The 57,671-nt window shown below is 54.9% G+C and carries 46 protein-coding genes and 10 pseudogenes (1 of these 56 running past the window's edge); 25 read left to right on the top strand and 31 right to left on the bottom strand.

What is annotated here, in order from left to right; genetic code table 11:
- The 3 genes in view from ACIQYF_RS13320 to ACIQYF_RS13310 are tightly spaced (at most 3 nt apart) and all read left to right on the top strand, a layout consistent with a single transcriptional unit that may run on beyond the window.
- Positions 1-165: the 3' portion of a sarcosine oxidase subunit delta gene (locus ACIQYF_RS13320; protein ID WP_402862104.1), read on the top strand. It extends 138 nt beyond the left edge of the window; 165 of the gene's 303 nt are visible here — the last part of the coding sequence; the start codon falls outside the window, past its left edge; its stop codon occupies positions 163-165.
- On the top strand, positions 162-3,059 hold the full coding sequence (locus tag ACIQYF_RS13315; protein WP_402862101.1) for a 2Fe-2S iron-sulfur cluster-binding protein: 2,898 nt from the start codon (positions 162-164) through the stop codon (positions 3,057-3,059). The genes ACIQYF_RS13320 and ACIQYF_RS13315 overlap by 4 nt, the downstream gene beginning before the upstream one ends.
- 3 nt (positions 3,060-3,062) lie before the next feature.
- Positions 3,063-3,611 carry a sarcosine oxidase gene (locus tag ACIQYF_RS13310; RefSeq protein WP_402862098.1) on the top strand — a complete coding sequence of 183 codons (549 nt, stop codon included), beginning with the start codon at positions 3,063-3,065 and terminating at the stop codon, positions 3,609-3,611.
- A 70-nt stretch (positions 3,612-3,681) separates the two neighbouring features.
- Here the strand turns inward: ACIQYF_RS13310 and ACIQYF_RS13305 are convergent, their stop codons facing one another.
- From ACIQYF_RS13305 to ACIQYF_RS13295, 3 genes and pseudogenes are all read right to left on the bottom strand, one after another.
- On the bottom strand, positions 3,682-5,472 hold the full coding sequence (locus ACIQYF_RS13305; protein WP_402862095.1) for a putative bifunctional diguanylate cyclase/phosphodiesterase: 1,791 nt from the start codon (positions 5,470-5,472) through the stop codon (positions 3,682-3,684).
- Between the two features lie 93 nt (positions 5,473-5,565).
- Positions 5,566-5,778, bottom strand: a pseudogene (locus ACIQYF_RS13300) (PAS domain-containing sensor histidine kinase); the annotation flags it as partial.
- A 328-nt stretch (positions 5,779-6,106) separates the two neighbouring features.
- Positions 6,107-7,069 (bottom strand): annotated as a pseudogene (locus ACIQYF_RS13295) (DUF4113 domain-containing protein); the annotation flags it as partial.
- Between the two features lie 1,180 nt (positions 7,070-8,249).
- Here ACIQYF_RS13295 and ACIQYF_RS13290 point away from each other — a divergent pair.
- The 6 genes and pseudogenes from ACIQYF_RS13290 to ACIQYF_RS13265 all read left to right on the top strand — a co-directional run.
- Positions 8,250-9,386, top strand: a complete 1,137-nt coding sequence (locus ACIQYF_RS13290; protein WP_402862092.1) for an acyl-CoA dehydrogenase family protein — start codon at positions 8,250-8,252, stop codon at positions 9,384-9,386.
- A 250-nt stretch (positions 9,387-9,636) separates the two neighbouring features.
- Positions 9,637-10,386 (top strand): electron transfer flavoprotein subunit beta/FixA family protein, encoded by a 750-nt coding sequence (locus ACIQYF_RS13285; protein ID WP_402862581.1) that lies wholly within the window; start codon positions 9,637-9,639, stop codon positions 10,384-10,386.
- Between the two features lie 22 nt (positions 10,387-10,408).
- Entirely contained in the window at positions 10,409-11,341 is a 933-nt protein-coding gene (locus ACIQYF_RS13280; protein WP_402862089.1) for an electron transfer flavoprotein subunit alpha/FixB family protein, read from the top strand.
- A gap of 483 nt (positions 11,342-11,824) precedes the next feature.
- Positions 11,825-13,174: an MFS transporter gene (locus tag ACIQYF_RS13275; RefSeq protein WP_402862086.1), complete on the top strand. Its 1,350-nt coding sequence runs from the start codon at positions 11,825-11,827 to the stop codon at positions 13,172-13,174.
- 401 nt (positions 13,175-13,575) lie between these two features.
- Positions 13,576-14,799 (top strand): multidrug effflux MFS transporter, encoded by a 1,224-nt coding sequence (locus tag ACIQYF_RS13270; protein ID WP_402862083.1) that lies wholly within the window; start codon positions 13,576-13,578, stop codon positions 14,797-14,799.
- Between the two features lie 244 nt (positions 14,800-15,043).
- A pseudogene (locus ACIQYF_RS13265) lies at positions 15,044-15,501 on the top strand (transposase); the annotation flags it as partial.
- A gap of 33 nt (positions 15,502-15,534) precedes the next feature.
- Here ACIQYF_RS13265 and ACIQYF_RS13260 read toward each other — a convergent pair.
- Positions 15,535-15,651 (bottom strand): annotated as a pseudogene (locus ACIQYF_RS13260) (IS3 family transposase); the annotation flags it as partial.
- Positions 15,652-15,862: 211 nt separating this feature from the next.
- On the opposite strand from ACIQYF_RS13260, the gene ACIQYF_RS13255 reads away from it, so the two are divergent.
- Both ACIQYF_RS13255 and ACIQYF_RS13250 read left to right on the top strand, forming a co-directional pair.
- On the top strand, positions 15,863-16,645 hold the full coding sequence (locus ACIQYF_RS13255) for an enoyl-CoA hydratase-related protein (protein WP_402862080.1): 783 nt from the start codon (positions 15,863-15,865) through the stop codon (positions 16,643-16,645).
- On the top strand, positions 16,642-17,823 hold the full coding sequence (locus ACIQYF_RS13250) for an acetyl-CoA C-acyltransferase family protein (RefSeq protein ID WP_402862077.1): 1,182 nt from the start codon (positions 16,642-16,644) through the stop codon (positions 17,821-17,823). The genes ACIQYF_RS13255 and ACIQYF_RS13250 overlap by 4 nt, the downstream gene beginning before the upstream one ends.
- A gap of 59 nt (positions 17,824-17,882) precedes the next feature.
- Here the strand turns inward: ACIQYF_RS13250 and ACIQYF_RS13245 are convergent, their stop codons facing one another.
- Entirely contained in the window at positions 17,883-18,485 is a 603-nt protein-coding gene (locus tag ACIQYF_RS13245) for a TetR/AcrR family transcriptional regulator (RefSeq protein WP_402862074.1), read from the bottom strand.
- Entirely contained in the window at positions 18,472-19,323 is an 852-nt protein-coding gene (locus tag ACIQYF_RS13240) for a 3-hydroxybutyryl-CoA dehydrogenase (RefSeq protein ID WP_402862071.1), read from the bottom strand. Before ACIQYF_RS13240 ends, ACIQYF_RS13245 begins: the two co-directional genes overlap by 14 nt.
- Positions 19,324-19,490: 167 nt before the next feature.
- Here ACIQYF_RS13240 and ACIQYF_RS13235 point away from each other — a divergent pair, with 167 nt between their 5' ends.
- Both ACIQYF_RS13235 and ACIQYF_RS13230 read left to right on the top strand, forming a co-directional pair.
- The gene (locus ACIQYF_RS13235; RefSeq protein ID WP_402862068.1) at positions 19,491-20,498 is read left to right on the top strand and encodes an AraC family transcriptional regulator ligand-binding domain-containing protein; all 1,008 of its coding nucleotides are present in this window, start codon (positions 19,491-19,493) and stop codon (positions 20,496-20,498) included.
- 164 nt (positions 20,499-20,662) lie between these two features.
- Positions 20,663-21,046, top strand: coding sequence for a hypothetical protein (locus ACIQYF_RS13230; protein ID WP_402862065.1), 384 nt, complete (start codon positions 20,663-20,665; stop codon positions 21,044-21,046).
- Positions 21,047-21,084: 38 nt separating this feature from the next.
- Here ACIQYF_RS13230 and ACIQYF_RS13225 read toward each other — a convergent pair whose 3' ends face one another.
- The 3 genes and pseudogenes from ACIQYF_RS13225 to ACIQYF_RS13215 all read right to left on the bottom strand — a co-directional run.
- Positions 21,085-21,696, bottom strand: coding sequence for a TetR/AcrR family transcriptional regulator (locus ACIQYF_RS13225; RefSeq protein ID WP_402862062.1), 612 nt, complete (start codon positions 21,694-21,696; stop codon positions 21,085-21,087).
- Positions 21,697-22,600: 904 nt separating this feature from the next.
- Positions 22,601-23,887 (bottom strand): OprD family porin, encoded by a 1,287-nt coding sequence (locus ACIQYF_RS13220; RefSeq protein ID WP_402862059.1) that lies wholly within the window; start codon positions 23,885-23,887, stop codon positions 22,601-22,603.
- A gap of 1,144 nt (positions 23,888-25,031) precedes the next feature.
- A pseudogene (locus tag ACIQYF_RS13215) lies at positions 25,032-25,109 on the bottom strand (MBL fold metallo-hydrolase); the annotation flags it as partial.
- 265 nt (positions 25,110-25,374) lie between these two features.
- Here ACIQYF_RS13215 and ACIQYF_RS13210 point away from each other — a divergent pair.
- Positions 25,375-26,478 (top strand): IS5 family transposase, encoded by a 1,104-nt coding sequence (locus ACIQYF_RS13210; protein ID WP_402862056.1) that lies wholly within the window; start codon positions 25,375-25,377, stop codon positions 26,476-26,478.
- 1,945 nt (positions 26,479-28,423) lie between these two features.
- On the opposite strand, the gene ACIQYF_RS13205 is transcribed toward ACIQYF_RS13210, so the two are convergent.
- The gene (locus ACIQYF_RS13205) at positions 28,424-28,633 is read right to left on the bottom strand and encodes a hypothetical protein (protein ID WP_402862053.1); all 210 of its coding nucleotides are present in this window, start codon (positions 28,631-28,633) and stop codon (positions 28,424-28,426) included.
- On the bottom strand, positions 28,623-28,925 hold the full coding sequence (locus ACIQYF_RS13200) for a hypothetical protein (protein ID WP_402862050.1): 303 nt from the start codon (positions 28,923-28,925) through the stop codon (positions 28,623-28,625). Before ACIQYF_RS13200 ends, ACIQYF_RS13205 begins: the two co-directional genes overlap by 11 nt.
- Before the next feature lie 229 nt (positions 28,926-29,154).
- On the opposite strand from ACIQYF_RS13200, the pseudogene ACIQYF_RS13195 reads away from it, so the two are divergent.
- The 5 genes and pseudogenes from ACIQYF_RS13195 to ACIQYF_RS13175 form a co-directional block, all read left to right on the top strand.
- Positions 29,155-29,340 (top strand): annotated as a pseudogene (locus ACIQYF_RS13195) (electron transfer flavoprotein subunit beta/FixA family protein); the annotation flags it as partial.
- A gap of 475 nt (positions 29,341-29,815) precedes the next feature.
- Entirely contained in the window at positions 29,816-30,919 is a 1,104-nt protein-coding gene (locus ACIQYF_RS13190) for an acyl-CoA dehydrogenase family protein (protein ID WP_402862047.1), read from the top strand.
- Between the two features lie 348 nt (positions 30,920-31,267).
- On the top strand, positions 31,268-31,462 hold the full coding sequence (locus ACIQYF_RS13185; RefSeq protein WP_402862044.1) for a TetR/AcrR family transcriptional regulator: 195 nt from the start codon (positions 31,268-31,270) through the stop codon (positions 31,460-31,462).
- 34 nt (positions 31,463-31,496) lie between these two features.
- Positions 31,497-31,826, top strand: a complete 330-nt coding sequence (locus ACIQYF_RS13180) for a hypothetical protein (protein WP_402862041.1) — start codon at positions 31,497-31,499, stop codon at positions 31,824-31,826.
- A gap of 284 nt (positions 31,827-32,110) precedes the next feature.
- A protein-coding gene (locus ACIQYF_RS13175) for an IS5 family transposase (RefSeq protein ID WP_402862038.1) occupies positions 32,111-32,862 on the top strand; the annotation gives its coding sequence in 2 pieces (ribosomal slippage) (positions 32,111-32,434 and positions 32,437-32,862; 750 coding nt in all).
- A 153-nt stretch (positions 32,863-33,015) separates the two neighbouring features.
- On the opposite strand, the gene ACIQYF_RS13170 is transcribed toward ACIQYF_RS13175, so the two are convergent.
- The 15 genes and pseudogenes from ACIQYF_RS13170 to ACIQYF_RS13100 form a co-directional block, all read right to left on the bottom strand.
- The gene (locus ACIQYF_RS13170) at positions 33,016-33,390 is read right to left on the bottom strand and encodes an MFS transporter (RefSeq protein WP_402862578.1); all 375 of its coding nucleotides are present in this window, start codon (positions 33,388-33,390) and stop codon (positions 33,016-33,018) included.
- A gap of 12 nt (positions 33,391-33,402) precedes the next feature.
- The gene (locus ACIQYF_RS13165; protein WP_402862035.1) at positions 33,403-33,630 is read right to left on the bottom strand and encodes a hypothetical protein; all 228 of its coding nucleotides are present in this window, start codon (positions 33,628-33,630) and stop codon (positions 33,403-33,405) included.
- A gap of 249 nt (positions 33,631-33,879) precedes the next feature.
- A pseudogene (locus ACIQYF_RS13160) lies at positions 33,880-34,626 on the bottom strand (OprD family outer membrane porin).
- Positions 34,627-34,690: 64 nt separating this feature from the next.
- Positions 34,691-35,611 carry an NAD(P)H-dependent flavin oxidoreductase gene (locus ACIQYF_RS13155; protein ID WP_402862032.1) on the bottom strand — a complete coding sequence of 307 codons (921 nt, stop codon included), beginning with the start codon at positions 35,609-35,611 and terminating at the stop codon, positions 34,691-34,693.
- A gap of 39 nt (positions 35,612-35,650) precedes the next feature.
- On the bottom strand, positions 35,651-36,484 hold the full coding sequence (locus ACIQYF_RS13150) for an enoyl-CoA hydratase/isomerase family protein (RefSeq protein WP_402862029.1): 834 nt from the start codon (positions 36,482-36,484) through the stop codon (positions 35,651-35,653).
- Positions 36,485-36,589: 105 nt separating this feature from the next.
- Positions 36,590-37,153, bottom strand: coding sequence for a DUF2889 domain-containing protein (locus tag ACIQYF_RS13145; protein ID WP_402862026.1), 564 nt, complete (start codon positions 37,151-37,153; stop codon positions 36,590-36,592).
- 113 nt (positions 37,154-37,266) lie between these two features.
- Complete coding sequence (locus ACIQYF_RS13140; RefSeq protein WP_402862023.1) at positions 37,267-37,992, bottom strand: nitroreductase; 726 nt, start codon at positions 37,990-37,992, stop codon at positions 37,267-37,269.
- A 27-nt stretch (positions 37,993-38,019) separates the two neighbouring features.
- Complete coding sequence (locus tag ACIQYF_RS13135; RefSeq protein WP_402862019.1) at positions 38,020-39,219, bottom strand: CaiB/BaiF CoA transferase family protein; 1,200 nt, start codon at positions 39,217-39,219, stop codon at positions 38,020-38,022.
- A 276-nt stretch (positions 39,220-39,495) separates the two neighbouring features.
- Positions 39,496-40,287, bottom strand: a complete 792-nt coding sequence (locus tag ACIQYF_RS13130) for an enoyl-CoA hydratase/isomerase family protein (RefSeq protein ID WP_402862016.1) — start codon at positions 40,285-40,287, stop codon at positions 39,496-39,498.
- A gap of 47 nt (positions 40,288-40,334) precedes the next feature.
- Positions 40,335-41,474: an acyl-CoA dehydrogenase family protein gene (locus ACIQYF_RS13125; RefSeq protein WP_402862013.1), complete on the bottom strand. Its 1,140-nt coding sequence runs from the start codon at positions 41,472-41,474 to the stop codon at positions 40,335-40,337.
- The gene (locus ACIQYF_RS13120; protein ID WP_402862010.1) at positions 41,471-42,532 is read right to left on the bottom strand and encodes an acyl-CoA dehydrogenase family protein; all 1,062 of its coding nucleotides are present in this window, start codon (positions 42,530-42,532) and stop codon (positions 41,471-41,473) included. The genes ACIQYF_RS13125 and ACIQYF_RS13120 overlap by 4 nt, the downstream gene beginning before the upstream one ends.
- A gap of 29 nt (positions 42,533-42,561) precedes the next feature.
- Positions 42,562-43,479 (bottom strand): SDR family NAD(P)-dependent oxidoreductase, encoded by a 918-nt coding sequence (locus ACIQYF_RS13115; protein ID WP_402862007.1) that lies wholly within the window; start codon positions 43,477-43,479, stop codon positions 42,562-42,564.
- Between the two features lie 11 nt (positions 43,480-43,490).
- On the bottom strand, positions 43,491-44,669 hold the full coding sequence (locus tag ACIQYF_RS13110; RefSeq protein ID WP_402862004.1) for a thiolase family protein: 1,179 nt from the start codon (positions 44,667-44,669) through the stop codon (positions 43,491-43,493).
- Positions 44,670-44,741: 72 nt separating this feature from the next.
- The gene (locus ACIQYF_RS13105) at positions 44,742-45,653 is read right to left on the bottom strand and encodes a citryl-CoA lyase (protein WP_402862001.1); all 912 of its coding nucleotides are present in this window, start codon (positions 45,651-45,653) and stop codon (positions 44,742-44,744) included.
- A 283-nt stretch (positions 45,654-45,936) separates the two neighbouring features.
- A complete protein-coding gene (locus tag ACIQYF_RS13100) occupies positions 45,937-46,737 on the bottom strand; it encodes an IclR family transcriptional regulator (protein ID WP_402861998.1) in 801 nt (266 codons plus the stop codon).
- A gap of 207 nt (positions 46,738-46,944) precedes the next feature.
- Here ACIQYF_RS13100 and paaG point away from each other — a divergent pair, with 207 nt between their 5' ends.
- Positions 46,945-47,736: a 2-(1,2-epoxy-1,2-dihydrophenyl)acetyl-CoA isomerase PaaG gene (gene paaG, locus ACIQYF_RS13095; protein ID WP_402861995.1), complete on the top strand. Its 792-nt coding sequence runs from the start codon at positions 46,945-46,947 to the stop codon at positions 47,734-47,736.
- A 481-nt stretch (positions 47,737-48,217) separates the two neighbouring features.
- On the opposite strand, the pseudogene ACIQYF_RS13090 reads toward paaG, so the two are convergent.
- Positions 48,218-48,665 (bottom strand): annotated as a pseudogene (locus ACIQYF_RS13090) (transposase); the annotation flags it as partial.
- Positions 48,666-48,820: 155 nt separating this feature from the next.
- Positions 48,821-49,372 (bottom strand): helix-turn-helix domain-containing protein, encoded by a 552-nt coding sequence (locus ACIQYF_RS13085; RefSeq protein WP_402861992.1) that lies wholly within the window; start codon positions 49,370-49,372, stop codon positions 48,821-48,823.
- 99 nt (positions 49,373-49,471) lie between these two features.
- On the opposite strand from ACIQYF_RS13085, the gene ACIQYF_RS13080 reads away from it, so the two are divergent.
- The 5 genes and pseudogenes from ACIQYF_RS13080 (at position 49,472) to ACIQYF_RS13060 (ending at position 54,107) form a co-directional block, all read left to right on the top strand.
- Complete coding sequence (locus ACIQYF_RS13080) at positions 49,472-49,906, top strand: hypothetical protein (protein WP_402861989.1); 435 nt, start codon at positions 49,472-49,474, stop codon at positions 49,904-49,906.
- Between the two features lie 473 nt (positions 49,907-50,379).
- On the top strand, positions 50,380-50,871 hold the full coding sequence (locus tag ACIQYF_RS13075) for a LysR substrate-binding domain-containing protein (protein WP_402862575.1): 492 nt from the start codon (positions 50,380-50,382) through the stop codon (positions 50,869-50,871).
- A 170-nt stretch (positions 50,872-51,041) separates the two neighbouring features.
- Positions 51,042-51,247 (top strand): annotated as a pseudogene (locus tag ACIQYF_RS13070) (transposase domain-containing protein); the annotation flags it as partial.
- A 991-nt stretch (positions 51,248-52,238) separates the two neighbouring features.
- Positions 52,239-52,595 carry an MmcQ/YjbR family DNA-binding protein gene (locus tag ACIQYF_RS13065; RefSeq protein WP_402861986.1) on the top strand — a complete coding sequence of 119 codons (357 nt, stop codon included), beginning with the start codon at positions 52,239-52,241 and terminating at the stop codon, positions 52,593-52,595.
- Between the two features lie 195 nt (positions 52,596-52,790).
- Positions 52,791-54,107 (top strand): annotated as a pseudogene (locus ACIQYF_RS13060) (transposase).
- A gap of 319 nt (positions 54,108-54,426) precedes the next feature.
- On the opposite strand, the gene ACIQYF_RS13055 reads toward ACIQYF_RS13060, so the two are convergent.
- Genes ACIQYF_RS13055 through ACIQYF_RS13045 form a run of 3 tightly spaced genes read right to left on the bottom strand, consistent with a single transcriptional unit; the run spans position 54,427 to position 57,324 of the window.
- Positions 54,427-55,113 (bottom strand): hypothetical protein, encoded by a 687-nt coding sequence (locus tag ACIQYF_RS13055; RefSeq protein WP_402861983.1) that lies wholly within the window; start codon positions 55,111-55,113, stop codon positions 54,427-54,429.
- Entirely contained in the window at positions 55,110-56,279 is a 1,170-nt protein-coding gene (locus ACIQYF_RS13050) for a hypothetical protein (protein WP_402861980.1), read from the bottom strand. Before ACIQYF_RS13050 ends, ACIQYF_RS13055 begins: the two co-directional genes overlap by 4 nt.
- A 1-nt stretch (position 56,280) precedes the next feature.
- Entirely contained in the window at positions 56,281-57,324 is a 1,044-nt protein-coding gene (locus ACIQYF_RS13045; RefSeq protein ID WP_402861977.1) for a hypothetical protein, read from the bottom strand.
- Positions 57,325-57,671: the final 347 nt, after the last annotated feature.

Below are 57,671 nucleotides of genomic sequence, written 5' to 3'. Positions count from 1 at the left end.
CTCGCCGGGGTGGTGCGCGAATGGTGGATGCACACCCCGTCCAGCTACTGGTTTGTGGTCGAGCGGCACACCGTCAGCGATGAAGTGCTGCGCACCTTCGACCCCAAAGAACTGTTTACCCGCCGTGTCGAATTCAGCACAGCCGCCAAGGAGATTGCAGGATGAACCGCCTCCCCGCCCCAATGGGTCTGCTGATCGACCGCAATCAGCCGCTGGATTTCAGCTTCGACGGCGAGCGCTATCAAGGCTTGCAAGGCGACAGCATCGCTAGCGCACTGTTGGCCAATGGTCGCTTCCTGATCTCTCGCTCGTTCAAATACCATCGCCCACGCGGCCCGCTGACCATGGCCGGGCAAGATGCCAACAGCCTGGTGCAACTGCCGCAAGAGCCCAACGTGCTGGCCGATGCGCAGCCTTTGACCTCGGGTTTGCAGGTCAGCGCGCAAAACGTCAGCGGTTCACTGGACAACGACCGCGATGCCTATCTGGGCAAATTTTCGAAGTTCATGCCGGTGGGTTTTTACTACCGCTCGTTCTACAAGCCCAAGGGCATGTGGAAGATCTGGGAGCCGCTGATTCGCAAAAAGGCCGGCCTCGGTGTGCTCGACCTGAGCTTCAAGCCCGAGTATTACGACAAGGCGTATCTGTTCACCGATCTGGCGGTGATCGGCGCCGGGCCTGCCGGTTTGCAAGCGGCCCTGACCGCCGCCAATGCCGGGGCAAAAGTGCTGCTGATCGAGCAACAGCCGGTGCTCGGAGGCTCGCTGACCTATGCCCGATTCGACGTCGCAGGCATTCAAGCCGACGCCATGCGCCATGCCTTGGTGACGGCGGTCGAGCAGCACGCCAACATTGAGGTGCTGACCAGCGCCACCTGCAATGCCTGGTTCACCGACAACTACCTGCCGGTGATTCAGGGTAAGCGTCTATACAAAGTACGCGCCCGTCAGTGCCTGGTGTGCAGCGGGTCTTTCGACCAGCCGGTGATCTTTCGCAACAACGACCTGCCGGGCGTGATGCTGACCAGCGCCGCGCAACGCTTGATGAAGCTGTACGCGGTCAAACCCGGCAAACGTGCGGTGGTGCTGACCGGTAATGACGACGGTTACCTGGCCGCCCTCGATTTGCATGACCAGGGGGTGCACGTCGCGGCACTGATCGACCTGCGTGCCGCGCCGGGTAAGCTGGCGCTGCGCGAAGCCGTGATGCAACGCCAGATCAAATGCCTGAACAACAGCACCGTATACGAAGCCCTGCACGAAAAAGGCATGCGCCATGTCACCGGGGTTGAGGTGCGCACCATCCTCGCCCAAGGTCGCGTTGCCGACACCGGCAAACGTTTGGACTGTGACGTGTTGTGCATGTCCGCAGGCTATATGCCGGTCTACCAGTTGTTGTGCCAGGCGGGCGGCAAACTGGCGTACGACGATAAACGCGCCGAATTCACCCTCAGCGGCCTGCCGCACAGCCTGCACGTCGCAGGTTCGGTCAACGGTCGTCATCAACTCGATAACGTACTGGCCGATGGCGCCAATGCCGGGGCCGCTGCGGCGCGAGCCCTTGGCTTGGAGGTCGAGGTGCAACCGACGCGCCTCAACGCCGAAACGACAGTCAACTTCAACTGGCCGATTTTTCCGCACCCCAAGGGCAAGGACTTCGTGGATTTCGACGAAGACCTGCAAGTGGCCGACATCGTCAACGCCACCCGCATCGGCTACCGCGACGTGCAACTGGTCAAGCGTTACTCGACCGTGGGCATGGGCCCGTCACAGGGCCGCCACTCGGCGCTGCCCACAGCCCGGCTGGTGGCGTGGGCCACCCAGCGCGCTATCAGTGAAACCGGGGTCACTACGGCGCGACCGCCGTTTGTCGCGGAAAAACTGGCACATGTTGCCGGGCGCGCCTTTGACCCGTATCGACAAACTCCCATGCACGCCCGTCACCTGCAAGCCGGGGCCAAAATGATGCCCGCCGGCATCTGGCAACGCCCGGCCTACTACGGCTCGGCCAAAGACCGCGAGCAGTGCATGCAGGCCGAAGCCGTGCACGTGCGCAACAAGGTTGGCATCATCGACGTATCGACCTTGGGCGGCCTCGATGTACGCGGCCCGGATGCGGCAGAACTGCTGAACCGGATGTACACCTTCGCCTTTCTCAAGCAGCCGGTCGGCCGCTCGCGCTATGCCTTGATGACCAACGAACACGGGGTGGTCATTGATGACGGCGTGTGCGCACGCTTTGCCGAGCAGCACTTCTACGTTACCGCCACTACCAGCGGCGTGGACCGCATCTACCAGCACATGCTCAAGTGGAACGCGCAATGGCGTCTGGACGTCGACATCACGAACGTCACCGCCGCGATTTGCGCGGTTAACGTGGCCGGACCCGACGCCCGCAAGGTGCTGGAACCGCTGTGCACCGACCTGGACTTAAGCGCCAGCGCATTTCCGTACCTGGGCGTACGCCAAGGCACCGTCGCCGGGATCAAGGCGCGCTTGCTGCGGGTCGGCTTTGTCGGCGAACTGGGCTATGAAATCCATGTCCCGGCCCGTCACGGCGTGGCCCTGTGGGATGCTTTGATCGAAGCCGGCAAAGCCTTCGACATCCGCCCGTTCGGTGTCGAAACCCAGCGTTTGCTGCGCCTGGAAAAAGGCCACGTGATCATCAGCCAGGACACCGACGGCATGACCCACCCGGCCGAAATCGATATGGGTTGGGCAGTCAGTCGCAACAAACCGTTCTTCGTCGGTCGGCGCTCGGTCGACATCCTCGACGCCCAGCCGCTCAAACGCAAACTGGTGGGTTTCAGCCTGCCCAAAGGCAGCGCGCAACCCCTTGAGGGGCATCTGGTGCTCAACGGAGCGGACATCAGCGGCAACGTTACCTCGTGCGAATACTCCACCAGCCTTGGCAAAATCATCGGCCTGGTGTACGCCAGCATCGACCAGAGCACGCCGGGGCAGCGCCTTCCAATCCGCGTTGAAGGCGGCGTGACCGTGCACGCCGACGTGGTATCCCTCCCCTTCTTTGACCCCGAAAACCAGCGCCAGGAGCTTTGACCCATGACCAGCCTGAGACAAGTGCCTTTGAGCGGTTGCAACCTGACCGACCTGACCGACCTGCCCCGGGTCGGTTTTCGCGGAGCCGACAGCGCCGACTACCTGCGCGGGCGCGACTTCGTTCTGCCCGACAGCCCCAACCGCGCGGTCATCCAACGCGACGGCAGCCTCGTGGCGCGGCTGTCGCAAACCGAATACCTGCTGCTCGGCGGCAACGACCTGGGCGAACGCATCGCCGACGAAGAAGCGCGCTGGGAAATGGACCATCAGGCCAACTACCTGCTGCCACGCCAGGACAGCCACGCTTGTTTTGAGCTCAGTGGCGAGCGCCTGAGCCAGGTCATGGCCAAACTGTGCGGGGTCGACCTCAGCGCCGAAGCCTTTGGAATCGGCGCCGTGGCCCAAACCTCGGCAGCGCGGATCAACGTCATCGTCATCAACTCGGGCAGCGCCGGGCACCCGAGTGTTCACATCCTGTTTGATCGTCCGTCCAAGGCGTACTTCCACGAAGCCGTGGTGGATGCCATGCAGGAGTTTGCGGGAGCGGCCTAAGTCTTTAATGCGCAACAGGGTCTGTGTAAGAGCGAGCTGTGGATGTCGAGGCTGGGAACGGCAGGGTTCCTCAGGTAAAACACCTTGGCTCGCGCAACAATCCTTCCAGTTCATGGGTCGGTAAAGGCCGGCAAAAAAGGTAGCCCTGAACCTGGTCACAGCCGTTGTCGGTCAAAAAGGCCAACTGTTCGCTGGTTTCTACGCCTTCTGCAATGACCTGCAAGTTGAGGCTGTGGGCCAATTCGATGATGGTCCGGGCGATAGCCGCGTCTTGAGGGTTCTGGGTTACTTCACGTATGAATGCGATGTCGATTTTCAATTTATCAATCGGAAACCGGCTTAGGTACGCAAGGCTCGAATAACCCGTACCGAAGTCGTCGATGGAGATCTTAAGACCGAGGTCGCGTAACGCCAGCAAGCGGGCGATGGTGTCGGGCGTGTTGACCATCAATGTGCTTTCAGTCAGTTCAAGCTCAAGCCATTGCGGCTCGACTTGATACTCATTGAGCGAGCGCTGGATGTCATACACCAGGTCACCTTCGGCTATCTGGTGCGCCGATACATTGATCGCAACCTGCACCGGCTCCAAGCCTGCTTGCCGCCAATGCGCAATTTGCTTGCACACGCGGGCAGTGACCCACTGCCCCACACGGGATATAAGGCCCAACCCCTCAAGGATCGGCACAAAGATCGCTGGAGACACGGCGGGCAAGCCCGGCCGGTGCCAGCGCAACAAGGCTTCAACCCCGCAGATTTTGCCATCGCCCAGGCCTATCTTGGGCTGGTAGTAGAGTTCGAATGCCTCCTTTTTAACCGCCTCGCGCAAGGCAATTTCCAGTTCTTGACGCGCCTGGACTTCGACGTTCATTTGCGCAGTGTAAAACCGGTAAGTGTCTCTGCCCGCTTGTTTGGCGCGGTTCATCGCGGTATTGGCCTGTTTGATCAGGTGATGCGCATCGGCACCATCATCGGGGTAAAGGGCAATGCCGATGCTGGCGCTCATCGTCACTTCATGGTCCTGAACCCTGAACGGTTCACGCAGTACTTCACGGATGCGCTCAACCATTTGCCGGGGCCCCGACTGGCCCTTGCGGATCATCAGGATCAAGGCCAGCTCATTACCATCCATGCGCCCCAAGGTGTCGCTGACATTGAGGCAATTGGACAGGCGCTGGCTGAACTCAGCCAGCACCTGATCGCCCATCAGATGCCCCCAGTTGTCGTTGATGCTCTTGAAGTCGTTGAGGTCAACCGTGCACACGGCCAGTTGCCAACCTCTGAGCGCAGCCTGGGTCAGGCCCATTTGTAAGGTGGTGTAGAACAGGTTGCGATTGGGCAAGCCGGTCAATGGGTCGTAGTTGGCCATTTTCATCAGGCGCTCATCAGAGCCCATGGCGGAACGAAACCTTTCGAAGTCGATATTGCGCTTTTGCAACTGCTGTTCGAGCATCAAGGTATGGACGATCTGATAATCACCAAAGGCCTTGAGCCGCAGCAGGTTGCGCACCCGCAGCCACAACTCGGCACTGACCACTGGCTTGCTGAGGAAGTCTTCGGCGCCCGCTTCAAGCCCCAGGATCCGCGCGCTTTGTTCACCCTGTGGCGATAGCATGATGATCGGGATGTTGGCGGTCGAAAGACTCGCTTTGAGTTGACGTGCGACCTGATAGCCGTCCATGCCCGGCATCATGACGTCAAGCAGGATCAAATCTGGCGGTTGTTTGGCGACCATTTCCAGAGCGGCCTCGCCTGAATTTGCGGTCACTGTCAGATAACCCTGGCTCTGTAACAAAACTTCCAGCAGTTTTCGGACACTGACATCGTCGTCGACAATTAACAGTGTGGCGGGCGTGGTAGACATGAAAAGCCCTCACATCAAGCGGCTATTGAATTATGAATGGACCAGCAACGCATCGATCACCCGGGAGCCCTTGCACACAGCGCTTCAAAACCTGGCGTGATCGCCGAAGATGCGTTCAGCGTGGACGCTGAAGACTTGAATCCCCCCTCTCTCATCGGTCGCGATGCTGGAAAAGCAAGCGCTATGAAAAATGGCGTCTGGCACTGCACCCGTTTTAAGCAAGGTCTTCTGTCGACGAAACCCAACAATCGTTTCAGCTTGCGATCGCGGTTCTGTGGGGGGACTCTCTACAGGCGAGCTGTCCATGGTTTTGAATCCCTATAACGGGCGAATGGGTACATTCGTGGATGGAGTAAAGCACCCTTATAGAGATTTCACCACGCGTCGGCTGTTTGCCGTCTCAGCCGTTAGACACAGCCTCTGTGCGCGGTAAGGCGCAGCGTTCTCAACTCATCGACAATGGGGTATCCATCGATTGGGGGGGCTTATACCGAAGCCTCCTGCGGCCATTGCTGATTTTTACCTAATGTTCCGGGCCGACCTCAACCGTAGTCGCTGCCGAAGGCTACGACCGGCGACCACGTCGTGGTCAATCGGCTCCCGCCATCATTCAGCTATACCCGGTTCGCAGGCACTATCCGCCCACCCGCCACAACTGGTCCAGGCGGGTGGTATAGCCCTGGCTCATCAACTCCCGGCGCATGCCCCACTCAGGATGCGCCGGCACGCTGGCCGCACGCAACGTGCCGCGGCCCCAACGCCCGTTAATCTGATCCAGCACGGCCATCACCCGCGACGCTTCAGCGGGCTGGTTGATGGCAAATAAATCATCGGTGAACTCGCCCGGCTGACGCAGATCCAGCAACATCACTTCAGCTTTGCTGTATCTAAAGCCCGGCTGAAACACCTGCTCCACCGCCTCAACCGCCACCTTGGTCAGTAGCCGCACGTCATCGGTCGGGTACGGCAACGTCACCACCACCCCCTTGGCATATTTGGCTTCGTCGGGGTTGAACATGCCGGTGCGAATGCTGACCCGCACCTTATGGCAATAAGACTTCTGCGCCCGCAGCTTTTCCGAAGCACGCATCATATAAGTAGCAACAGCTTCTTTAATGGGTGCGAGGGTGGTCAGCCGCTTGCCAAACATACGACTGCAACAGATCTCCTGCTTCGGCGGATCGGGCTCATCCAACTCCAGACACGACGTCCCGGCCAACTCCCGGGCGGTCTTCTCAATCACCACACTGAATTTTTTGCGCAACATCCACGGCTCTGCCCTGGCCAGGTCCATGGCGCTCAAAATGCCCATGCCTTGCAAATGCTGCGTCATCCGCCGCCCAACCCCCCAGACTTCAGACACCGCCGTATTGCGCAGCACCCAGTGCCGCTCATGCTCACCGCACAGGTTAACCACCCCGCCGGTTTGCGCCTGCAACCGCTTGGCCGTGTGATTCGCCAACTTGGCCAGGGTTTTGGTATGCGCAATACCCACCCCGACCGGAATACCTATGCGTTGCACAATCTGAGGACGCAACCGGCGCCCCATCTCGCCAGGGTCGGCAATACCGGTCAAATCCGCAAAACATTCATCTACGTAAAGGAAAGGTTTCAAGCTATGGACATGGTTCCGCACCATGTTGCGCGGTATCTTAGCTCTCTATTCAAATGTCCATAGCGATAAGGCATTTGCTGTCGATCCTACTTTGATATGTCCATAGCATGTAGCCCTAGAGTAGCAAGACTGCCGGACACTTAAGCGTTCACTAATCCTGTAACGGTGCCGAAGGGCAGCTCCTTTTAAGACTTGGATCCGTCTACGAAACTAGGGGCGATTCAGTATGAATCAAGCACATCTTCATCCGCGAACCAGCACTTCTCCACTCAGTCTGCATCCTGGGGCAGTCGTAGCATCAGGTCGTTCATCTGCTCGATTACATGCTCCCTTTGAGCCTTCGAGAGCATCATCAATTTTTCCTTCAACTGGGCCGTTTAGGATACTTCCGCCAGATACGCAGGATGAAAATGTCATCCGAGTGATTGCAGCCGAACTGCTTCATCGCATCAGACTCCTCCATACCGGATGCAATCAAGGCTTAAGCGACACAGATATTCTTGCTAAAGCGTCGGCTGGCATACGCTGAGATAGGGCTCGGAATTTGTAAATGGGCGGTATCACATGTCTTTAGCCGTGTGTTGGCGCTCGTACGATTTTGACCCTGGTTGCCGGACTTCTTTGATCCACCCAAATTCTAAGCGAACGATGTCTTTGCGCTGGATTTCAGAGGTCGCATACGGCCAGTGAAATTCAGTAGCCCGGTTCAAAATCGCATCAGCTCCACCACTTAAAAAATCCAGGATGCTTCCCGGCATTCTTCGGCCCCCGTAGCTGCAGGCGCGACTCCAAGAACTTACATAAGGTAACGGCAGTACACAGCGTATGCGAAATGCCCACAATGTGGACATAGGCCTACTTGGCCTCAAATCCCTAACGTAGAGTCTCGTGCGTCGGGATACATAACAGGAGACACACATGAACGATATCTGCCGCCGGACAAGTGCTGAAGGGCACCGCCTAATGGAATGCCCGTGGGGCCGCGAGATGATGGACGCGTCTAATCGGGCAAGGTATCGGGACGATTTTTCAAATGGGCCGGCCCATGACAACTCCCTCGCATCACGCGGTTGAAGTACGCAGGCTCTGATCCAGTCGCCTTCTCATCATTTTACTTGGCGTTCACACCAAAGCCATCCACGAGACACGCATAGGACTAAACATGGACTTTAAGATTTCGGACGACTCGCTCGCTTTGCAGGCGTCCACCCGGGAAGTGGTCGATGACCTTCTTAAGTATGAGTCCCAATTTCACATGACCAACGTAGTGCCGCAAGAGGTGGACGCGACACTCCGGCAGCTGGGGTACTACGGGCTGTCTATCCCTGAGGAATTCGGTGGCTCAAATGTCGACAAGATCAGTTCGGCGTTGATTCAAATGGAGCTCGCTCGAATGCCTCCTCAGTTCTGGCCGTCAATTCGTCAGGCCATGGGGCCCATCCCACAATTGCTGCTTCTGCACGGCACCCCGAAGCAAAAAGACGAGTGGTTGCCGAGGATCGTGGCCGGCGCGACGGTCTGCTTCGCACTCACCGAGCCCGACGCGGGATCGGACGTGGCAGCGATGAGGACGACTGCTGTGAAGAAAGGCGACCGATGGGTGCTGAACGGCTCAAAGACATATATCTCGAATGCCGAGCGCGGCAATGTGTTCCTGGTGTTTGCCAAGACCGATAAGAGCAAGGGGCGCGACGGCGTATCGGCCTTTCTCGTAGAGCCGCAAACTCCTGGGTTCAGCATGAGCGAACCCATTCGCACCATGGGCTTCATGACCAATGGCGTTTACGGGCTCACGTTCGACAACTGCGAAATCCCTGAGGAAAACTTGCTCGGCGAAGTGAACCGCGGCTTTTACTACGCAGTTTCGGGATTGAATGAAGCCCGCGTAAATGTCGGCTGCCAAGCCTTGGGGGGCAGCCAGATTGCCTACGAACACGCCCTGCAATATTCACAGGATCGCGTGACCTTTGGCCAGCCATTGTCGAGCCATCAAGTTCTACAGCACATGCTGGCGGATATGGCCATGGAGCAGCATGCGGCACGGATGCTGTTGTTGGAAGCCGCTTGGTGCCTGGAAAACGGTGTGGACGTGCGCTTGAAGTCCTCCTTTGCCAAGGTGTTCTGCACGGAGGTTGCCAATCGCATTGCGGACAAGGCCCTGCAAATCTTCGGGGGCGCAGGCTATATCAAGGGCATGGTGGTTGAGCGCGTGTACCGAGAGTTGAGGGTCATGCGGATCTTCGAAGGTGCAAACGAGATCCAACGCAACATGATTGCGAAGGAGTTGCTGAAGGTCTAGCTAGAGTGTCTCGAGCAGGGGGGCGCAACTCCGAGACTGTGCATAAATCCCACGACCAGATACAGCGCATGCGGAAAATCCACGTTGTGGACGGAGGTCTCCTTGACTTCAACCCCTTACAGTATCGCAAAGATTTTCGAATGGTTGGCTCATGACAACTCCATCGAATCACGCGGTTGAAGTGCTCATTATTATGCCTATCGGGGCGCACATTGAAGAGCCGTTGAATAATGTTGAGGACAGCTTAAATATGCGAATCATCGTGGCAGTCAAGAGAGTGGTGGATTACAACGTGAAGGTCCGAGTCAAGGCAGACGGCTCGGGCATCGACAACGCGAATGTGAAGATGTCGATAAATCCGTTCGACGAAATCGCGGTTGAGGAAGCAGTGCGTTTGCGCGAAGCGGGCGTAGCGACCGAGGTTATCGTCGTGTCAGCGGGCGTGGCACAATCGCAGGAAACACTCCGCACCGCGCTTGCCATCGGCGCCGATCGCGCGATTCTGATCGAGTCCAGTGAGGATCTGCAGCCGCTGGCTGTTGCCAAGCTGTTGAAGGCGTTGGTCGATAAGGAACAACCCCAGTTGGTGATCCTTGGCAAACAGGCCATCGACGACGATTCAAATCAGACTGGCCAGATGCTCGCCGCCTTGGCAAACCTGCCGCAGGCAACATTTGCGTCAAAGGTCGTTATTGCTGACGGTAAGGCAACCGTGTCGCGTGAAGTAGACGGCGGCGCCGAAACACTGGTGTTGACGTTACCAGCCGTGGTCACCACAGACCTGCGACTGAACGAACCGCGCTACGCCACAATGCCGAACATCATGAAGGCGAAGAAGAAGCCGCTGGAAGTTATCACGCCGGCAGACCTCGCCGTGGATGTCACGCCTCGCTTGAAGACGCTGAAATTTTCCGAGCCGCCGAAGCGCTCCTCCGGGGTGATGGTGCCGGATGTTAAGGCACTGGTCGAAATGTTGAAGGTTGAAGCCAAGGTGCTTTAAGTAGAACGCGGAGACGGATCAAATGACAAATCTGGTAATAGCAGAACATGACAACGGGTCGATCAAGGTCGCGACGCTGAGCACAATTGCAGCGGCGCAGAAGATCGGCGGTGACATTCACGTACTGGTAGCGGGTTACAACGTGCAAGCCGCTGCGGATGTCGCAACAAGGATCGTCGGCGTGTCGAAAGTGTTATTGGCCGACGCCCCACAGCTCGAAGCGGGCCTCGCGGAAAACGTCGAGACGACGGTGCTGAGCATCGCAGAAGACTACTCACACATCCTTACGGCCGCGACCGCTTATGGCAAGAATATCGCGCCACGCATCGCCGCGAAGCTCGACGTCGCACAGATCAGCGAGATCACATCAGTAGTTTCCGCCGACACTTTCGAGCGTCCGATCTACGCCGGTAGTGTGATTGCGACGGTGCAATCGCAGGATCCGGTCAAGGTCATCACGGTGCGCTCGACGGCCTTCGACGCGGTCGCGTCCGAAGGTGGAAGCGCGTCAGTAGAAAAGGTCGAAGCTGCTGTTGACTCGGGCATCTCGCAGTTCGTGAGCCGTGAAGTAACGAAGCTGGATCGCCCGGAACTCACATCGGCGAAGATAATAGTCTCGGGGGGCCGGGGTCTGGGCAATGGTGAAAACTACACGAAGATCCTTGAACCGTTGGCCGACAAGCTACATGCAGCACTGGGCGCATCCCGCGCCGCTGTCGATGCGGGCTTTGTGCCAAACGATTATCAGGTCGGCCAGACCGGCAAGATCGTCGCGCCGCAACTTTACATGGCCATCGGAATCTCGGGTGCGATCCAGCACTTGGCCGGTATGAAAGACTCGAAAATCATCGTCGCGATCAACAAGGACCCGGATGCACCGATTTTCAGCGTCGCCGATTATGGCATCGTCGGCGATCTGTTCACCGTGGTGCCCGAACTTGTGGAAGTAATTTGAGCAGCGTCGCCACCCGGGGGAAAGTAAGTACAAAGTGGGAGGAGATTGATGCATGGTCGGCAAAGAACGTTGCGTCGTGTCGTCGAATCGTGGATCGGCGCGCGAGTGCACGGGCAGATCTACGTGAGTCGCTCCAGTCGTACGCGAAGGAAACGGTGCGTTATGTGCTCGTGGAAGCTGTTAAAGCGAAGAGCATGTTGGCCACCATTTTCTCTCGACATGATGACAGCTCGTGGTGAGTCTTTCCGCCTGCACCACACCCAATTGTGCGCGCATCTATCGATGGCCCAGCTTTACCGGGGCGGACAGCGACACGACTAAACGTTCTTGTACGACGGCACCTGCGCTCGAATAGTGTTTGAGCCGCCGGGCCGTCGCACGCCAGTACTTCACCTGAAAGTGTACACAATGCTGGTTTCATGCTTCTAACTAAACATCTTATAGCCGCACTGAAAACAATAACAAAAGCCGTCGGAGGCAATTATGAGTTCGCAAGCAGAGTTTCCCCATGAGAGTGTCAGAAGTACCGCTCAGTCCATTGATGATGACATAACCTTCAAAAAGATCTCTCGCCGTCTGATTCCGTTGTTATTCATTATTTACTTGATGGCATGCATTGATCGGGTCAACGTCGGCATCGCGCAGATCCCGATAAAAGCAGAACTGGGATTCACCGATGCCATCTATGGGCTGGGAGCGGGCTTATTTTTCCTGGCATACGCATTGTTCGAATTGCCGAACAGCTACCTGATGTCGCGAATCGGTGCAGTAAAGACAATCATGTTATTGACAATTGGCTGGGGTTGCATTTCGTCTCTCACGATGTTTGTCCGCAACCCAACCGAGTTCTATGTGCTGCGCTTCATGCTGGGCGTGTTCGAAGCGGGTTTTTTTCCGATCGTCGTCTACTACTTGTCGTGCTGGTTTCCGCTGCAGCGCCGCGCCAAGGTGTTTGCGCTTTTCTCGTCGGGAATCGTGATATCCGGAATGCTGGCTTATCCATTATCCGGTGCCATCATTAAGTATATGCATGATGTAGGAGGGCTGAGCGGGTGGCAGTGGATGTTTCCGCTCGAAGGCTTGCCATGCGTCCTCCTCGCCCTACTGGTTCCTGTACTGCTCGATGAGTCTCCTGAACATGCTCGCTGGCTATCAACCAAAGAAAAGGCCATGGTCGCTGCGTCGCTTGAAGCCGCGTCACCGGCCAGCGAGGGACTGACGTTTGCACAGATTCTCCGTAAGCTTCGCTTATATGCGCTGATGGCCGTTTATTTTTCCTTCGTGGCCGCCCTCGCAGTGCTCCAATTCTGGACACCGACCATCATTCACTCGCTCGGTGTGACCGACATCGCCTTAATCGGTCTCTACTCCGCGATCCCTAGCATAGTCTCAATCGTGGCAATGATTGCGATCGGTGCACATACCGACCGCAAGCAGCGTTTGCGGGAAAGTATCATTGCGTTGGCACTTGTGGGCGCCACAGCACTGTTTCTTCTACCGCTCGCCTCTGCGTCGTTGGCGCTTTCACTTGTGATGTTGTCGGTAGCTATGGGAGCAATGTTCAGTTTCATTCCGCTGTTTTGGGCCAGCGTACCGGCTTGCCTGCCAGGCCCAGACGTGGCGAAGGTGACAGCTGCAATTGCAACTATCGGCATCATCGGTGGGCTTGTCAGCTCAGCGTCGATTGGATGGTTGAAAACTCATACGGGCAGCATGGGGACTGGGATGTATATATTCGGCGCACTATTCGCTGCCGGCGGCATGTTGTATGCCAGGACGACGCGCAATGTAGTGAGCCTGCGGCCGCGCAAAGTTAAAATTATCAATTCCTGACAGAAGTTTTTTACTGTGATGCCACCGCCAAGGTTCGACCAAAACGACCTCCCGATGGCGGCCATTCTCGTCATCGTCATCCGCTGCGGAGCGCGGCGATGACGCCGGCAAATAGGCGAAGTGTCCAGCTACGACAGGGCGCATGTGCAAGTACAATCTAGCTGACGCATTTAAGGCATGAAGGATGTATGCATGAATCGTTAACGTGTGAACCGTCCGGGCGGATAGTTGCTGTACCCGGAAGTGCCCTGCTCCCCATGTGCGAGGAAAAGAATCTCGAAGACTTGAGCTACCCGAACGGCCGGAATAAAAATTTCGCTGCACAACCTGAAATTACGATCTTCCTCCACAAGTTGGGATCGGTCTCAATTACCTTCATCCCCTTCTGCCTGGAGCACTGAATGACCAAAACGGCTGACCGCAAATTCAAGGCTAAATGCCCTGCACCGTCAAATCCGCTCAACCAAGCACCGTTGTGGCTGCTTGCACTCATCACATTTAGTGGCACGGTGGCGATGCACATGTTTGTGCCCGCCTTACCTGCTGCTGCACATGATTTTCAAGTGAGTCCAGGTCATGTTCAACTAACTCTGAGCGCTTACATCATTGGTTTGGCTCTAGGCCAATTATTTTATGGCCCAGTATCCGACCGCTTTGGTCGAAAAAAAGTCCTGCAGTGCGGTGTTATGCTGTTTATCTTAGGCAGTGTCGGTGCATGGATTGCGAGTTCAATTCAGATGCTTATCGCAGCTCGACTAGTACAAGCTTTAGGAGGTTGCTCGGGACTAGTGCTGGGGAAAGCGATCATCCTTGATAACTTCAAAGGGGCAAGAGCCACACAGCGCTTAGCCCTGCTGAGTCTCATTGTAATGATAGGTCCCGGCCTTGCACCGTTGATTGGTATGACCCTAGTAAAACTTGACGGATGGCGCTCAATCTTTGCATTCCTTTCATTATTCGGCATCTCCAGCCTCATTTTGATTTGGCGTATGCTACCCGAGAGCAGCATTAGTCAGAGGCAGTCGGCTCAAACCGTAATATTCAATTATGCGACGCTTCTCAAGTCACCACGGTTTTGGGGGTTTTCACTCGGTGGGAGTTTGGCAACCACCCCCCTGTATGCCTATATAGTCGCAGCGCCATTTATATTTATCCGTGACCTACACACCTCTGAAAGTGAGATGGCTCTCTTTCTAGCACTGAACATTTTCGGGGCATGGATCGGAAATATACTCGTGAGTCGGTGGATTTTTCGTGTAACGGCTAAGCGCTTGTTGCAATGGGGAATTGGTATCAGCTTTATAGCCGTCATAGCCTTGTGCGTGTATTCCCTCTTAGGAGGTTTGAGCAAATACACACTGGTAGGAATGATGATGATCTTCACACTTGGCGCAGGAATAGTTTCCCCAGTGGCTATGTCCGAAGCCCTGAGCGTCAACCCAAAGGTCGCTGGATCATCATCAGGGATATACGGTTTTCTTCAGATGAGTGTAGGCGCTCTTGCGAGCTATTCAGCCACATTGGGCGAAAAGCCTCTGGTAATGGTGGTCATTGTGTTACTTACCTGCTTGCTGCTCGCTCAACTGTGTCTTTGCATGGCGTACCGTACAAAGTCGAGTGCATAGAAGATCGTTTACTGCTCAACCCCCACGAAAAATATTATTCCTATCGGATGACCGATACTTAAGTCTAACTCGCCCGTAAGCTTGAGTCGTGTGTCGGCGTCAATGTCATGACACATCCCGAAAATTTGTAAGCGCTCCATGAACCCCACATTCACCGACGCCGCGTAATCCCGGATTCTGTGCTCCCGATTTCTTTCCGGAGCCAACACCTCATGATGCGTCCTGACGCAAAAGTCGAAATAGCATCGAATGCGACCTCAAGAGCTACGGTGACGCTAAACGTAAAGTTGGTCGTCACGAACACAGTTTGCCGATACTTGCCCAGTTGAAAAGCTGGATCGAAAGGGCGCAGCCACAGGTCACCGCTCAAAACGCCCTGGCAAAGCCATCAGTTATCTCGCAAGCAACTGGAGTAAATTGGGGCGATACGTCGAGGAAGGCTATTTACCACTCGACAACAACGCCTCTGAAAGCGCGATCCGCCCCTTCGTGATCAGAAGAAAGAACTGGCTGTTTAGCGTCACGCCTAAAGGCGCAACGGCCAGTGCTCAACTTTACAGCCTGGTCGAGACTGCCAAAGCCAACGGCCAAGAACCCTATACGTGGCTGCGCCACGCACTGGAACGCTTGCCGGTGGCTTCATCAGTTGATGATTACGAAGCCTTGTTGCCGTGGAACTGCTCCCCGCCGTCGCCTAGATAGGCGCGTTACCAATCTTGGAGTCGGAGGGGTTTATGGAGCGCTTACGTTGAAGCGAGGCATCAAAAAGTGGCTGATATCGCGCTGTGCGTCCTGCGCCGTTCGATAGCCCAACATCGGTGTCCATTCTGTTGAGTTCAGCGGAAAAACACGACATCGCTTGGTTATCTGCCCCCGACTGGGCGAGCCTTTTCGCCTGAATGTGTGTCCGGGTTTATTCGCGCACTTGCACCACGCACCTGATGCGGCAGCGGCGTGAGCGCGACATGGTAAAAAACAGCAGCCGGATTGACGGGTTTTGTCATAGCTCCAGCGCGGGTCGGGCGCTTAGAGTACCGCCTATACACATGCCCCAGGCTTTACCATGACCGAGCTGATCAAACAACACCTCGACGAAGGCGTATTGACACTCACGTTTGACCGCCCCGACAAACTGAACGCGTTAAACAACCGCATGTACACCCAGTTGGCCAACCTGTTGCTGGCCGCGGACGACAACGATGACGCCGGGGTGATTATCCTCAGTGGGGGTGCTTCTTGTTTCACGAGTGGTAACGATCTGTCGGACTTTCTGGCGTATCCGCCCACGCATTTATCCGCCCCTGCGTTTCACCTGATGCACGTGGTCATTCACCTTAAAAAGCCATTGATTGCTGCGGTTTGCGGGCCAGCCATCGGTATTGGCACCACGCTGCTGCTGCATTGCGATCAAGTGTTCGTCACGCAAAACGCCAAGCTGCGCATGCCCTTCGTGAACCTCGGTTTGTGTCCGGAGTTCGGCGCGAGCCTGTTACTGCCCAAGCTGCTCGGTCATGCCCGCGCTGCACGTTTGCTGCTGTGGGGCGACAGCCTCGAGGGGGCAGCGGCGGTCGCCTGTGGTTTGGCCAATGAAGTGTTTGACGACGGGGCAACATGCCTCGCGGCTGCGCGACACATGGCCCTGCGCCTGTTGGCCATGCCGCAGGACGCGCTTCGCCAGACTCGACAACTGCTTAAACAGCCGTTGATGGAAGAACTGCAAGCCACGATTCGCCAAGAAAACCTGTTGTTCATCAAACGTTTGAACAGCCCTGAAGCGCAAGCAGCGTTGAACGCCATCGTTAATCGCCGAGCGGACACTAGCTCACCCAGAGGAAAGCCGTCATGAACACCCCAGAAGTTTTCGTAGTCAGCGCCGCACGTACCGCCATCGGCACCTTTGGCGGTTCGCTCAAGGACGTACCCTTGGCTGACCTGGCGACCACGGCTGTCAAGGCTGCCATTGACCGTAGCGGCGTAGACCCGGCGCAAATCGGGCACCTAGTGATGGGCAACGTCATCCCGACCGAACCAAGTGATGCTTATATTTCCCGGGTGGCTGCGATGAATGCCGGTATGGCGAAAGAGGCTCCGGCCTTCAACGTCAATCGCCTGTGCGGCTCGGGCTTGCAAGCGATCATCAGCGCGGCCCAGACCTTGTGGTCAGGTGACGCGGACTTCGCCATCGGTGCGGGTGCCGAGTCCATGAGTCGTGGTCCGTACCTGATGCCCTCCGCTCGTTGGGGCTCACGCATGGGTAACGCCCAGGTGGTCGATTACACGCTCGGCATCCTGCACGACCCATTCCACGGCATCCACATGGGCATCACCGCCGAAAACGTAGCCGAGCAATACGGGATAACTCGCGCCATGCAGGATGCCCTCGCTTACGAAGATCAAAAGCGCGCGGCCTTTGCGATTGCCAATGGCTACTTCAGCGAGCAAATTGCCGCTGTCAAAGTGCGAGAGCGCCATGAAACCAAAATGTTCAGTGTGGACGAACACCCTCGTGTCACGTCGCTGGAAAAGCTCGCGCAGATGAAGCCGGCGTTCAAGAGGGACGGTTCGGTTACCGCGGGTAATGCTTCGGGCCTTAACGACGGTGCTGCGGCGTTGGCCATGGCCACCGGCAGCGCGGTTCAAAGCAGCAACCTGCGACCACTGGCGCGGCTGGTGAGCTACGCCCACGCCGGGGTCGAGCCTCAACTGATGGGGCTGGGGCCGGTACCGGCGACGCGCTTGGCACTTAAACGCGCAGGTTTGACCGTGAACGACCTGGACGTGATTGAAGCCAACATCGCTTTTGCTGCTCAGGCTTGCGCCGTCAGCCAGGCACTTGAGTTCGACCCGGCCAAGGTCAACCCTAACGGCTCGGGCATCTCCCTGGGCCATCCGGTCGGCGCAACCGGAGCAATTATTGCGACAAAAGCCATTCACGAACTGCACCGCACGGGCGGCCGTTATGCATTGGTGACGATGTGTATTGGGGGTGGGCAGGGGATTGCGGCGATTTTCGAGCGCGTTTGACGCCCTTGGCGTGATCGACAACGCCGGGTGCACTCATATGACTTGAGTTGCACCCGGCTTCAAGCCGCTGCTTTAGGCACAGGTGACCGAAGTAAACGTTCGATTGCGCCGCCCACCAGGTTGCTCAGCAACTCTTCACGCATACGGTCATCAAGCGAATGTTGCGCCAACCATCCGGGCGCACAGTTCAGCAAGTGGGCGATGGCGTGTCCGACGGCACGTCGCGTCGGGTCGCCGACACCCGCTTGCACGGCCAGTATCAGCAGCAATCGATTTTCATACTGTTCACGGAGCTGCCGTACGCGCTCCTGTTGCTGTGTATCCAGGCAACCGCTGTCACGCTCCACCAGGCGAAAATGCCAGGGCATTTCCTGGTGCAATTGTAGGTGCGCGTGAATCAGGGTGTCGAGCCTGTTGCGCTTCACCGAAGCCTTGCGCTCCACCCGATCCAATGCGCACAGCAATTCCTCGTAGAACTCTTCAATCAGGTCGAGCAGCAAATGCTGTTTGCTTGGGTAGTGGTGATACAGCGAGCCCGGCGAAAGCCCCAGGCACGTCGCCAGTTCGCGCATGCCGACCTGACCAAAACCTTTGCTGGCAAAAAGTTCCAGCACCGTGTTCCGGTACCCGACAAAACGGGCACACCGCTCACGCATAGGCATGGAAACCCCTTCCTGTTTTACGTCCAAGGTACCCGGCAGCGACCATTTCCTTGAGTAGCGGTGCAGGACGGTACTTGCTGTCGTTAAAGCCCTCGTAGAACGCTTCAAGGATCGCCAGCACGGTGTCTAGCCCGATCAGATCCGCCAGCGCCAGTGGGCCGATCGGCTGGTTGCAACCCAACTGCATGCCCGCATCAATATCTTCGGTACTGGCGAGCCCTTCCTGCAAGACCAGAATGGCCTCATTGATCATCGGCACCAGAATTCGGTTGACCACAAAGCCTGGACGGTTGCCAGCGGTGATTGCGGTCTTGCCAAGGACGGTCGCCATTTCCAGCGCCTGTGCGTGGGTCGCGTCACTAGTTTGCAGCCCACGTATTACTTCGATCAGGCCCATCACCGGCACCGGATTGAAAAAGTGCAGGCCAATGAAACGTTCGGGATGACTAACGCTGGCGGCGAGCTGGGTGATGGACAGCGACGATGTGTTGGAGGCGATGACGCAGTCGACATTGACCTGCTTGTCGATCTGTTGCAGCAGGCGCACTTTCAGGTCAAGGTTTTCAGTCGCAGCCTCGATCACCAGTTGCATTTTTTGCAGGCTGCTGTAGTCGGTGCTGGTGTGAATTCTGCCGAGGGCGGCCAGCTTGTTCTGCTCGGTCAGGGCCTGCTTGGCAATCTGTCTATCGAGATGTTTGCTGATCGTGCCGATGGCTTTGTTCAAGGCGGTTTCGGTGATGTCGAGCAGCGTCACGTTGAAACCGGCCAGTGCGCAGACTTGCGCAATGCCGTTGCCCATGGTGCCCGCGCCGATCACGCCGATGGAATGCAGGTTCATGTTCTCGTCCTCGTCCTTTCCATTGGTTGTGGTACCTTGGCTGCCGTAACAGCCGAGCACCTATCACTGCCGCGAGTCTAGAACCGGCAGAACGGTTGCCCTATGCCGGAACTGTTCAAAGGTGCTGGTATTTTTTGCCATTCGGGTGACAGGAGCGGCGCATTCACATGCGAGAAAAGGACTCAGTGGCCGCCTACTTCGTCCAGGCAATGGTTTACAAGATGGACAACGATCCGTCGCGCCAGCGCGCGATTCTGGAGCGGGCAGGAATCAATGCGGACGTGCTCGACCAACCCACGGTGCGGGTTCCGGCGAGTGCTTTTGCCGCACTCTGGCTGATCCAGATCCGCGAACTCAACGATGAGTTTTTCAGGCTGGATTCCCATGGTATGCCGCCCGGCAGTTTTGCCCTGATCTGCCGGGCCTTGATTCAGGAGCCGGACCTGCACAGAGCGATGCGCCAGTGCCTGGTTAACTTCGGGCTATTCCTGCGCGACTTTCAGGGTACGTTGACCCTGCGTGGCAAACGAGCCGTCATCTCACTGAAGACCAGCGCGCAAAACGATGTATGCGCCCGATTCGGCGAAGAAACATTTCTGATATTGATGATCAGTCTGCTGTGCTGGCTGGGCGGTCGACGTATCGTCATCGACCGTGCGGACTTTAGCCATGAGCGTCTCTCTCTCAGTGATGACCGGCTGCTGTGGGGGGCGAACCTGACCTTGGGTGCCGAACGTACCGAAATTGAATTTGCTAGCCACTATTTGCGCCTGCCGGTCGTCCAGGACCTGGCCTCGTTGAAAGTGTTTCTGCGTACCGCGCCGCAATGGCTGGTGATCCGCTTTCGCAACCAGTATGGCTTAGCGTCGCACGTTCATCAGCGCCTGCGCAAAAGCCACTATAGCCAATGGCCCACCTTGCAGGCTTTCGCTCTGGAGCAACATCTGAGCCCCAGTACTTTTCGCCGAAAACTGGAGCGCGAAGGCTGTTCGTATCAGGAAATCAAGGATGAAGTGCGGCGCGGGGTTGCGTTTGAGCAGCTACGCATGAGCAATGCCAGCATCGGCGAGATTGCCGAGCAACTGGGTTTTATGGAGCCGAGTGCCTTTCATCGGGCCTTTAAGAAGTGGACGGGGGAGAGCCCGGGGAAGTATCGGTCGCGGTTCCAGAGGTAATGGGCTAAATCAGCTGACTGATCAACGCGCTCAAGCATCAGCGGCCGAACATGTTCTTTCTATTGTTTGGCCCTAGGTCCTGTCGAATTCAGCCTGCAAAGTTTCCCGGAGCATGGCCAAAGGATTGGCAGCGCCTACTATCCGGTGCCAACGGTTGAACAAATATGGAACTGGAAAGCCAATATTTTAGCGGATTTAGCAATTATAAAGATAAAATTGCGGCTGCCAAAATACATGTGCTAGCAAAGGGGGAGCTTATACCGACTAGCCGTGAGGGTGCGAGGCTTTCAACCGCTGGAACGGCGGTGTCTACGAAACTAGGCGCGATTCATCATGAGGTGCTGGCTCCAGAAAGAGATCGGGAGCACAGTACCGGACATCAGTTCACGATTTTAAATGTGGGGTTTGTGGAGCGCTTACGAAAGTTTTCGCCATCTCAGCATTATTTCCAAGATTCAAGCTACATGTCGTTCGCAATTTGGATGATTGACCCATTCGGGCACGATCGCAGTGGATGGATGTCGCCGATTGCTGCAGGATCGGTGTAGTTGACTGTAGCTGTTAAAGAGCGCAATCCGCTTGGATTCTAATGCCTCCTATTGTGAAATTTTAGCAGCCTGCCAATGGCCCCGTTCAGCATGCAACTCAAGAGTTCGCGACGTGTCTTTACAGCTGTGAGTTCGTGGTTGATCCACTCAGGTGCGCTAATAAGCACTTGGATAATGGCAGAAGCGATGATATTTGACCCAGCCTGCTGCTCAGCATTTTTCAAGCCAAGAATTCCACAAACACTGTCGTAGTACTGAGCGCTCAAGCGCTGTAGGTCATCGCGATGCTCTTGTTCAAGCAACTGGGCGTCTCTTAATGCAATCTTGAAATGGAAAGGTCGCATGACATATAGGTCCAGATGAGCGCTCACAATAAAATCAATGGGGTCTGCAGGGATTGGCTCTGGTTGGGAAAGTCTACTAGTCAGGTCCTCGTAAAGCTCTTCAATAAAATCAAACAGTAAATGCTGCTTACTGGGGTAATGGTGATAAATCGCGCCTGGAGTTACGCGTAGATGTGAGGCAAGCTCTCGCATGCTAACCTGCCCAAAGCCCCTGGTGGCGTATAATTCCAAGATGCTTTGACGTTGTACTTCACGCTTAATATACTGATCGGCGTCAGGGGCACATGAATTGGAAGGTATTCTCATTGTACTCGTGCACTTCATAAGAGCGATCCTAGAATGACGTCACCGCGTAGTTAAGCGTTCACGATGAATTAATTCGACGAAATTTTAGAAATTGACCTGCAGCACATTATGATTAATTTCATGTATCGCTATCCATTGTGCTCAACGGGTCTGGTGATTCCTGCCACTCGCAGTTAAATGCCCTGAATTGGCCATTTCCGATTTTGACCCTATCAATTGGTTAAGCAACGAAGTCGCGATCCAAACTATGCATGCGGTCAGGTTCAAGTAGCTGGATCCAGACCAGTACAAAGGACTATGGCCCGGCCACCTACAATTATCATTACTGTCACCGCTAACACACGATTGCGACGATACGCTACGAGCATTTCCTCGGTGAACACAGAGGTCGCCCATCTCCCTCAAAGCCTTGTGCATACTTTCATCTACTTCGTTCGTTTCGTTATAGTGTGGGCCATACTTGTGCAAGTCGATAACAACTTTATGTGTCGACGCCGGCATAGCCAGCTAGTCATTAGAAAATTTAAAGTTCATGGATCTACTTTTTGAATACTTGGTGAATGGGTAGGTCCTACGAAAGCCGATGAAAGCATGCCGATCAGATCCAACGCGAAAGCTCTCCGCTGTCTCTCGCGTCGATCTATAGGTATTCACAGGCGCGCAAGAGTCAGCGATAGCGGCGCCAGTAACATCACTGGCGCTTTAGCTTGTCATCTCACACCTTACTTGTGATATGTACAATAGTGATCGCAATCTGGCTCAGTGGTTCGCGGGAAGTCCGCAGGATCAACGCCGCGATTCCAGGGTGGATCGAATGCTGGGGCGGTTGGCTATATATGCATAGGCTCCTTAAGCCGCCAGCCGTAAACTTAACCAGGGCCGTCCGCATCGATTCTCATATTAGCTAGAACTCGAAGGTGTAGCCCACGATAACTCGGTTTTGGTCCGACGGAGCAGTGAAGTTCGAGTGCATGGTTGAGTTACGCCAACGCAGTGATACATTCTTAAAAGTGCCTGCCTGGATAACGTAGCTGAGGTCCGTTGTCCGCTCCCATTCTTCACCCTTCCCGCCTGAAGCCCGCAAGGCTCCAGCCTTGGCACCGCTGATATTCGTGGGATCTATCTGGTCACCCGTCACATAACGCGCATTGAAGGTCAGTCCAGGAACGCCAAGAGCGGCGAAATTATAGTCATAACGCATCATCCACACTCGTTCATGTGCCAATGCGAACGAACTTTGTTGTTGCTCGCTGAACAAATAGGTATCAGTGCCGCCAACGTAGGTATAAGCCGTATCCCCGCTTACTTTCTGGTAGCCACCACTCAAGATGTGACCCTTGATCGAGTAACCAAAGTTTGTGCTCAGAGTCCGGTTGTCGACCTTGCCAAGCAAATTTCGGCCTTGCTCCTTGGCGGAAAAGTAACGCCACTCAGTGAACGCCTCACCCGGTCCCACTCCGATTTTATATTTGAACCCGGCAAAATCCCGTTGAAATAGATTCTCAAGCTGACTAGTGTGCAAGCTCAGCGTCAGATCTTTCAGCGGCTGATAGTCAACACCCACGTAGTACAACTGATCGCTGTTGACCGTTGTGGAGTAAGCGCCCTGCTGTGCCGTAGCCGTCAACTTTTCAGAATTGGTGGAGTCACGTAACTTAGTGGAGTTGACCTCCAGGACTGTAATGGTAAATTTATCCAAATCCTTGCTCACCACTTGAGCGCCGTTGAACCACTGCGGGAATAACCGACTGTAGTTGGACGCCAGCAACGGCAGCACAGGGCTAAGACCACCTACTCGAGCCTCCGTTTCCGATAGTTTGGCCTTCAATGTGACAACGGCTTTTGAATACTCATCAACAGCGCGCTTGTCCGCTCCGCGTGGCAACAGTCCGGTTCCGGAATGGTCCGGAGTAGAGTCCAGTTTGATGCCGAACATACCCACCGCATCCAGACCAAAACCTATAGGGCCTGGTGTAAAACCGGACTGTAACTTTAACATTAAACCTTGGGCCCACTCTTCACGCCGGGACTGAGTTGCAGTATCACCGTGAAAATCGTGATCAAAATAAAAGTTACGTAACTCTAGACCTCCCTTCCCGTCGGCCAAAAAACTGGCTTGAGCCGCCGATTGAAATACACAGCAGAGCACAGCGAGCATCAGCGATGCTCGCAGAGTATTAATTGTTGTCATGTTTCAGCCTTTATTATTCTCGTTATCAGGTATGAAGTTCGATTCAATTTTCGTTAGAATTTTGGATCTATGACGTAGCGCGCGAACAAGAAACAAGCGATAAAAATCAGCGGTGCAATGGATAAAAAGCCCTGCAGAAGTGATTATCATTGGACTACGTCAACCGGACTTACGTTTCATCATCGTCCCGAAAAATAGATAGAGACCAACTTAGTCTCGCCCAGATTTTTATTTTCTTAGACTTCTCGCCGGCGGAGGTTCGCCACATTGCGTGTTGCCTTGGCATACAGCAGGCCGCCTAAGGCAAACAGTCCGCCGAATATATATGCCGATGCTCATGCTGCCCATGTGCTTTGTCTGCATCGAGATGCTGAGCAGCGCTCGTAGCACTTTCTTCGGTATATTTTTCTATTGAAACCATAGTTGTATCCTTGTAATTGTTTTCGATGGTTTGTATAAGTCGCCTATCTAAAAGGGGCACGCATTTCGTGACTACAAGTCGAGGTAAGTCCGGTAGGACGCTCTTGGCTCTTTGATTTTTTCCGACCCAGAAACAAATAATTTCTGAAAATTAGCCGGCGAATGTACTTGCAGTGAATCGTGGAGCGGGTGCATCTAGCGCATGAGAAAATTTACCTTGTTCTCCTTTTTTACTTTCGCCTTTGCATGTTGACCAACGGCAAAAGCGAGAATTCCGGGACTAGATGAACCGTGCGGTGCGGTGAGCTAACCTAGGGATGCTGCTAGCTCTGACAGTCGCAAATTGATCATAGATCCAAAGAAATAAGATGAAAGATGGGCGTCCACTATGCGGACACCGGCAAGCCTTACGAAAGCTGCTGGTGCATAGAATTTTGCTTGCTTAGCTACGCTACGAATTGTTCGTACTGATCTGCATCATTCGGAGCGCGCTTGCAGACCAAGTAGCCAAGGCCTCTCATTCCGGGTGGAAGAGCCTAAGGTTAGCCGCGTAGCCCCTTACGTGACTTCTCTCATTGCCCTCGCACGCGACGCGCCCTAGCCGTGTGGCGATCTTTCCTTTCCGCTCGCGGCGAAGGCCTAACCAGCCTGAATACGGCACACCGGCCACCAACCTCTAGTTACCGGCTATAGGGTAAAGCCTATAGTCCCGGATGCTGTAGCGACCGGGGATGAGGTCGTTACACTGCAACGGGCCGACGGGGAAAGTTTCTCGTATTAGCGCGGGCTTTGCGGCTTCCATGGATGTTCCTGTAAAGTTAATGGCACATTTTTGGCACAGTACGAAAAGCGATGGTGACTTTTAGAAAGAAAGGCCCCAACAGACACGCGCATTCAATACCCAGCTAGAAGCAAAAACCTGGGCGACCATGATAGAACGGGAAATGGATGCCGGCGTCTTCGTCACCCGCGACGAAGCTGAAGTAACATCCTTCTCCAGCTCCCTAGAGGGTGTAGACAAAATAAACTAAACTCAGTGCTCCTTCTGCCTGGATGGCCATGAAGTCATGTCTCGAACCGGACGCCCTCTCGCGATTGCCGCTGAGCAGTACCCACTGCTGGTCAAGCTTGCACACGCTCACCCCTTCTCCAGCCAAGCTGAATTAGCCGATGCATTCCGCGCGGCAACGGGCATCACCGCTCATCCCGACACATTTGCAAAGGCTTTGAAACTCGCTGGAATTACACGCGTGAAGCAGCGTGCAAAAGGCAGCTTTGTTTCAGCCGAACCTCGCAAGTCCTATGGCTACAATGAAGCACACCGACGCCAGTTGCCGGAGCAGCGATATCCCAGCTGCCTGACTGATGCTGAATGGGCGTTAGTCGCCGATCTGTTTGAAGCCCAGGGCGGCCGGGGTGTACCACCCCGTCACTCTCGACGGACGCTGCTCGAAGCCTGCTGCTATGTTGTGCGTACAGGATGCTCCTGGCGCATGCTGCCGCACGAGTTTCCTCACTGGGATAATGTCTACAAGACCTTCCGCCGGTGGAGTCTCCAGGGCAAATTCGAGCAAATGCATGATCGCTTACGCGCGCAATGGAGAGGTAGAGTAGATCGCGATGACGCTCCGTCAGCGGCTATCTTGGATTCGCAATCAACCCGCAGCTCTCCACAGGGAGGGGACAGTGGCTACGACGCTGGCAAGAAGGTGAAGGGGCGCAAACGAAGTCTGATAGTGGATACGTTGGGGCTGCTGTTGGCGGTTAGTATCAGTGCAGCAAGTGTGCAGGATCGGGACGCAGCGGACGCCGCCGTGGCGTACTCGAAGGAAAAATACCCGTCATTGAATACGCTGTTCGTTGACAGTGCATACGCTGGAAAATGGGCTCAACGCATGCATCAGACGCACGCGGTCGAGGTTCAAGTGATTCGGGGGCCAAACAACCGACGAACAGGTAAATGGCATTCAGAGCAAGGCGATATGTTTGCGGTAGCGCCTGCTCCGACCGGTTTTGTAGTGATGCCCAGGCGCTGGGTGGTGGAGCGGACTCATGCTTGGAACGAGAGGGCTCGACGACTGATCATGCACCATGATCGTCTGTTTGCTGTGAGCGAAGCCTGGGTGTGGCTGGCCGAGGCACGGATACTCGCACGCCGGCTCACGACTTGATTTTTTCTACACCCTCCTAGTGCTTTACGCCAAAAAGATAACATGCAAAAACGCAGCAGTGCATCCGAGCTGTCCCGTATCTAGGCTAGGCAACGTCATCCAGTGGCCCTTCGCTCGCTTGCCAGCATGCGCGGCTCTGATATGGCGAGTTACCGTGATAGTCGCCTCGAAGCGGGGCTGGCCCCCGCCACGGTTCGCCGAGAACTCGCATTGATCTCTCATGAATTCACCATCGCCCGAAAAGAGTGGCGTATGGAGTAGCTGACCAATCCGGTCGAACTCATCCGCCAACCAAGCGTTGACGACTCACGCGAGCGACGGATTCTCAGCGCCGATTTATGGACGCAAAAAAGCGGGAAGCTGCTGTACGAGTACATAGACGAGCTCGAAATGATTTGCCGGTGCTCTCGCTCGACCCAGCTACCCAAGATCATGACTTTCTCAGTAGAAACAGCGATGTTCCGCAGTGAAATAACTGGTTTGCAAAGCGCTAACGTCAATATAGAAAAGCGAGTTGCTCTGCTGCCGATTACTAAGAACGGCTCTCCCGGGGCGTCCCTCTCTCCAGCAAGGCAGTGGACATATTGAGTAACCTTGCTGAGCGAGAGGATGGTCGCTGTTTTCGGAGCAGACCCGACTCAATCACCAAAGCATTTGCGAATGCTGTCGCCGATGCACGCAGCTCCTACACGGAAGGTCTGTCCCTTCACTTCAAACACAAGAAACTCTCACAGGACAAGATAGACAAGCGCATTAAGGCTGATCCGTTCTTAATAGATTTGCGCTTCCACGATCTACGCCATGAGGCAACCTCGCATCTAGCGGAAATATTCCCGCTGCACGAACTGACCAAGATCACTGGCCATCAGTGATACGCGCATGCTCATGCGTTATTACCATCCCAGAACAGAGGATTTAGCTAAGGAGCTCTCTTAGCATTCGACTTGCTGTTTATTGTGAATAGATTGTGCCAACCGCCTAAATACTGGGTGCGCTACGTTTTCCTGCCACTACATTTTGTGTTGCGCAATAGTGAACGTTTCACTCACACTAAGCGTTCTCTGTGGGATTGCAAAACCGGCCATTAATCAGGCTTGCAACAAAAACCGCTCTACTAAGTCGGTTTTTTTGCCTGGAATTTGCGCTGACTGGTCCCCGCGCGCGTTGCAAGGGTTGTCTTATGTAAACGAATGAGGCAGAAAGCGTCTATCCCGCTTATGCGTCCAGCTCAGCCTGGCGGCTTGGTATGCTCGATCAAACACCAGATACAACCCTTCAATATCACCCTGATTCGGCGCGCGCACAGTTTCAACGCCCAAGGCAAAGCCCTCGGCGCGGTCCGCCGCGCGCCGCGTGTCATCCAGGGTGGGCGCGCTGTTGATCGCGCGCAGCAACTTGCTGGCCTAGACGTGTATCCCGGACAGCGGGCCAAAGGGTCGGCCGCGCTCATCGCGACACCTTCAGGGCGGCTGGGTCCGGCGGCAGCTCGCGCAGCAGATCGGCCAGCTCAAGCAACGGGTACTGGATTGAGGCGGCCGGTGTCCGGCAGCCCGACTTATGCCCGGAAAAACCTCTCGCCGCACCCTGAAAGGTTTGAACCTGTCCGCATTCACGACAGGTCAGCCAATCCGGTTTAACTCCCAGTAGCGCGACCAGGCTTTCAGGCGAGAGGCGACGCGATAGTTCAAGTCGTTACTGTCACGCTCGCTCGCGGTGTCGCCCAGGATGATCGTCATCAAGTGCTGTTCCTTTATACAGTGTGCAAGACAAAAGTCTTTTCGGACTGGATGTATTCACGCTTTATTGAGCAGCTGGACTAAGAACGGGAATTCTTTACAGCAGACCTCGTCAATTTGCTTGCGAACCCGATCATGAGTAGTGCGGGGTCATGGGTTGCGACTGTCAGGTAGTAATTCTGACCTTCTTGCTTGACAAAAACGATCCATTAACCGCTTAAGGCCTGCCTTTTGGCTAGCCGTCGTCGATTACCACTGATGACATAGTCAACAAGCGCGGGTACGTCTTCAGGGGTTAGATAACGTAACTCGCCGGCATCCTTTGCTTCTTGAATTTTCTTTTCAAAAAATGGAATGTCGCACTGGTTGAGACCTTTCTCCACGTTCATTGCCAAAGACGCTGCGTGCTCATAGCTCATCTTCAGCCTTGGCTATCAAAGCGTCATCGGCGAGAGGCTCAAGCAAGGCCTCGGCGATCTCGCCAAGCTTGCCCAGCGGATGGTCGCTATTTCCCAGCAGTTCGGCTGTAGCGGTCTTGTCGGCCTGCCCACGCTCGGCGGTAATGATCAGCCAACCCAGCGCTGAGGTATGCACCTCGCTAGTGGCAAGTCGGTTATTGACGTACTCATCAACTGCCAAGGCGAATTCCTCGGCGGTAACGCTTTGCTGAGGGCGCATGCGGCGCTGGAACGACACGCTATTGCCGCGCAACAGTTCTTCATGAGACTCGGTCAGGTTGGATACAGCGCATGCGGAATGACCACACTGTGGACGTAGGTCTACTCAGCCTTAATACCCCAGCGTAGAGTGGTGAGCGTCGCCATTCGAATGGGCTGGCTCATGACGACTCCCCCAGGATCGCGCGGTTGAAGTGCGCATTTCTATTTATATTGGGGCGTACATTGAAGAGCCGTGGAGTAATGTTACGGACAGCTTAAATATGCGAATCATTGTGGCAGTCAAGCGAGTGATAGATTACAACGTGAAGGTCCGAGTCAAGGCAGACGGCTCGGGCATCGGCATTGCGAATGTGAAAATGTCGATGAATCAGTTCGACTAAATCGCGGTTGAAGAAGCAGTGCGCTTGCGCGAAGCGGGCGTGGCGAAGGTGACAGCTGCAATTGCAACTATCGGCATTCTCGGTGGGCTTATCAGCTCAACCTCAATCGGATGGTTGAAAACTCATACGGGCAGCTTGAGCATCGGGATGTATATATTAGGCGTAATGTTCGCCTTAGGCGGCCTATTGTATGCCAGAACGACGCGCCATGTGGTGAACCTGCGGCCGAGCAAAGTCTAAGTAAGTAACTTAGTGACAGGCGTTTGTTATTAGGCATCCATAAGTTTGAAGTCTCAATCACTTTTATCCGGTCTCTATAGAGCAATGAATGACCACAATGGCTAGCTAGCAATATCAGCGCACCTCCACCTCAGACTCGCGCGCGCCTACGAATATCTATCGACCGCCGCAAAAGTCGGCGGAGAGGCTTTTTCGCAATATCTGATCGGTGAGCTTTCATCGATTTTTTACGATCAACCCATTCATCAAGTAAGCACGAGGTAGAACCATGGACTTTAGACTTTCTGACGACGCGCAGGTCATGCAGGCGTTGACGCATAAAGTGGTTAACGACTTGCTCAAGTATGAGCCGCACTTCCACGAGACTAACGAAGTGCACGAAGATGTGCACAAGACCTTGCGCGAGATGGGCTATTACGGGCTGTCTATCCCAGAGGAATTCGGTGGAACTCCTGTCGACAAAATAACGTTGGCACTGGTCCAGCTCGAGCTTGCGCGCCTACCGCCCCAGTTCTGGCCTTCAGTCCGTCAGGCCGTGGGCCCGGTTCCGGACCTGCTGCGTCTGTACGGCACACCGGAGCAACAGGACAAATGGCTGCCGCGAATCGCGGCAGGCGCTGCGGTCTGCTTGGCGCTGACCGAGCCGGACGCAGGATCGGACCTAGGAGCAATGCGGGCAACCGCTGTAAAAAAAGGTGATCGATGGGTGCTCAATGGCGCCAAAACATATATTTCAAACGCCGAACGTGGCGACGCGTTTCTGGTGTTTGCCAAAACGGACACGAGCAAAGGGCGCGATGGTGTGTCGGCTTTTTTCGTAGATCCAAAAACCTCCGGATTCAGCATTAGCAAGCCCATTCGCACAATGGGCTTCATGACTAACGGTGTTTACGGGCTGAGCTTCGACAACTGCGAGATCCCGTTGGAGAACATGCTTGGCGAGGAGAACAAGGGCTTTTATTACGCCGTCGCCGGGTTGAATGAAGCCCGCATCAATGTCGGCTGTGTTGCCCTGGGAGGCAGTCAGATTGCCCTCGAACATGCGCTTCAGTACTCCAAAGACCGTGTGACCTTCGGCCAGCCGCTGGCAAGCCATCAAGTGTTACAGCACATGCTGGCCGATATGGCGATGGAGCAGCATGCGGCTCGAACGCTGCTGCTGGACGCGGCATGGAGCTTGCAGAACGGCATTGATGTGCGCTTAAAGTGCTCGTACGCCAAGGTGTTCTGCTCTGAAGTTGCCAATCGCATCGCGGACAAGGCATTGCAAATTTTCGGAGGCGCCGGTTATATCAAGGGCATGGTGGTTGAACGCGTATACCGCGAGTCGAGGGTCACTCGGATTTTCGAGGGCGCGAATGAGATACAGCGCAACATGATCGCTAAGCAATTATTGAAAATTTAATTTCGCGTTCATTCGCGCGCGGCCGAAGTTGGCGACGAAGGCCCCTGTGACAGTGGGCACCAGGAATAAACCCGCTGCGGCTAAGGCTAAAGCGGTTTTTTTTCATTATGGAGTGATGCCGAAATCGCCACACCATATGAGCACAATAGATAACGAGACATAAAATTAATCGGAATATGCTGCAGGTCATTTTTCTCAAATTTCGTCAACTTAATTCATGGTTAAAGCTGCACGACGCGGTGACGTTATCTTGGGAACGTTCTTGCTCGACCGCGATGAAAATACCTAACCACTTATCTACCCCACGCCAATCAGTTCGTTAGGCGCGAAGTACAACGCAAACGTTTCTTGGAGTTATACGCCACCAGAGGTTTTGCTCAGGTCAGCATACGCGAGCTTGCCTCTCATCTACGTGTAACTTCAGGCGCAATTTATCAACACTACCCCAGCAAGCAGCATTTACTGTTCGATTACATTGAAGAACTTTATGAGGACCTGACCACTAGACTTTCCCAGCCAGAGCCTTTCTGCAGATCCCATTGATTTTATAGTCAGCGCCCATCTGGACCTGTAGATTATGCAACCCTACCACTTCAAAATCGCATTAAGAGACGCACAACTGCTCAAACCAAAGCATCGCGATGATGTACAGCGCTGGAGCGCTCAGTACCACGGCAGTGTTTATGGAATACTTGATTTGACGAATGCTGCGCTACAGGCCGAGTCAAATGTCATCGCCTCTGCCGTTATCCAGATGCTGCTCAGCGCACCCGAGTGGATCAACCCCGAACTTATAGCTGTGCAGACCCGTCACGAGCTTTTAAGCTGCATGCTAAAAGGGGCCATTTACAGGCAGCTAAAAATTTCATGGCAGAAGGGATTAGATCAAGCGTACTGCGCTATTTAGCAGCTACAGCCAATGACACCAATCCTTCAGAAATCGACGAGATCATTCCCACCTGATACGAAGAATCAGTTTATCGTGAGGAATGAAAACAAGACGATCTCCTATTTACTTGGCTCTGCGCGGTACGCCACGCGCAGACACAGTGGCGCCAGCAGCAAACAGGTCAGTAGGACGAACACCACCATCGCGAGAGGTTTTTCGCTCAATGTGGCTGAATAGCTACAGGGCGTTCTCATTTGAGGTGATTTGAGTCGTTCGATATCCTTAAGCCATTTTGGGACGGCATGAGGCTCTACTGGCTGCGTGATGATCAATGGGAGCGGATCAAGGTTCTACTGCCGGGAAAATCCAGCGACCGAGGTGTCACTGCCCGCGATAACCGCCTATTTGTTGAAGCCGTATTGTGGGTAGCCCGAACCGGATCCCCTTGGCGTGATCTTCCAGATAGCTATGATCACTGGCACCGTGTCTATGTCCGCTATGACCGATGGTCACGTAAAGGCGTTTGGCTGAAACTGATGGCCTCGCTCGCCGGGGAGGCAGATCTGGAACACCTGATGGTGGATGGCAGCATTGTTCGCGTTCATCAGCATGGTGCCGCAAAAAAACAGCACAGGCTGCCGAGGCCATGGGTAAGTCCCGAGGCGGTTTGAGCACCAAGATTCACGCAACCGTTGATGCCCTCGGTAACCCGCTGCGCCTGCTGTTAGCGCATGGGCAAGCGTCGGAATATGAGCAAGCTGCAGCCCTGATTGACGGTTTTGCGTGCGAAGCCGTATTGGCAAACAAGGGCTATGACTGCACCGCCTTCGTCGATGCGATCCAATGTGTGGGTGCTGAGGCCGTGATCCCCTCCAAAAGGAATCGTCTACACCCTCGCACACTGGATCGGCATCTCTACAAGACCCGCAACCTGGTGGAGCGTTTTTTCCTGAAGTTGAAGCAGTTCCGCCGGATAGCGACCCGCTATGAGCGACTGGCCAGGAACTATCAGGCGATGTTGAGTCTCGTGTCAGTCGTAATTTGGCTGGCCTGATTGAGAACGCCCTGTAGCAAGAGCGCCCACACTCATCTGAAAAAACCATATATCCCCGATGCTGACTCAGCGATCTTCGAGTTGACGCTCAGAGCCTCGGTCATTGCCACTGGCGATACTATTCCTGCGCCAAGCGTAAAGACCATCACTACCCTAACTGGGACTGCTCTCGGGTAGCATACGCCATATCAAGATGAAGCTGGAGACGCCAAATAATGAAAGGAATGCGATGATTGAGCGCCATCCGGCTAGTTTCACCAGTGCCATACCAATCAACGGTGCGAGGCCGGGACCTATCATTACAATAAGGCTCAGCAGAGCCAAACGTTGAGTGGCTTTCGCCGCTTTGAAGGTATCAAGGATGATCACTTTCCCCAGTATTAATCCCGAGCAAACTCCTAACGCTTGTGCTAACCGAGCCGCGATAAGCATCTGAACTGAACTCGCTGCCCATGTGCCGACACTACCAAGGCTAAACAGTACAACGCCACACAGCAGCACTTTTTTGCGCCCATAGCGGTCAGATATCGGGCCATAGAACTACTGGCCTATGGCCAAACCAATGATGTAGGCGCTTAGGGTTAGTTCCACATGACTTGAACTCACTTGAAAATCAGGCACAGCATCAGGCAACGCGAGCACAAACATGTGCATGGCCACCGTGCCGCTAAAGGTAATGAGCGCCAGAAGCCACAACGGCGCCTGGTTGATGGGCGGTAATGGTGCAGGTGATTTAGCCTTTAACTTGTTGACGTTTAAGCTTGTCATCTCGCACCTTGCTTGTGATTTGCACGACAGTGTTCGTATCTGAGCCATTGCTGCGGGGAGTTCGCAGCCCCCACCCACCCCCCGCGATTCGAGAAAGGATCGAATACGGGGACGGTTAGTAATGCAGCGGCTCCGCAAGGTGCTAACCGAAAACTTCACCAGGGCCATACGCATCGGTTTCTATATTCGCTAAAACGCGAAGGTGTAGCCCACGATTACTCGGTTTTGGCCCGCCGGAGCAATGAAGTTCTAGTGCATGGTTGAGTTACGCCAGCGCAGCGACACGTTCTTGAAAGTCCCCGACTGGATGACATAGCTGATGTCAGTTGACCGCTCCCATTAGTCACCCTCCCCGCCTTCAGCACATAAGGCTCCAGCCTTGGCGCCGCTGATATGTGCAGGATCTACCTCATCACCCTTCCCATAACGCACATTCAAGGTAAGCCCAGGAACGCCAAGAGCGGCGAAATTATAGTCATAACGCATCATCCACACCCGTTCATGTGCCAATGCGGACGAACTTTGTTGTTGCTCGCTGAACAAATAGGTATCAGTGTCGCCAACGTAGGTATAAGCCGTATCTCCGCTTACTTTCTGGTAGCCACCACTCAAGATGTGACCCTTGATCGAGTAACCAAAGTTTGTGCTCAGAGTCCGGTTGTCGACCTTGCCAAGCAAATTTCGGCCTTGCTCCTTGGCGGAAAAGTAACGCCACTCAGTGAACGCCTCACCCGGTCCCACTCCGATTTTATATTTGAACCCGGCAAAATCCCGTTGAAACAGCTTCTCAAGCTGACTAGTGTGCAAGCTCAGCGTCAGATCTTTCAGCGGCTGATAGTCAACACCCACGTAGTACAACTGATCGCTGTTGACCGTTGTGGAGTAAGCGCCCTGCTGTGCCGTAGCCGTCAACTTTTCAGAATCGGTGGAGTCACGTAACTTAGTGGAGTTGACCTCCAGGACTGTAATGGTAAATTTATCCAAATCCTTGCTCACCACTTAAGCGCCCCCGGATGCTGCGGCGGCAGAGGGTGACCTCGTTTAACTGCGTGATGCCCACTTAGTCCTTGCATGCAGTTTGGTATTCGCCGACTAGGCGCGCGACCAGTGTGGCGACGTCAGGGATGTCGTCGATAAGATCGATGCCTTGCCCGCCGCTCCAGATGTCCCGCCACGGCCGGATGTCGGCCGGTAGATGATCGAAGCGCCCGGCTCTGGGCACGGCGAGCGTCTCGATCTCAATCCCGCACCGCCGCAGCGACGGCTTCAACCAATTCGCCGACACGCCAGTAATGTTGGGCGTATAGACCAGGTCTTCCGACGTCGAGTCGACGAGCATCTGCTTGTAATCGGCAGGCGCATCCGCTTCTTTGGTGGCGATAAAGCGCGTCCCCATGTACGCATAGTCGGCGCCCAAAACCTCTGCGGCCCGCACGCCGGCCCCCGTCGAAATTCCGCCCGCCATGACCAAGGGCCCCTTGAATCTCGTGCGGATTTTTTCAATCAATGTCAGATGGGACAGACGCCCAGAATGGCCGCCACCTCCCAGACCAATAGCGATGAGGCCGTCGACTCCTTGGCCGATCGCCTTTTCCGCGAACTCTAGACTGATAACATCGTGAAGCACGCCCATGCCCTTCCCATGCGCAACGCGCACGACCTCGCGCGGGCCGCCGCCCACACTGATGACAGTCTCCACACCGTAGCGGGCTGCAAGTGCCAAAGTCTCTTCTATCTCAGCGGTAGGCAGCTTTGCAGAAACGTTGACCACGAGCGGGCCAATCGTTGATGAGTGTGCTACTTTGCGCGCGGCCTGAATCGTATCCAGCCATTCCTCGAACTGCCCGAGGGTTCTGGCGTTGTGGCGCGGCAAAACGCCGACTAAGCCTGCAAGGCAAGCCTCCCGCACCAGCTTGGGTCCGGTGACAAGAAACATGGGGGCACAGATAACGGGAAGTGAAAGGCTCGAGCGGTTGAACATAGCTAAGGGGCTCTTGTAGGAAAAAAGAAATGGCAGCGGCTAGATCGGCTGAGTCGGCTTACGCCAGTTTCGCTCGCTGAAGCCTGTGAACAACAATGGCGACTTTCCGACAAAACGCTCAACGGCATCAGCGTGGTAGTCGGTGCCAATGGCGATGGACTGAGCAAGCGCTTCGGCCTGCGCCATCGCCGTCTGGCTGGACTCGAATGTCTGATTGAGCAGCTGCTTGGCGAGTCCCACAGCGGCAACGGACGCCAGCTTCATCTTGCGTGCGAGCTCAGTGGCCGCTTCGATGGCTTCGCCTTCGGGCACCAGGTCATACACGATACCCATCGTCTTGGCTTCCTCGGCACCCAGCACACGTGTCGAGAAGATTAATTCCTTGGTGCGCTGCAACCCCACGATGCGAGGAAGCATGAAGAGGATGGACGTGTCCGGCACCAGTCCCATGCGGCCGAACGCTGCACAAAAGCTCGACTTGGGTGTCGCGATTATGAAGTCGGCCGCAAGCGCGATACTGAATCCAGCCCCGAATGCGGGCCCGTCGACAACCGCGATGACGGGCATCGCAAGCTTGATGAGGTCGCGAAACCAGTCCTGGATGTCAGTCATGCGGGTGTGCATCATCAAGCCGGTCTTTTTTCTGGCCATGCCCTTCACGTCGCCGCCGCCGCAGAATGCGCCGCCGCGACCGCCAATCACCAGAGCCCTGACATCAAGCTCTTTGTGGTCGATTCCCTTTGTCAAACGTCTGATAACATCAGCAATTTCCCCGCGCATGACATCATCAAGCGCGTTCTTAACATCTGGCCGATTCAAATAAAGAAACGCAATACCGTCTTCAATGTTGAAATCGATCGTTTCATAGGTCATGCACCTACCTCCAAAATACTGACGTAACCCATCATCCTCACCCGCGTGGCTCGACCAAGCTCCGAATGTCCATGTGGCCGCTGCGACTTAATGCAACGAGTCCAGTCAAGGCGGCTCCGGTTTGGTGTTTTGGGGCAGCAGCAACAGGCGAGTCACGACCTCCCGTTCGGCTGCGAACGCGTAGCAGCTATCTACCCGAAACCGGCGTTGCACGTCGTTTCCCGGTTCGTCGTTAGAAACGATTAGGAAGGGGCGGAAACCTTGCAATACAGTTGTGGCCATGGGCCCCAAAAGCTCCACGATGTGCGTGCAGGACGCTACCCCCCCGAGCAGTTCGCGAACGCGTTTGTTCCAACCCGGCCCGATGCGCAGACCAACAAGGGAATGCAAAGCACCTGCCGCGCCCGGGCAAATCTTGAAAGGCGTCGCGCGCATCTCGGCATTCGCTGCGTGAATTTTGAGTTCCGAGTCAAGTACGAGACGAACTGTGATGTCGTGAAGACGTTGCCCCGGCGGCGCATCTTGGTGGGCGAGCAGACGACGAAAGGCGTGGGTTTTAGTGTCGATCACGCAGCCTTCAACTTCGAATAGTCCATCGCTACGACGGAAGAAGCGCATGTCTATGTTGCGATGGTGCAACTCTTCACGGCTCACTGGATTTTCACTCATGAAAGTCTTAGCCCTTTTAGTGACGATGACACATTCGATTCATCTGTAGAGTTTCACTGACCCGAACAGAACTGCGCTATCCAGGCGTCCACTATGTGAACTAAAAGAACCTGTCATACCCAGCGTGCGAAACTCTCGACAGGTTCCCGTGGCGGCTGATAGGTATTCACCGGCGCGGACTCGTCTGCATAGCCCAACGCCATGCCGCACACCAACATTTCGTTGGAACCTGCACCAATGAACGGCATGACGATCTTCGCGTAATTGTTCCACGCCGCTTGGGGACAGGTGTGCAAACCGAGTGAGCGCGCCGCAAGCATCAGGGTTTGCAGGAACATGCCATAGTCGATCAGGGAACCACGGCCCATTACGCGGTCGATGGTGAACATAAGCCCCATCGGTGCGTCAAAAAAATGGTAATTCCTGTGTGTTTGCGCGTGCATTTTGTCCTTCTCGCCTTTGCCGATTCCGAGAGCACGGTACAGGCCCCAGCCATTCTGGCGTCGTCGATCGATGTAAGGCGGGACCCACTCAGCAGGATAGTAGCCGTCCACCTCTCCATATTCGCGGGCCCGCGAGGGATCGGCCTGTGTCGCGTCGTGCGCAGCACACACTTTCGCGACAAGTACATCACGTCGATCTCCCTGCAGCACATACACCTTCCAAGGTTGCGTATTGGTGCTGGAGGCCGCGCAACTCGCAATTCGCAGAATCTCATCGACTTGCTGGCGCGCGACCGTTTTGCCGGCCAGGAACGCACGGCACGAAAATCGGCTCTCAATGGCCGAGACCACGCTCGCCGAATCCCGGACGACGGTTTTGACTTTGGACATGGTCATTGAAGTACCGCCATTGAGTTCAGCACATTACACCGTGCCCGCTTGGCGCAGTTCAGCGATCTGCCCAGCTGAAAGCCCAAGAAGTTCGCGCAGGATCTCGTCGGTATGAGCGCCCAGAGCGGGTGCTGGCTTGATCTGCGGCGACGGTGTCCCGCTGAAGCGGGGCTGCACAGCTGGCATCTTCAGTTCGCCGATCCGCGGGTGCTCTACGGTGGCGATGGTGCCCCGGGCCTGGTAGTGCGGGTCTGCAACAATGTCCTGGATCGAGTAGATCAAGGAATAAGCGAGGCCCTGCTCCTCGAGAATCCCGCACACATCCAGAACCGGCAGCGACTTTATCCAATCAGCCACAACCTGGTTGACCTCCTCGACGCACGCGGTGCGTTTCGCGTGGCTGGAAAAGCGCTCGTTACCGACAAGGGCCGGAATGGCTTCGCACAGTCGGCCATACATGCGGTCGTTGGACACGGTCAGGACAATGTAGCGACCGTCGCACGTTTCGAAATGGTCCCCTGGGGCGGCTGCAAAGTGAAGGTTGCCGGTCCGCTCGCGTAGCAGTCCCGTCTTCTCGTATGCCGTGACCATCACGTCGGTGAAGCGAAACACTGTTTCGTACAACGAGAGATCGATTTGCTGACCTGTACCGTCGCGCGCATCACGGTTGTAGAGCGCCACCATGATTCCAAAAGCACCGAGCACCGCTGTCGAGTAGTCGGCCATCGCCGTGCCCAGTTTTACGGGGGCGCGATCAGGATAACCCGTTGCGTTAAGCGTTCCGCCCATAGCAAGGGCAATGCGGTCGTATCCTGCACGATTTGCGTAGGGACCGGTCTGGCCATAGCCGGAAACACTGAGCATCACCAGTCTTGGGTTCACTGGCTGTAGGTGCTCCCACGACAGGTTCCATTTGGCCAAGATGCCGGGGCGGAAATTTTCCACAAGCACATCGGCTTGCTGCAGCATCTCCTTCAAAATGCGCTGACCCTCAGGCTGGCGTAGATCAAGCGTCACGGACTTCTTGTTGCGCCCTTCGACATTCCACCAAAGGCTTTCGCCTTCCACCATGGGCCCGATATGGCGCAGTGCGTCGCCACCCCGAGGCTGCTCGATTTTGATCACGTCAGCGCCTAAGTCTGCAAGCAGCGTCGCGGCAACCGGACCCGCAACCATCGTGCCGATGTCAATTACACGGATGCCGGCTAACGGCCCTTTCTCATTCGGTTTCATTTTTTATCCCTTTAATTATTGTTATCAGTCGAGCCTACTTAGATCGGGCGATCTACTTACACTGCGATGACTCAGTCGACCCTTCTGCCCAACAACAGAAACAACATGAGCCCACTTTGCATGACTAGACATCCGCGGTTTGTGCGCTCGCTCTGATCAGGATGAAAGACGTCGCGCGCAGAGCCAGCATTTTCAGTACCCAAAACGCTGCCGGGTGGCGCTCAGGCGACTGTTCACGGATGTTTCCTATCTATTAATGTCGAGCGGCGAGAAGGACTAGTTCCCCGTGTACTTCGGAGTGCGCTTTTCCTTGAAGGCTGTCAGCCCTTCGACACGATCGGCCGAGAAGTGATGCAAGTTGCTTAAGGCGCGCTCATAGCGAATTGCAATGGCTAGGGGCTGGTCCAGCGCGTCATTCAAAGCCTGCTTCATGCGAGCCAGTATCAGCGGGCTCTTTGTCGCGAGTTTCTTGGCAAGATCCGCTACGGCGTCGATGAAGACGTCATCCGCAACTACCGAGTTAACAAGGCCAAGCGCCTTCCATTCGATAGCTGGAAGGAGGTCCCCCGTAAACATGAGCAGCTTCGCATTGTTCAAACCCACCTTCCTCGGCAAACGCACGGTGGCGCCCGCTCCTGGGAACAGCGCGTAGTTCGAATGAGCATCGCCAATCCGGGCAGACTCGGCGGCAATGACAAGGTCACAGGCAAGCACAAGTTCCAACCCGCCAGCAACCGCGATCCCATTGACCGCGGCGATTACCGGTTTGGTGGACATCTCGATCAGCTCGGTCAGAGCGCCGATGGCCTTGACGAATTCGGCGCCACTCTCGGGACGACTCCGAGCGGGGTCCTTCAAGTCTGCGCCAGCGCAGAAGGCCCGGCCCTCACCTGTAAGAACGATGACGCGTACATCAGGGTTGTTCTGAGCGTCGTCAATCGACTTAGTCAATGCGTTTACGAGGGACAGTGTCAGCGAGTTCAACGCCTGTGGTCGATTCAGTTTCAACCACAGTACGCTGTCGCCCTGTTGTTGATGAAGTTCTTCAGTGCTGGATCTAATTTCCACTTTTTGACTACCTATGCGAGTTCATTTAGGGGCGGCTGACGAGCTTGTTATCGGAGGCCGAGAGACTTCGCAATAATGCCGCGAAGCACTTCCTTGGTCCCGCCGCGAATAGAGCAGGAAGGGGCATGCAGGATCACGTTGGCCAGGGCGGCGCTATAAGCCAGCGAGGCGTCCGGCTCCGGCTCGGTCTGCAGCACCAATCGAAGGGTCTCTGGAATCTCCTGTTCGAAGCAGTTACCCAGGTCCTTGACCAATGCCGCATGCAACCCGGCTTCCTGCTCTTCGGTGATCATCGTGGCGATCGAGCGGGACATCCGTCTCAGCGTAGAGAGATGAGCGACCAGGCGCCCTACCGTCCGAGCGCCCTCACTCGAGGGCTGTTGCTTGAGCACGGCGACGAATTCCTCGACCGCGCCCATATGGGACATGAACCGGTCCGGCCCGCTTCGTTCGAACGTCAGCTCGCTCGTGACCTGCTGCCAGCCTTCTCCTGCGACGCCGATGAGGGCATCATCCGGGAGGAATACGTCCTGGAAGTGGACTTCGTTGAAATCGGCATCCCCGGCGATGTTAACGATCTGCCGACAGGTAATGCCCGGCGTACTCATGTCGACCAGGAACTGGCTCAAGCCAGCCTGGCGCACTTCACTCGCGGGCGCTGTACGGCACAGCAAAATCATGTAGTGAGTACGGTGTGCGCTCGAGGTCCAGATCTTGGCACCATTGACAAGCCAACCACCATCCACCTTAGTGGCCCGCGTACGGACTGAAGCGAGATCAGACCCTGAATTCGGCTCGCTCAGCCCGATGCAGAAATAACACTTGCCACTGGCAATTTGAGGGACGATCTCCTCACGCTGCCGTTCGTTGCCGAATCGTAGAAGCAACGGTCCACTCTGCCGCTCGGCCACTGCATGCGCAAACATGGGTGCGCGAGCGGCAAGCAGTTCCTCCAGAACGACGAATCGTTCCATAAGCCCATAGCCGCCGCCGCCATAACGCTTGGGAAAGCCCATCCCGATCCAGCCGCGCTGGCCAAGGGCTTCGCTGAACTCAGGATCAAATCCGCCAAAGGTTGCGGCTGCATGCCTATCGCCGTGCCAGTCGTCGAGAAACTCACGCACTTCAACTCGAAGCCGCTCGCCAATCTCGGAGTGCAGCGGGCGCGGAAAGGAAAGATTGTTCATCGTGCTGCTCCGCTTGCTGTCGGTACCACCGTGTGCCAAAGGGACTGCCCGGTGCCGCCGGATAGAATCAATTCGCCAAGAGCCTGAGACCAGAACGCCTCGTTGCCATACTCATCTCGCCAAGACCAAAGCCGCTTGGTGAAATGGTGCAATTCATGCTCCTCCGTGAAACCGATGGCGCCAAACACCTGGTGCGTAATCGCGCAAGCCTGCCCTGCAGCTTCGCCGGTTCGAATTTTGGCGCTGGCGGCAGCTATGTTTTGCGTGAGGGGCTCACCCATTGCAGCCAGCGATTCATCGATGGCTTCGCTGCCAGCTTCCGATGCAGCGCGCGCCGCTGCCGCCTGCGTTGCCAGCACAGCGATGCTCTGCTGCACGGCCTGAAACTTCCCAATCGGGCGGCCGAACTGCACGCGAAGATTGGCGTACTCGACAGCAAGCACGAGGCACCGCTCGATCGCTCCAGCCATGAGCGCGCTACGCAAGATGGCAGCAAGGCAAAGTAGATCACGCGCGCCAAAAGGCGCAGGCACTATAGCCACAGGCACTGCGCCGTCGAGCACCAGCGTATCGCGTGGTTCGCCGGCTAGATTGCGCCCTGGAGTGACACAGATGCCTGCTGCATCCCGTGCCAAGACGATCAGTTGAGAGGCTGTGCCAGACCCTGCAATGAAAGCGACATGCGTGCATGCGTCACCCCATGGCACACGGTGAAGCGTGCCATCTACGCGCTGGCCGTCGCCCGAAGCACTCACTTGGATATGCTCGTTGAGCACCGATGGCGCAATAGTCGGCAAGGTGGCGCCCTCAATGCCGGCATGGTCCATAAGCCAGTGTCCAGCCATGGCCTCAGCCAGCGGAGCGTTCGCAGCATGCTCACCGGCAAGTGTCAGAAGTGCGCATGCATCCGCCCAGCTAACGCCCGCGCCGCCTTTGCTCTCAGGCAGCATGGCCTTGTCGAATCCAGACTCTTGCAGAACACCCCACACGTCTTCGGGCTTGTCCGCAAGTATTCGGCGGGCCGCCTCACACAGCATGTCACGCGTCTCATCACTCATCGCTTACTCCTTATTATTGTTATGTCACTTCAGATGGGATCCCAACTGAAAATGTCGCGCGACTTGTCCAGCGGATAGAACGACGGTTTCAACATAGGCAGCGCCGCGTTAAGGCAGGTTTCGACAGTCCAGCCTTCGCTGCGGTGGGCGGTACGGATCGGCCGCGGCTGCGAGAACAGGTAAATCTCGTTGCTGCGAACGCCGAAGATTTGACCTGTCACACTTTGAGCTTCGTCGGTAAGCAGCGCACAGGTGAACGGCGCAATCTTGGCAACCTCCATGCGCTGGTTAACCTGCGTGCGGGCTAGCCCTTCTGGGGTGTCAGTTGGAATCGAACTCACCATACGAGTGAATGCGAATGGAGCAATACAATTGGACCGCACTCCGAAGCGTTCCATGTCGAGTGCGATCGACTTAGACAGACCGACGATGCCCATTTTTGCTGCGGAGTAATTGGCCTGCGCAACGTTGCCGATCAACCCCGAGGTGGAAGCCATATGCACGATGGCGCCCGACTCCTGGGCCTTGAAATGCGGCGCCACGGCGCGGGCCATGTTGAAGCAGCCCTTCAGGTGCACCTTCACCACCGCGTCGAAGTCATCTTCCGTCATCTTGTGGAAGATTCCGTCTCGCAGATTGCCAGCGTTGTTAACCAGCCCGTCGATGCGGCCGTATGTGTCCAGCGCCTGCTGAATAATGCGATGCGCCGACTCCCACTCAGCCACACTGTCGGTGTTAGCGCTGGCTTCGCCACCGGCTTCGCGAATTTGATCGACCGTCTGCTGGGCCGGTCCGGCGCTAGCGGCGCCGTCGCCGCCCATGCTCACGCCTAGGTCGTTGACAATGACCTTCGCCCCTTGGCGCGCGGCCTCGAGTGCAATTTCTTTGCCCACACCGGCACCTGCGCCGGTGACCACGATCACTTTGCCTTGCAGTAGTTGTGTCATTGCTGCTTCCTTCATACTGTGAGAATGGAGACAACCGCTACCGCGGATTCGTGACCAACCTGGCCGCCCGAGTTCTGCGCCAGGGCGACCTTCGCGCCTGGACGCTGCCGCGGCCCTGCTTCGCCACGCAGCTGCTGAACCAGCTCGGCGATCTGAGCCGCACCCGTGGCGCCGATCGGATGCCCCCTGCTGAGCAGGCCACCACTCGGATTGACTGAGATCCGGCCACCGATGTCCGTAGCACCACTACGCAGCAACTCAACGGCCTCCCCTTCAGGACAGAACTGGACGACCTCGTAGTTGATGAGTTCACCGGGAGCCGATGCGTCGTGGACCTCGGCGACGTGAACCTCGTCCGGCCCGATCGATGCTTCCTTGTAAGCAGCTATTGCTGCGCTGACCGAAGCACTTGGCTTGGTCGGGTCCGCCATCCCGGACAAAAGCACAGAGCTTGCTACCCACACAGGCCTGCAGCCCGTCAATTGGGCCGCGACTCGGCTCGACACAAGGACGATTGCAGCCGCGCCGTCACCAATCGATGAGCACATTGGAAGTGTGAGCGGCTCACTGATCATGCGAGCAGCTAAGACTTCTTCGACCGTGGTTTCTTTGCGAAACTGGGCGTATGGGTTCATCGCGCCAGCACGGCGGCTCTTGACTGTAATTCGAGCGAAGTCCGCTGGTGTCGTGCCGGTCGCCGCCATGTAGCGCCGTGTGCGTTCGGCATAGATGTCCATGAATATGGACCCGCTGCCGGAACCAATATGCGCCGGCATGACGTCCTCCTTGTCCACCGCCCCTGCGAATGCACTGAATGATACTGCTTTGTCCGGGTGGCTCAGTTTCTCCGCGCCTATCGCCATCGCCACATCAGACTGACCGCTGGCTACCGAATACCAAGCCAGGTGGAAAGCTGTGCTACCGGTTGCGCAGGCGTTCTCGACGCTAACCATGGGCTTGCCCAGGAGGCCGGTGTACCTAAGTGCCGCTTGAGCGCGCACCATCTCCTGGCCAGTGATGAGCCCGGCTGCAGCGTTGCCAAAAAAGACACGGTCAACGCGTTCGGCTCCGATGCCTGCATCGGCCAGCGCGTTTCGTACAGCCTCTTCAGCAGAAGTTCTGACCGAACGATCAATAAATTTCCCGAACGATGTCATGCCGATGCCGGCAATTGCGACGCGAGTGGTCATAGTCTTTCCAATCCAATTCATGAGATGTCAAAGCAAGGTGCCGACGAATGCGGCAGTCTCAAAAAAGCGCAATCAGCTCACGCTGGGGCTTTCGTTCTTACGGCGCGCTGGGCCATCGTATTCAACTTGGTCAAGAGTGATCTGGCGCCAGCCAGGCTCGCGCACCGACTCCTCGAATGCGTGGGCGAAAAGACCTGCAGTGCGGGGAATGACAATGAAGGCGCGAGCCAGCCGCCAGTCGATCCCCATATCCGAAATGATTGCGCCGACCGCGGCATCGATGTTCGCCAGTAACGGTCTATTTTTCTTCTTGATCAGCGCCTTCTCCAGCTCGCGAGTCATCCGGACGTGATCGCCTGCAATCCCATATTCCTCGGCGAGAGCGAACAGCACCTTCCCGCGAGGATCGCCCTCGGGATGCTGCGGATGCCCGAAGCCATCCAGCCGCTTTTGGTTGGCAACGTACTCAGACGCCACATCCTCATAGCTGCGTCCGCTAGAGGCTGCCTCGGACACCAACTCCTGGACGTAACGTGCAAATTCCTCGCCGGCACCGCCATGGACGTCGCCGAACATCATGGCACCTGCAGCGACTGAGCACTGGATCGGCACGCCCGCAGCCTGAACGAACCGGGTAACCGTCGAAGAAGGTGAGATACCGTGGTCGGCCACGGAAATGAACATCGCATTGATGATCTTCGACTCATTACCTTTGGGAAGCTCGCCCTTGAAAAGCAGGTAAATCATTGCCCCAAAGTCGATTTTACCGACGAGATCAGTGAGGACGTCATAGCCTCTGACTACAGTACCTTCGTGAGGAGAAGGATCTGCGATAGCGGTGCGCCAGTATTTTCGATCAGCTGTATTGGTCTTGTTAGTCATGCTGTTCTCGATGTCAGTGAGAGGATTTGCAGGCGATAGCTCTCGAACCTGTTGGATCAAAGCGTACTGACTGACATCTAGATGTAAAAACCCATCATCCACAATATGGACGTTTTTCCTGAGGTTTACCGTGAGACGCTCAGCAGGAATCAGCTCACGGCCTTACTAAGCCATGAAATACTCGTAGTCTTGAGATGTAGCGATTCCAGCGGGACGCAGTGAACTGCAGTGGAAACCTAGGAAGATCCAAGGTTGTGGCGGGGGGGGGGGCTTTCATTATTGAAATAGGGGGGAGGCAAGAACAAAAGCTGCTATTTGAACGGCCATTAGCAGGCCGGGCAATCGGAAAAAGCTGAAAATTGAGGCGGAACCATCTACTAAATTTTCACAGTAAATCTAAGCGCTCTTGAATGGACGATATATGCCTGTTGACGGTTTGCATCGCTTTATCCTGTATGTCCTTCGTCATCCGACTATCTAAAGAACCCGTGGTGATCGCTCCGAGCACTTTTCCTGCGCTGTTCTTCAATGTGACCCCGATGCCTATCACGCCCGGAACGCTGTAATGCCCAATTACCGCATAGCCGCGGTTTTGGGTGGCGGCGATCATCGCGCGCAATGTAGAAACATTCAGCGAACCGTAAGCGGAAAGTCGCTTAGCGTTAGTGCGCAAGCATTCGTCCTGCTCCGCGCGGGGCAGAGTACCCAGAATTGCCAGCCCCCCAGCGCCAACTCCTAGGGGTTGCCGGTGACCAACCTTGACCGACACAATCTGGATTGGATAGCCACCAATGGCCCGGGCAACGCACATAGAGTCCAGATTCATGCGAATAATCAAGAATGAACTGTTCCCTGTTTCTTCTGAAATAGCTTTCAAAACCGGATCGCAAATGGCGCGTAAATCCAGCCGATCAGCAAATTGAGCCCCAAGTTCCCGGCAGTACTCGCCCAGCACATACCGGCTCGAGCCAGCTGGCCGAGAAAGAAATCCGTGCTTCATGAGCGACTGCACCATGCGATACGCAGTCGGTCGCTCCATACCGCTAAGCCTAACGAGATCAACCAGGCGCAGACCCTTTTGGCTGTTGGCAGCTACCAGTTTTAACAGGCTAATCGATCGTTCAAGACTTTGGGTTCCAGAGTGCTGGGAAGCTGCTTCATTTGAGTTTGATGGTAGGGAACTCATTTGCGACCTCAATTTGCTCGGTGCTTAGAACGCAGCGAAAAAGTCCATATTTTGGACGTTACCCTACCAAGAAATCTTTACCAAGGGTAGGGTCTATTCGATGTCGTTCCACCGAGTTGTCAATCGCGAGCTCTCCTGCCAACGATTGTCGGCGGATCGGCCGATTTCCAAATCATGTTAAACACGTCTTAGGTAGTCATCACCATCATGCGCTACGAAAACGTTCTATTTAGTATTGAGAATGGCATTGCTCGACTGGTGCTCAATCGGCCGAGTAAGCTCAACAGTTTTTCGGAAACTATGCACCACGAGATCGCGGATGTGATGCATTATTTAGCACAGCCTAATAATGGCGTACGGGTACTATTAATTACTGGGGCCGGACGGGCGTTCTGTGCTGGGCAAGACTTGTCAGAAGGTCAAATGTCAGGCGCAAGTGAAGTTGATCTTGGTATTACGGTGGCGCGTTACTACGAGCCACTTGTAAGAAACCTAAGAGCCCTACCTTTCCCAGTCGTTGCGGCGGTGAACGGTGTGGCGGCTGGAGCCGGTGCAAATTTCGCATTGGCTTGCGATATCGTCGTGGCGAAATCCTCAGCTTTTTTTATGCAGCCTTTCGTCAGCCTTGGCTTACAACCCGACACAGGAGGCACGTACTTCTTGCCGCGCCTGGTCGGAAGCGCCAGGGCAATGGGGCTAGCGTTGTTAGGTGACAAACTCAGCGCAGACCAAGCAGAACACTGGGGATTGATTTGGAAGTCGATTCCGCCCGATGAATTTGAAACAGCCGTAGAAGCGCTAGTGTGCAGGCTCGCATCAGGTCCAGCGTTAGCTCATGCGCATATCAAGCAGGCGTTGCACGCCAGCATAGATAACAACCTAGATCAACAGCTCGCATTGGAACGCGAGAGCATGCGTACACTTGGAAATAGCGCGGACTATAGCGAAGGAGTAAGTGCTTTCTTGGAAAAGCGATTACCTCGCTTTAACGAGCGCTAGTGCCGTATTGGACTCAAAGCCCGCTCGCCCAACGCATATCGAATAGCTTTTTTTAGCGGCTGCCTTAATTGCCCCATCCACTCCTAATAAGTAGTGGGCTTCAGAATCTAATTATTTCGCCACACGTTGCGTGGGCAAGCCAGAGAAGTGTCGAGCGCCTCAAGTCCGTTCTGCTCGCGAACGTAACGATGTATGCGACCGGTAAACCGATCAACGTGGTTTCTTGATTCGTTTAGGGCTCGTTGCAGTCAGCCCCCTAGTGACTAGGTGAAAAACAGAGCTTTTAGGCTCATGACAAGGTAAGCGCTCCATGAACTGAATATCCCCGGGCTTTCTAGACACTCTCCCCCATCACCGCCAATTTCTCAGTTGATCCCGATCACAACGTTTACACCTTCATAGGACGCGGTCGGGATAGTATGCACCTGCCGCCGCTCACAGTTTCGAACCTACGAAATTACTGCATAAGCTTCTGGCTTGGGTATGTGACGTGAAGCGATTCTAAGGGAGAGCTCATACTGCTCACCACAACGAGACATTCGCTGACCAGCTTCACTGGTCGCCCCCCCGGCAACAAGGATGAGTGCGCAGTCCATTTTCGCGACCGGACGATCTTCACGGCCTCTTTGAGAATTTCTGCTTCCATCGTTTCCTTGCCCAGCATCCGTTGCAGTTCACGGATCTGCTTGAGCGCATCGCTCAGCTCGGAGGCAGGCACGACGGCTTCACCGGCACTGACTGCCGTCCTGATACAGCTTGCGCCACAGGAACAGCTGATTGGCATTGATGCCATTGCGCCGAGCGACGACCCACACACTCTGCCCTGGCTCAAGGCTCTCGCGAACCATGGCCAGCTTTTGCTCTGGGCTCCAGCGGCGTCGTCGCTCCTGGCCCAAAAGCTCCCCACTCTTATCGTTGCTGTTAGTCATAAACATAACCGTTTGCCTATCCCTTATCGTAAGGGGGAAACGGTGTCCTGTCTTTCATGGGGCTCGTTCAGCGCTCGACGTTTGCAACTATGCTTGATCATCGCCTCGACGCCCAATCGGTGCAATCTGAACAGGGTGCCAAGTCAAAGCCACCCTCACTGAGGCTGATTGACTGAAAGCTTCCAGTAACGATTAACGGTTGATCTGGATAGGCCTAGCTCTCTTGAGATCTCTGCTTGGTTGAGGCCGCGCGCACGAAGTTTTATTACGGATGCCAAATTGACACCATTGGTGGGCTTACCAGGTTTTCTCTGAACAATTTCCCCACCGCTTAACTGAGATCGTAGCTGTGCCATTCCTTCTCGGGTCGAGAACGTATCCAGCGTCGCAGAAGCGCGCTGTAGTATTTGTTCAGGCTCAACGTCTTCTCGCAAGGCCACACATAGGGCAACCAAGGCTACGAAATCGAAGTCCAGCGCACTAGCAAGGTCATCTAGCTTGCCGATAGAGATATTGACTTGAGCTTGCTCTAGGGAACTGATAGTGCGTCGTACAGTAACGTCGGCGAGGTCTTCATATGCGAGACCTTTCATCCTTCGTATAGTCCTAATAGCTGCCGCGATCTCGTGATTGAGCATCCAATCATCCTCAAATATGAGGATAGAGCCACATTGCGACCATTCCGATAAACGCACTATACTGCTCATATTGGAACGCTCATGCATTTTGGCACCGACAGGAACCCCGAAGTCGACCCGCAGACTCGTTTTTACGGGCCGAGCTGTAGGTGCCACTCAGGAAAAATTATGTTTAGAACGATGCGTGAAGCTGAATTGATGCCCAATTTGTTTAGAGCAGCAAGCGGGTTTCAGTTCTGGTCTCTTGTGGAGTTAGAAACCATGTGGCCATGGTTTCACGTAGAGACCATCGATTGCAGTGGTAATGATATACATAGAGGGGTTGTTCTCGCGCCCAGCGTTCCGCTTCTGGCGGATTTGATCGGAGGAGAAAGCAAAACAGCTAGGATCGACCAAGTCCAAGTTGTGACCCCCGGCGATATTAATGGTACCGGTAGTTGGCAAATGGAGGCGCTGATAAGCCTTCATGAGCTAGTCGATAGCGCAGGGCGGGTCGTAGGACATGCATATCAAGTCGCGGCAGGAACAGAGTATTCAACTGTTGCAAACTACGATCAGCACAGGCGTAATTTAATATATGCGCCTAAAGCATCAGATCGCTGACAGCAGAAGGCGGTTTTGCAGATCAAAATTTAGCTAAGTCAACTCAGGTGAGGAATTGCCTAGCTGAAAACCATTGGCCATCAGACACATTTTCTAAAGCTCTTGAAAGCGATTAACCCTAGCCATTTCAAATATCGATCTAGAGATCCTCCTAGGCCCTTGATCAAAAACACTGAGCAAGCTATCTATCCGGTGTAGCCAGGTATACAAGGTTTGCCGCAACTGCTTTGTATTAACTGAGTATCATGAGGTATGACAATGCGATGAAAGGCCGACAAAAAGTAAAAACCCGCAAGTGGTATACAAAATCAACAACTCAAGCCGAAGCTCGAGAGCAACTCCAAAATCGGTCTGAAAATCAGGGAAGGCTTCTCGATATTGCGGCGAAAAATGATAGCAAGCTAGAACCTATTGGACGACTTTCCGGTTGAAAAAATCTAAGCTTATCTTTAAAGCATCTCGACCATTGAACAATCGCTCAACATATCCGTGGGAGCGAACTCCAAGATTCGAGGCTAATGTCCCGACCACTAGGGCCTTACCGGTCATGTCTTGTAGCGTCCCCTGCTTACCTTCAAAACAGAGGTATTCCCACCAAGTCCGCCGATCTCTTAACACATTCCTGCTTGCACTACCGGTGGCAGAACTCAGGCAAGCTCTATCAATGGCCTTTCAAGAAACAACAGGCCATTCAAGCAGGCGAGCATCTACCGGTCACTATGGTCTGTAGCAACGTAGAGGCGCTGATCTACCTTGCGCAGGCGGGTCGAGGGATCGCGTGCTTACCTGATTTCGCGGTCAAAGATAGCTTGGCTGATGGGCGTTTAGAGAAGGTACTCAGCAGCAGCCTTGTGGGTGATAGTACCTTCCAAGTCGTTTGGCCGAGCAGTAGGCAAATGGCGCCCAAGGTACGTGCATTTGTAGACTTCGCCGTGGATAATTTTTCCACCGGACTGGTCAGCTAAGCGCCAGTGCCACTAGGTGTTCTGGATCCCTAGTCCTCAGGGCCGCTTTTGGCTGACTTATGCCTTTCGCCACCGTTTGCTTTGGATCGAGTTCAGTCAGTCATGGATCTCATGTGCACTTGTCACGTCGAATGCAAATGGGTGGTCAAGTCCATGCAATTACCCAATGAGCGCTTGGACGCAAAAACTGGCTCTGCGCAGGGTCGTTGCGCAGCGGAAAACGGGCTGCGGCAATCATGAGCCTGATTCAGTCGGCACGCATGAACGCGTATGACCCGTATGGCTAGCTAAAAGATATGCTTACGCGGTTGCCGACACAGATGGTCGTGAAATTGGACAGTTGCTGCCGCACCAGTGGGTAGCTCCATCGCATTGATCAAATGGGCGTACCCCACTAGATTTCCCATTTTTCCCCTGTCGTTGGCTAGATTTTCTTAACCGCGCCAAGATTTTCTTAATATGTGCGCCGAACACTCAGAAAATATTAACCAAAAATGGCCGTGCAACCACTATTTTTGGGGTTTCCGCTTATTGGCGGTAAGCGTCCCGAAATCACACCTTGCCGCATTGCGCTTTCTGGACGACCTGGGCTTTGAACGGTTTGGGATAAGAGCTACGTTGGCGCATGGAAATCCTAGCGATAAGGGTGATCGCGTTCGCTTAAAAATACGCGGACACCATCGCCCTTAATGCTGGATTTCGGTAGGTGACTTGGCCAGACGGTTACCGATCAGCGCGACCCTACCGTCGTTGGACTTCGTGGATGATCGGCATGGCATTTAGGAAACGGATGTCTGCCAGTCCCGCCCACATATTTGGCTGTCCTACAGTCGGGAAAATCATCAGTTTGACTGAATCGCAACCCACCCCGTCACAAGTGCTCAATTATCTGCGAAATGAAATGCGATAGCTGTAGCTGTAGCTGTAGCTGTAGCTGTAGCTGTAGCTGTAGCTGTAGCTCTGAGACAGATTGGGGGCGACTCCCGTACGCTCGCAATTTATCAGTGTTGGAATATGCAACCGAAGCCAGTCCCGCTAGCGATTTTATGCCTGCCACAAAGGGCAACTACCGGCCAGAAGCGGTCACTTTGAATCGCCCCGGTTTTCCGAGGCACCTTTGAGCGGCTGTTTTTGGCCGATTGTTGCCTGTCGCGAAGATCAGTTACCGGCCAAAAGCGGCCGCTTGGATATGACTACGATCAAGGGGCTATTCAAGGTTCGGCAGCACCCACCCGCATGAGCTACACCTTGGGTATTACTCTGTGCATATGTAGGTGCAGGGTGGCGACGCATAGCCGAGCATGGCCATAATGCCATTGCCAGATGGCTCCTCAGCTACCAAATAATCAATGCCCAAGGACAGCCCCATGCCATCCAGAAAAGCAGTGTTGAGCTATGTTGAGAAAGAGTTCGATATCCAGCCTGATTACCCTTGGAGTAAATTCCCAAAATACGCCGTCCTAAGGCACGCGGGATCAGAGAAATGGTTTGGAATAGTGATGAACGTACCCAAGGAAAAGCTAGGTCTTGCAGGCGAGGGAGAGGTTGATATTTTGGATGTGAAATGCCATCCGGCCAAAGCGGGTTCACTTCGTCAAATGGGGGGGATTCTTCCGGGTTACCACATGAACAAAGAGCACTGGATCAGTGTGGTTTTGGACGGCTCAGTAGCAACCGAATACATACACGAACTCATTCAAGATAGTTACGAGTTAACTAAGTAGAGGTTCGAACTGACGAATCATGGTTATTCGGTTCTACAGATTTTATCTGCGCTCCCCCATCGGGTGGTGTTTGGCTATTTTGGCCGATTGCAACCTTGCACGAACGTCTGCTTCTGGCCGACTCTGTTGAAAAAATAGCTCCCCTGTCTGGCCTGCGGCAAAATTGTTTCATTGGCCGGCGGGGGATCACACAGCATGATGGGACAGTTATCGAGTGGGCAGGAGCGACTGTTTTACTCATTCAACCTTGAAGATCACATCCCAGCCAATCACCTTCTGCGCAGCATTGATCGGTGTCTCGATCTGAGCGATTTGCGCCATCACCTCGCCGACTTCTACAGCCCGATTGGGCGCCCGTCGATTGATCCTGAATTGATGATCCGCATGTTGATCGTGGGCTATTGCTACGGCATACGCTCAGAGCGGCGGTTGTGCGAAGAGGCCCATTTGAACTTGGCGTATCGCTGGTTATGCCGATTGAGCCTTGAAGATGAAGCCCCCAATCACTCGACCTTTTCCAAAAACCGACACGGCCGTTTTCGGGACAGCGATCTGTTTCGCTGGCTGTTCAATGAAGTGCTGCGTCGTTGCATGGACGCCGGCCTGGTCAAGGGCGAAGGCTTTGCCGTGGACGCCAGCATCATCAAAACGGATGCCAGCCGGCAGCGCGGTGTACCGGGTGATGAACCGGTCAACTGGAGCGATCCGGCCCTGAGCACCCGCGCCGTGCGTGAGTATCTTGAGGCACTCGATGAAGAGGCTCTGGCCGAAACGCTACCGAAGCGTCTATCGCTGACTGATCCTCAAGCCCGCTGGACCGCAGCTCCAGGTGGCCCAGCGTTCTTCGCTTACTCCACGAAATATCTGATCGATACCGAGCACGGCGTGATCACGGATGTGGAACCCACACCGGCTCATCGAACCGCAGAAGTCGAGAGCACCAAGACGATGATTGATCGCGTTAAGGCGCAGTTCGACATCAAGCCGGAACGCCTCATTGGCGACACCGCTTACGGTACCGCGCCGATGCTGGCCTGGATGGTGGAAGCAAAGGACATCGAGCCACATGTGCCGGTGTGGGACAAAACCGAACGCAAGAACGACAGTTTTTCGAGCAGCGATTTCCGCTGGAATGAAGAGATGAGGAATACTGCTGCCCGGCTGGCAATGCATTACGTAGCGAATGGCGAGCCTTCAAGAACGAGCGTTCGCACGTCACCAAAGCCAACACAATCATCTTCCGATCCAGACAGACTGACTGCGCGACGTGTCCGATGAAAGCCAAGTGACGTGGCTCGACGCATCGCGGCGACGCCGGAGTACGTGCGCTCTCGCCACGAACGTAAGAAGGTCGAAATGTTGTTCGCACACCTCAAGCGCATCCTGAAATTGGATCGCTTGCGACTACGTGGCATGAGCGGCGCGACCAATGAGTTCACACTGGCGGCTGCGGTACAGAACCTGCGTCGACTGGCCAAACTTACATCTCAAGGGCCGCCTGCCCCGGGATAGGTGTGCCTGCACTAAGCCAAAAACCTCAAATTAACCCAATAACAAAGCAACAATGGTCAACGAAGGGCCGAGAAACCACTCAATGTGGTGAGTAGGTTCTCTGGTGGTGGCCGTGCCTGAGTCCAGGTGATCTGAAAATCTGACTTTTTCAACAGAATCGGCCATAAGGGGTCACTCGAGTATATAAAGCCGCCTTATTTCTGGTTACTGGCATTCAGGGGCCTGATGGGCGTAGCCGGGTTGTGTGAGCGCCCCAAGCGCCGAGCCAGCCGAGACAGGTCTGACACATCCCGCTCGACCTCTCGTAACCTCTGCCTATCTACCGGATCAAGAGATCTGTCAGCAGGTGCAGATGCTCCTCATCATCCCATGACACTGCTATCGAACCTGAGCGCGACAGTTCAATCTGAACTGGCGTTGAGTCGTACGTGTAGACGATTTTGATCTTGTCGATCGGTGCCGCGCGGCCACCCGTGATCTCCAACAACTTCGTCATCGCGTTCCCCGTCGATGCAATATCGACTCGGTAGCTGCTTTCGATATCGAAGGTCACCGCTCCCGAAACGATCCGCTTGGCCATGACTCTCGTGAAGCGCTTATCGGACTTGAGCTGCTGATAGACCGAAGAAATGTCCGGCTTCACGATCTCCAGCGCGAAATTCGTCAGGGTTGCCGCTCGGATGAGCTCCACGAAGGGCTTCAAATCCTTCGGCGGCGAACCCATGCAGACCGAATAGCGATCCGGCCCAAGCGTTTCGAACACCATGTCGAAGCTGATGAACGTCGAGTAACTCGATTCGACGGTTTCGCCCAGAGGGTTCGTGAACCACTGGGTGATATTCCGCTGCTCGTGGTACCGAAAGGTTGCCTTGCCAGCCAGGATCTCAATAACTTCGACACCGACCCGGTTCTGGTCGTTGAACGGCTGCTGTCGAAGCCCATGCACAAGGGACTGAAAGTCAACGCGAGCAGTCAGAACCCAGAGTTTCAGCCGCTTTGACTTCATGCCATCAAACTCCTTTCGATCTCATCCAAGGTCTTCTGCGCTGCATCCTCCAAGCGGACTTTGAGCTTCTGCTCAAACACCGGCTCGGCACGCACCAGGTTCTTGGCGTATTTCCCATTGTTGTAGTTGTAGACACCCTTGACGATGTAGGAGAAATCGCAGTACTTGGCCTGGTTACCAAACTGAGCTTCAAAGAGGACGACCTCAGATCCAAAGAGCTTCTCACGAGCTTTCCATCGGATCTTCCACAGATAGAACCCGTGGCCTTCTAGCTCAAGCAGCTGCTTCGACTCCAAGACACCCTTACCCTTCAGGGACGCCTTGTCGATGCGTATGATCTTGTGAACACTGGCTTCTGGCTGCGGCCGAGCCAGTTCGGCTTCAGGGTCGCCCTCCTCGCCCTCATATTCTGATTCAACCTCAATCGAATCCTCAATCACCAGCGCATCGTCACTGAGATCCAGGTCATCGTCTTCTCGATCTTTAGGGTTGAATGTGGATACGTCGACCACATCGACCACCTCCATGTCCTTGAGATTGCGGATCAAGTTGCGAAGGAAGTTCGTCCTGATGCTCGCATCAGGGATCGCCTCCAGTGAGATGGTTCGGGTACCAACGTCCTGTTCGGTCAGGATCTCGATCTGGGAATACAGCTGATCAGTGATGTCTTTGAACTTGTCGTTCATGGGGCCAGTGATCTTCCACCCCTTGCCCTGCTTCTCAAGGATCACCTCCGCCGTCTTCTCAACCACCTGGCGGAACTCAGCCTGACTCAGATCGAGCTTCTGATATTTGACGGTGAGTTTGAGCTGATCACCGTGGACGGCCACCTCAGCCTGCTCGTGCTGGTCATCCACCAGCCATTCCTTGACGGAGGTGAGAGCGTCGGTCAGTTGGTCTTTAGTAACCGCTGTCGTGACGACCACGTTGGTGGTTTTCTCACGACTGTCACGGCCACCCACCAGGAGCGACAGATTCCGATAGTCGTAGTAGTCATGGAACAGGGCACTGAATCGATTGGCCAGGAATTTTTTGTCAGATTCATTGGAGATCACGATCCCTCTGGATAGGAAGACCTTCCTGAGCTCAACGCTCGTCAGGCTTCGCTGCGTGAGCGCATCGTAGATCGCTTTGTCGGATGCAAAGTACAAACTACCCATTCTCATGTCAGTCTCGCTCCCATCCGATCGCTTCGGGCTTATAGTTCGGAATCGCGTGATTCACGATTTCCAGTTCGATCGCCTGTAGTTTCCGCTTGCGGTTTTCGTCTTCGCCCCACTCGGTCACATAGCTGTTGATGGCAGCATTGAAATTGCTGAGGATGCTGCTGTGATGGTGGCGATTGGCAACCCTGATTCGGATTTTCAAGTCCTTGTTGGCGTTGAGGATCTGGAATCTGGACAGCGCGTCAAAGAGGTACCTGAACTCGATCTCGGTGCTGCCATCGCGGCGATAATAGATCAGATAGCCTTCGCTATACGTTTCAGTCACGTCTTTGGCTTTCTCGCAGTACGACATCACCTCTTTGTGGTGAATGATCATATACGGCGAGGCGATCAGCTCTGCGGTTGCCGCACGATCCCAGTACTCACCATTGGCCTTGTGCAAGACGAGGTCAGGGTAATAGAAGGTGTAATTTTCCTTCGGGAATTTCCCTTCTGCTCTGAGGGTGTTTACATCGAGCTGCAGCGTCTTCAGGTAATTGATCAATGAAGGTTCGACGATATGAACCTGCTGAGAATCTTTGATGTGCAGATTCTCACCTTTGTAATCCTTGAAGTGATCGTAGAAATTCTTGTCGTACTCGTCATCGTGGTTATAGACGAACAGCATCCCACGAATTTCATACTTCTCACGTTTGGCCAAATGGTAGCGAGTCTGCCATTCCGGCGAAGCACGGGCACAGTCGATGGTCTTGCCCAGGGACTTCAAGGCCTTCTTGATCGAGTCCAGAGTGATGGAGCCAACCGCATAGCTTTTCAAGTCGGTATGAAGGTAGATGGCTTTGTTCAGGTAAGGGTCTGCGTACTTGAACACCACGTCAGTCGGGTGCGTATGCTCAGACTTCTTCAAGGGCGAGTGTGTTTCCTTCTTCACACAGGCGAAGTTGAGGTTGGCAGGCCCCTCTTTCTTCCAGCGGAAGAAATTGAAGATGTCGCTAGAAACGAGCTCCGCAAGCCTCGCAATTTTTTCGGTTTCGCCGCCTGACATGGTCGTTCCTGTCACGAATTGAATGTGCAGGAACGGTACCGGGCAAGGAGATATTGGCCCTAGCCGTGGGGGGCGTCCTGCTGTGAATATGGCCTCATGCCAGCACAAAGTACCGTAAAACATCGTGCCCGGCCATACGTCAGGCAGTGCTTGTGTCGTGCGAGGTCAACTAGGATCCGGTAGTAGGCTGATACCAGTTTGATATCTATCAAGGTTACATTTTCGTACAAGGGGATACTGGGGTGGACATGACTAGTGTCGTGAGCGGTTAGTTTATTTTCTAACGTACAACGATATACTGTGCACCCCTCGCCCCGAGATGGTTCCAGGCATGCCTCGTCCAATTG

Origin of the sequence: Pseudomonas sp. NPDC096917 (assembly GCF_044762555.1) — a bacterium.
In the GTDB taxonomy this organism is placed as follows: Bacteria; Pseudomonadota; Gammaproteobacteria; order Pseudomonadales; family Pseudomonadaceae; genus Aquipseudomonas.
Note: the sequence above shows the minus strand (reverse complement) of the source record. Positions and strands in the feature narration are given on the sequence as shown.

What these genes read in the sequence shown, in the direction of transcription:
- ACIQYF_RS13055 (WP_402861983.1), bottom strand. Translation starts at nt 55,113, where the DNA reads ATGAAGTCAAAGCGGCTGAAACTCTGGGTTCTGACTGCTCGCGTTGAC.
- paaG (WP_402861995.1), top strand. Translation starts at nt 46,945, where the DNA reads ATGCGCTACGAAAACGTTCTATTTAGTATTGAGAATGGCATTGCTCGA.
- ACIQYF_RS13220 (WP_402862059.1), bottom strand. Translation starts at nt 23,887, where the DNA reads ATGACAACAATTAATACTCTGCGAGCATCGCTGATGCTCGCTGTGCTC.
- ACIQYF_RS13115 (WP_402862007.1), bottom strand. Translation starts at nt 43,479, where the DNA reads ATGACACAACTACTGCAAGGCAAAGTGATCGTGGTCACCGGCGCAGGT.
- ACIQYF_RS13235 (WP_402862068.1), top strand. Translation starts at nt 19,491, where the DNA reads ATGCGAGAAAAGGACTCAGTGGCCGCCTACTTCGTCCAGGCAATGGTT.
- ACIQYF_RS13315 (WP_402862101.1), top strand. Translation starts at nt 162, where the DNA reads ATGAACCGCCTCCCCGCCCCAATGGGTCTGCTGATCGACCGCAATCAG.
- ACIQYF_RS13250 (WP_402862077.1), top strand. Translation starts at nt 16,642, where the DNA reads ATGAACACCCCAGAAGTTTTCGTAGTCAGCGCCGCACGTACCGCCATC.
- ACIQYF_RS13155 (WP_402862032.1), bottom strand. Translation starts at nt 35,611, where the DNA reads ATGTTCAACCGCTCGAGCCTTTCACTTCCCGTTATCTGTGCCCCCATG.
- ACIQYF_RS13290 (WP_402862092.1), top strand. Translation starts at nt 8,250, where the DNA reads ATGGACTTTAAGATTTCGGACGACTCGCTCGCTTTGCAGGCGTCCACC.
- ACIQYF_RS13190 (WP_402862047.1), top strand. Translation starts at nt 29,816, where the DNA reads ATGCAGGCGTTGACGCATAAAGTGGTTAACGACTTGCTCAAGTATGAG.
- ACIQYF_RS13270 (WP_402862083.1), top strand. Translation starts at nt 13,576, where the DNA reads ATGACCAAAACGGCTGACCGCAAATTCAAGGCTAAATGCCCTGCACCG.
- ACIQYF_RS13050 (WP_402861980.1), bottom strand. Translation starts at nt 56,279, where the DNA reads ATGAGAATGGGTAGTTTGTACTTTGCATCCGACAAAGCGATCTACGAT.
- ACIQYF_RS13100 (WP_402861998.1), bottom strand. Translation starts at nt 46,737, where the DNA reads ATGAGTTCCCTACCATCAAACTCAAATGAAGCAGCTTCCCAGCACTCT.
- ACIQYF_RS13225 (WP_402862062.1), bottom strand. Translation starts at nt 21,696, where the DNA reads ATGAGAATACCTTCCAATTCATGTGCCCCTGACGCCGATCAGTATATT.
- ACIQYF_RS13150 (WP_402862029.1), bottom strand. Translation starts at nt 36,484, where the DNA reads ATGACCTATGAAACGATCGATTTCAACATTGAAGACGGTATTGCGTTT.
- ACIQYF_RS13165 (WP_402862035.1), bottom strand. Translation starts at nt 33,630, where the DNA reads ATGACAAGCTTAAACGTCAACAAGTTAAAGGCTAAATCACCTGCACCA.
- ACIQYF_RS13120 (WP_402862010.1), bottom strand. Translation starts at nt 42,532, where the DNA reads ATGAGTGATGAGACGCGTGACATGCTGTGTGAGGCGGCCCGCCGAATA.
- ACIQYF_RS13125 (WP_402862013.1), bottom strand. Translation starts at nt 41,474, where the DNA reads ATGAACAATCTTTCCTTTCCGCGCCCGCTGCACTCCGAGATTGGCGAG.
- ACIQYF_RS13310 (WP_402862098.1), top strand. Translation starts at nt 3,063, where the DNA reads ATGACCAGCCTGAGACAAGTGCCTTTGAGCGGTTGCAACCTGACCGAC.
- ACIQYF_RS13285 (WP_402862581.1), top strand. Translation starts at nt 9,637, where the DNA reads ATGCGAATCATCGTGGCAGTCAAGAGAGTGGTGGATTACAACGTGAAG.
- ACIQYF_RS13140 (WP_402862023.1), bottom strand. Translation starts at nt 37,992, where the DNA reads ATGACCATGTCCAAAGTCAAAACCGTCGTCCGGGATTCGGCGAGCGTG.
- ACIQYF_RS13230 (WP_402862065.1), top strand. Translation starts at nt 20,663, where the DNA reads ATGGAACTGGAAAGCCAATATTTTAGCGGATTTAGCAATTATAAAGAT.
- ACIQYF_RS13080 (WP_402861989.1), top strand. Translation starts at nt 49,472, where the DNA reads ATGTTTAGAACGATGCGTGAAGCTGAATTGATGCCCAATTTGTTTAGA.
- ACIQYF_RS13045 (WP_402861977.1), bottom strand. Translation starts at nt 57,324, where the DNA reads ATGTCAGGCGGCGAAACCGAAAAAATTGCGAGGCTTGCGGAGCTCGTT.
- ACIQYF_RS13065 (WP_402861986.1), top strand. Translation starts at nt 52,239, where the DNA reads ATGCCATCCAGAAAAGCAGTGTTGAGCTATGTTGAGAAAGAGTTCGAT.
- ACIQYF_RS13240 (WP_402862071.1), bottom strand. Translation starts at nt 19,323, where the DNA reads ATGAACCTGCATTCCATCGGCGTGATCGGCGCGGGCACCATGGGCAAC.
- ACIQYF_RS13180 (WP_402862041.1), top strand. Translation starts at nt 31,497, where the DNA reads ATGCAACCCTACCACTTCAAAATCGCATTAAGAGACGCACAACTGCTC.
- ACIQYF_RS13145 (WP_402862026.1), bottom strand. Translation starts at nt 37,153, where the DNA reads ATGAGTGAAAATCCAGTGAGCCGTGAAGAGTTGCACCATCGCAACATA.
- ACIQYF_RS13245 (WP_402862074.1), bottom strand. Translation starts at nt 18,485, where the DNA reads ATGCCTATGCGTGAGCGGTGTGCCCGTTTTGTCGGGTACCGGAACACG.
- ACIQYF_RS13255 (WP_402862080.1), top strand. Translation starts at nt 15,863, where the DNA reads ATGACCGAGCTGATCAAACAACACCTCGACGAAGGCGTATTGACACTC.
- ACIQYF_RS13280 (WP_402862089.1), top strand. Translation starts at nt 10,409, where the DNA reads ATGACAAATCTGGTAATAGCAGAACATGACAACGGGTCGATCAAGGTC.
- ACIQYF_RS13305 (WP_402862095.1), bottom strand. Translation starts at nt 5,472, where the DNA reads ATGTCTACCACGCCCGCCACACTGTTAATTGTCGACGACGATGTCAGT.
- ACIQYF_RS13085 (WP_402861992.1), bottom strand. Translation starts at nt 49,372, where the DNA reads ATGAGCAGTATAGTGCGTTTATCGGAATGGTCGCAATGTGGCTCTATC.
- ACIQYF_RS13135 (WP_402862019.1), bottom strand. Translation starts at nt 39,219, where the DNA reads ATGAAACCGAATGAGAAAGGGCCGTTAGCCGGCATCCGTGTAATTGAC.
- ACIQYF_RS13210 (WP_402862056.1), top strand. Translation starts at nt 25,375, where the DNA reads ATGTCTCGAACCGGACGCCCTCTCGCGATTGCCGCTGAGCAGTACCCA.
- ACIQYF_RS13275 (WP_402862086.1), top strand. Translation starts at nt 11,825, where the DNA reads ATGAGTTCGCAAGCAGAGTTTCCCCATGAGAGTGTCAGAAGTACCGCT.
- ACIQYF_RS13205 (WP_402862053.1), bottom strand. Translation starts at nt 28,633, where the DNA reads ATGAGCTATGAGCACGCAGCGTCTTTGGCAATGAACGTGGAGAAAGGT.
- ACIQYF_RS13110 (WP_402862004.1), bottom strand. Translation starts at nt 44,669, where the DNA reads ATGACCACTCGCGTCGCAATTGCCGGCATCGGCATGACATCGTTCGGG.